We start from the raw sequence: 57,671 nt of genomic DNA, 5'->3' as shown, positions 1-57,671 counted from the left end.
TGAAGGAGGAAACCTTTGATGGTGAGCACTACCCGAATGCGTTCGGGAGATAAAATCGTGATGCAGGGGCCAATCTTATGGCTTCAGCTTGGCGAAAACAGAAGGAAAGAATGTTTGCTTACAGCTTTACAGACGAGCGGTTATCAGGCAGAATTCCATGAACATTTACCCCGCGAGCAGCCTGAGAATAGAGAGGAAGTTATTGTATTATCGCTGGATGAAAGTTTCCGTTTGCTGGAAAGCGGGTTTTTGCATGCATTAGCCAATATTTATCGTTTATGTGCAGAGCTTTCTCCGCAGGTTTCCCGCTTGCTTGAGAAAGCGGTTAAATCTGAAGTGGACATTTTCCTTTCAGTCACCCGGTCCTCAGGGCAAATGGTACAACAATTCTCGGCTGCACAGGGGTATAAGACCTATGTGGACCCGCAGATACAAGCGGAGATGGTGGAAGTCGTCCAAACGAAATCCGATGACGATGGAAGGGATCCTTTTATCATTGACGAGGAGGATAAGGAAGCTCTATACCTGGATTACGCGAAAGCGTATGCGCGCTTAACCGCTTCAGAATGCCGGGTGCTCGATGCTATTCTAAAAGGCAAAAGCAATCGCAAAATTGCCGAAGATGATTATTTATCGGTATCAACCGTCAATAATCATGTCAGTCAACTCACGAAAAAACTGGAGGCTAACGACCGCACGCATGCCGTAAAACGAGTCATCGAACTGGAGTGGCTGCGCGGTGGTTAGCTTAACTGGTGAGAAACAGGGACATCACCCAGCCTGTCCGTTGCATTTGTGTCCGCAGCGTGTACAGGCTTTTTTTGACGGGAAGCCATTGTTGGTCGTGAAAATAAATGTTACAGCATTTACGGTTGGTCGCTTCAATTTTATCAATATGATGATAAAAGATCCAGTAACAATCGTAGTCCCGCAGGCCGGCTGTCGGGAAAGCATACCAATTTTCAGACACATTTATGGGGATGGGCAGTTTTTTTGATAGTTTTGTTTTATGCCGCACTGCATCTATTCTCCCCGCGAACGATGCCCCTCCGTCCAGGCACGATTTGCGAATAATTTGCAGTGGGCGTTCCTGACATTGAAAAATCTCCTGTTCCCGTTCATAAATATATGAACCATTTTCCGCAGATAAAATGGCCATCGTTTCTGCATTTACCCGATACGTCGCTCGTATTGTTTGGGTCATATGTCTATTCTCCTTATTTTGGTATTAATACAATTATAATAGATAAAAGGTCACTTTTGAAGCCATTATACCAAAAATATTGAAATAAAAGATAATAGTATCAGTTAAACATTGCCCGCGTCTGACCGATAAAAGAAGTAGGATGACAATATAAACGCGGAGTTGAAAAGCCATGACCAATGGCGGTGTTTTAAGAAGAGTGCTTTGTGCCAGTGATGAATTAATGGACGGGGTGGCGGAAAGTTTGCGTTTACTGGAAACAGGGGACAAGGAGCAAATATTGCAATCTCTCGATCATGCGGTGATATGTTATGAGCAGTTAGAGGGGATCGGGTTGGCAGTAGGAAGCTACCGTGACCAAGGGAACATAAAAGCGCGCTTCACTCGTGTGAAGCGCGGACTCGAAGAAGCAACAGTGGCGGTTAAACTGGAACAGTACCGGCGGGCGCGAGAGATGATGGAACTTATTTTGCTGCCTTCATTACGACGTTTACGTGAACGTCTGGATGCGGTCATTGCTCTCGAGTCGAACGGTTAAAACGAGAGGGAGGGAGTGGGGATGCATTCGAGTCAAATTCCGTCTACAGGAGCGGAAGCCACTTTTCATCTGCAGCGTTTTAAGGCATTGGCAAATGAACACGCGCAATTGCAAGATAAGAAGCGGGATGTGCCTGACCGTGGGCAAATCGATGCTTATGTGGAAGAAATGAACGGTTTGCTCGAAACAACACCGACATCACTGCGGTTTAACATTCACGAAGATTTGGGCCGCATTCACGTTCATGTTATCGACCGCTTCTCCGAGGATGTTTTGCGTGAAGTGCCGCCGGAAAAACTGCTCGACATGACCGCAGCTATTTTGAAACAGGTCGGGCTCATCGTTGATGAACAACTTTAAATAATAAGTAAAAGCAAGCATACACGCACAGGATTTTATAATGGAGGATGTGGCATGAGAATAGCGGGTATGGCTTCAGGCATGGATATCGATCAAATGGTGGCCGATTTGATGCGTGCCGAAAGAGCGCCTCAGGACAAATATGTCCAGGAACAAACCTTTAAAAATTGGCAAGTGGACGCATATCGGGAACTGAATACCAAAGTGAACGCCTTCGAACAATCCGTCTTTGATCGCCTTTTGACGCCCAGTAATTTTCTGTCCCGTACCGGGACATCGTCGAATAGTGACCTCGTTTCTGTGACATCATCTTCCGGTACGGAGAATTTACAATATACCGTTTCCGATGTTGAGCAGTTGGCAAGCGCGGCTGTCACGCGTAGTGATGGAGAAATCGGCGAAGATCATGCGGATTTCGATCCCTCGCGGCCGTTGGGAGAAGCGGAATCATTAAATTGGGAGATAGGAACGGTCCAGACCGAGCTTCTGCGCGGAGACGGGAATGAAACAACCTTTACTTTCGGGGAAGACATAGGGGTAAACAGCGAACACCCCATGATCGTCCGCGTCGATGGCGAGTCCCATAACGTGGTCACTGACGGAGAACCGTTAGAGGGAGAGGTATTGCTCGAGCCTGATGAACAAACGCTGACCTTCGCGGGACCGGTCGCGAACGCCTCTCGCGTCGAGGTGCAATATGTCGATAACGATACCGAAGGACGCTTCATGTTCACCGGTGCCGAGACTTTCGGGGAAGACGGGGGAACCGTTCGCCACGAAGGGTTTATCACAGGAGACGATCATTTGGAAAATGTTCTCAATGAATTTAACAACAGTGCCCTTGGCATTCAAGCTTTTTACGATGAACATGCCGATCAGGTGTCGGTTTCCCGGACGGAAACGGGTGTGTTTAATCCTGATGGCGGCAATGAAATAATTTTCGATGAAGGAAGCTTTTTCACCGAATTTCTTCAGCTGGGCAACGAGGAAGAGCAAGGCGCGCAGAACGCTCAATTTACCGTAAATGGCCTGAAAACCGAACGTCAATCCAATACTTTTTCCCTCGGCCATTTAACGATGACCCTTCATGACGAATTTGCCCAGGATGTTAGCGTATCATCGTCTGTTGACACAGATACCATCGTGGAGAACATCACGGAATTTGTTGAGGAGTATAATGGCCTGTTGGCAGAGGTTCACGGACAACTTGAAGAAACGCGAAACCGTGAGTATCCTCCGCTTACCGATGAGCAGCGCCGCGACATGACAGAGCATGAAATTGGACTTTGGGAGGAACAGGCGCAAAGTGGCTTGTTGAGCCATGATCGTCAATTGGGAAATTTTATGAGTCAGATGCGCTCGAATCTGTATGAAACGGTCAATGTGGAAGGGTCCGATATTCAGCATTTGAGTGATTTAGGGATAACTACGTCGAATGATTACCTGGAGCGGGGCAGGCTGGAAGTGGATGAATCACAATTGCGATCGGTGGTTGAAGAAGACCCCGAAGGTGCGTTTAACTTTTTTTCCCAGACAGGGACAGAAAACGGCATCGCCAGAAATTTGCGCGCGACGGTTAATGACATGGAAGATGAGATTTCCCGGCAAGCGGGAGGCTCTCTTGGGCGTCACCAGAATCACCAGTTTGTGCTGGGCCGCGAGATCGATCAGCTGGATGACAGGATTGAGAATTTTGATCGTCGTCTTGAACAAATCGAAGACCGTTATTGGCGTCAGTTTACGGCGATGGAACAAGCCGTTGCCGAGGCGAACAACCAAAGCCAAATGTTCTATAATTTCATGTTTGGTGATGGACAATGATGCAGCGGGAGAGTGGTTAGATGAACTATGTCGGCAAACAACAGAACGCTTATCAACAAAATGCCTTACAAACAGCTTCACCCGGAGAACTCACCTTAATGCTCTTCAACGGTTGCCTGAAATTCATGCGGGTCTCCGCTAGGGCCATTGAGACGGGTGATCATGAAAAGAAAAATATCAACATCACAAAGGCGCAAATGATCGTCCGTGAGTTGATGGTGACCCTTCGTAGAGAGAATGAAACGACGGAGCAAATGATTCAACTGTACGACTTTGTCCATGATGCGCTTGTGCGGGCAAATATTCACAATGATGCAGGTGCACTGGAAGATGCGGAAACGATCATGACCGAATTTCGTGATACATGGAAAGAAGTCATTCGCATCGATCGTAAAGAAAGGCATACCCCGGGTGTCGGTGGCTGATGGCCGGGCTTGCTGTTCTTTATAAAGTGACAAAGGAATTGTCGGACCACCTGCAGCAACCTCTGCCCCCGGACGAACAAGCCCGGGAGGATTATCTGGACATTATTGATTTTTTACTGGAAAAAAGAGCTCTGTTGTTAGCTACTTTCAAATCGCCTTCCGCTACGGATGAAACTTTGAGCCGAGCCACGGAAATCGCAGGCATGAATGAACAGATCGAAGAAAAATTGCAGAAAGTAAAAGCCCGCATTGGCCGTGATCTGAAACAAGCCCGTAGGCACGTGCGCGTGGAAACTCAATATGCGAGCACTTATGTATTGCCGGCAACAGAAGGTTTTTATGTCGATAAGAAACACTAGAAATGCAACCTGTGGTGGTTGTATTTTTTTAGCAGATAAGAAACAATGTGGCTACGCTGCCCGTAGCCACCATCTACCATGAAAACAACTGATTTAGCGCAAAAAGTATAATCGTGACATTTCGCCAGGCTTGGCGATAAGCCAAGTTTTCTTTAGCAACTAAGACTTTATGATAATCTGGTAGTAGATGAAAGGAGCGATTTGGTTTGGAAGCTTTGACGATAAAACAACAGCACTTTTTACGACAGTATAAGGATTGGCTCGATCAAGTTGTTGAGGCCTTAGCGCTGGTTGTGCAATTTTACCGGGATGGGCATGAAGAACAAGGGGATGGCCTCTTAAGCGAAACGATCGCAGGGTTTGAGCGCTTCGGCGAAGAAAATATGACGATGCGGATTATCTTTGGCCAGGAAGAGGAGCGCGCCCAGGAATGGGAGCAGTTTCAACAGCACATCTATATCGGTCAGGATATTCCCTCTCTCACAGACCCCATCGAAAAAATCGCGTATATAACGAAAGAAACTCTCCCGGCTTTTCAACGGTGGCGGACGATTGTAGAGGCGACGCTTTCGGAGACTTAGCGGGAGCGGCGGGGGTGGATTACACCTATTAGCATGGAAACATCGATAAAGTATGATAATAGTCCCGACGCCATAGTTTGGCATTTTGTTCCGTCAATGGCCTCAAAAACATGGAGAGAATAACGTCGGGTCAAACTAGCGTTTTTCGTCCCTCAGAGAGGGCGCCGTCCTCGATTTGGGGTATGAAAAAGCGCGTCTTGTCCCTCAGGGAGGGCACCGTCTTTGGTTTGGGGTATGAAAAAGCGCGTCTTGTCCCTCAGGGAGGGCACCGTCTTTGGTTTGGGGTATGAAAAAGCGCTATTCGTCCCTCAGAGAGCGCGCCACCCTTGATTTGGGGTATGAAAAAGCGCGTCTTGTCCCTCAGGGAGGGTACAGCCCTTCGCTTGGGGTATGAAAAGGCGTTTTTCGTCCCTCAGAGAGCGCACCACCCTTAATTCGGGGTATGAAACGTGATTTTTGTCCCTCTCAGGCCGATCCACCCTGCCCCGGGGCATGATCCATGCCATATCAGACCTAGACGCATTCCTTCACTCGTTTTCTCCGTCCAACTCCTGTTCAAAATCAACTTCTTCAGCGTTTTCGCGTATGTTTTCGGGGATGGTGATCTCGTCGATGTCGTTGAAAGCGTCGTACGTTGTCGTGATGACTTGTTGTGAAGCGGCGCTTTGTCCTTCTTCTACTGTTACATCCATATCTATCTGGGCATTGAATTCCTGAAAGTAATGCGTTTCCTTATCAATAAGAATCTCATAGTTGATTTCATTGACATCAACCAGGGACATAATGTCCTCGACCACCATACCCATGCCGCCATCAAGGTTGTCGATCATCATCGCGGCCACTTCCAGCAAACCCTCTTCGTCTCCGCTAACCGTGACTGCGTAGTGATCGCCATGGTCTTCGGCGGACATGTTGTCAACATCCACCTGTGCCATCAGCAATTCCAATTGTCGCTCAGGGTTTCGTTGATGCGTATGCAATGTCCTGATATCTGCTTCCACTTCTTCGGGTAATATCATCCATTCATCCAAAAATGCTTCGTAAGTATAAAAACCATCATCGGTAAAATAAACCTCTGTATTCATCGTTTCCGTGCCTTCATCATCGACGACGGCGGCCTCTTCATAATAGGCAAACGGCTCAAGCGTCACTTCTGTATTCGCCTCGGTTTCAGTGGTAAAAGACTCGTCATTAACGTTGACTTCCTGTGCCGTATTCATATCGACCGCGAAGCTGTCAATGTCGCTCATCGCTCCGACGGATTGCTCGAGGATGTTTATGATGTCGTCGCCGTTTTCGGAAGTCTTGTCATGCTGTTCCCCGAACTTATCGTTTTCAGCGGGTATTTTTTCTTCGCTCGAATCATCATCATTATTGCAGGCGGTTAATATTAACGCTATACTCAATGTTAAGAAGCCGATTATATTTTTCATTTGAACAACCGCTTCCTCCTCAGCATCATACGTGTCAACATTGTACCACATTTGCTGTAAGTACAGGAATCACCGTTTCTAACTAAGGGGATTCAAAACGTGGCGATATGGAGAAAGGGGGTGGAACGAAGACTCAATTCGCAGGAATTAATATAAAAAATACGGTGATTCCGGTAAAAGTAGTGAATCATATTTTTCGTTTAATGCCAACTGGCGATTTTTAAGGTATGCACATTGATTTGACAAATTTTGCACATAGAAGGCAATGGAAAGTTGGATGGCGGAAAGATGTTCCCGAGAGAAACAGAGAGATTGATGAAATAAAGTAAAATTCACTTATGTTCCGCTTCTGTTTCGTGCATGGTAAGACGGGGTTATTTTCACGATTAATCGTCCACACATTTTCTACACAATTTTGTCGTTTTAGCAGGAATGAAAAAGAGGAATAGAGAAGTATACATCTGAAAGGAGGAGTTTGGATGATGAATTACAATATCCGTGGAGAAAACATGGAGGTAACACCATCATTACGAGACTATGTGGAGAAAAAGGTGGGCAAGGTGGAGCGGTATTTTGATACTCCTCCGGTCGCTGATGTTCACGTGAAAATGCACGTTCAAAATACTCAACATAGCATTGAGGTTACGATCCCCATGTCTCGACTTCTTCTGCGTGCCGAAGAGGATCACGCGGATATGTATGCCGCCATTGATCTCGTCGTAGAGAAGCTGGAACGACAAATCCGTAAGCATAAAACGAAAGTGAACCGCAAATTCAGGCAAAGCGGCACTAAAGATGTATTTAAAAGTGAAATGGGTGTGACGCAACTGGAGAATGGCTGGTCGGAAGAAGACGATCATACCGGCGTTGAACTTGTGCGCACCAAACGTTTCAACCTTAAGCCGATGGACGCGGAAGAAGCCGTTCTGCAAATGGATATGCTCGGACATTCCTTTTTCGTCTTCTCCAATGCCGTGAATGGAGATACGAATGTGGTTTATCGCAGAAAAGACGGGCGCTACGGCCTGATCGAACCGGAAGCATAAAAAATATACAAAGGTCTTCGAAGAGCTTACCCACTGCTTGCGGTGGGGAGCTTTTTTTTTTGGGGCAGATAAGAAGTATAACTTTCTTATCATGCATAAGTGCAACTAAGGCTTTCGCCAGGCTTGGCGATAAGCCAAGTTTTCTTTAGAGGTTCAGGATTTGTAAGAAGGAAGACAAGTTGATAAAATAAAAACCAAAGTGTATGCAAAGATACTGCTTAACGCGATTAAATGATATAAGTCATTCGTAATTGAGAGGACGATGATAATACAATGATCGGTTTAATAAAAAAGGTCATTGGTGATACCGACCAACGGCAAACGAAAAAAATGCAAAAAACCGTAGATGAAATTGAAGGCTATGCCGATGAGATGAAATTGCTTTCCGACACAGACTTGGCGGGTAAAACCGAAAATTTCAAAGCGCGTTACAATGGCGGCGAAGATCTGGAAAGTCTTCTTCCGGAAGCCTTCGCGGTCGTGCGGGAAGCTTCCACGCGGGTACTCGGCCTCACCCCTTACCAGGTTCAGTTGATGGGGGGTATTGTCCTCCACAACGGTGATACGGCGGAAATGAAGACGGGGGAAGGGAAGACACTCGTGGCGACGATGCCGGTGTATTTGAACGCCTTAACAGGCCGTGGTGTCCATATCGTTACCGTAAATGATTATCTTGCTCGTCGTGACAGTGAAGATATGGGCACTTTGTACCGTTTTCTCGGCCTTACCGTCGGTCTTAACGAGAAAGGCATGTCAAAGGATGAAAAACGGGAAGCCTATGCCTGTGATGTCATGTATGGCACGAACAACGAATTTGGTTTTGACTATTTGCGTGACAACATGGTTCTGTATAAAGAACGAATGGTGCAGCGGCCCCTTCATTATGCCATCGTTGACGAGGTGGACTCCATTCTCATCGACGAAGCGCGAACCCCTCTTATTATTTCCGGATCGGTCGAGCAATCGACGGAGATGTATATGCAGGCAGACGCTTTCGTACGAATGCTAAGAGAAGAAGATGATTACACTTTCGAGGAAAAATCGAAGAATGTCCGTCTGACAGAAGAAGGCGTGAATAAAGCAGAAAACTACTTCAACACGGATAATTTATTCGATCAGGGGAATGTACAGCTCACCCATAATATTAACCAGTCGCTCAAGGCCCATCGCGCCATGAATCGTGACGATGATTATGTGGTGGAAGACGGGGAAGTCGTGATCGTTGACCAGTTCACCGGCCGCCTCATGAAAGGACGTCGCTATGGGGATGGCCTTCACCAGGCGATCGAGGCCAAAGAACAACTCCCGATTCAAAAGGAAAGCATGACGCTCGCCTCGATTACGTTCCAAAATTACTTCCGCATGTATCAAAAACTCGCGGGCATGACCGGGACGGCCAAGACGGAAGAAGAAGAATTTCAAAACATCTACAACATGAATGTGATCGGTATCCCGACGAACGAACCGATTGTCAGGGAAGATCGGTCCGATCTCATTTATAAGACGATGGATGCCAAATTCAAAGCCGTCGCCGATGATATCCAGGAGATTCATCAGCGGGGACAACCGATCCTCGTCGGGACTGCCAGCGTCGATACGTCTGAACATGTGTCCAAATTGTTGAGGAAAAGACGGGTCCCCCATCATGTTCTAAACGCCAAAAACCACGCCAATGAAGCGGAAATTATTAAAGAAGCCGGTCAAAAGAATGGCGTTACGATCGCTACAAATATGGCCGGTCGCGGAACGGATATTAAATTGGGCGAAGGTGTTCCCGACCTCGGCGGTCTTTTTGTCATCGGAACGGAGCGCCATGAAAGCCGCCGGATCGATAACCAGTTACGGGGCCGTTCCGGACGTCAAGGTGACCCGGGTGTTTCCCAGTTTTACCTGTCCATGGAAGATGTGCTCATGCGTCGTTTCGGTTCGGAGAACATGCAAAACATGCTCAATAAATTAGGCATGGAAGAAGATACGCCGCTGGAAAGCCGTATGGTTAGCCGTGCTGTCGAGCAAGCCCAAAAAAGGGTAGAAGGGCATAATTTTGATGCCCGAAAACAAATCCTGCAGTATGACGATGTCATGCGGGAACAGCGGGATATTATTTATGAACAACGGATGGATGTACTGGAATCCGATGATTTACGAGAGAATGTCCTGGAGATGATGGGAAGCGTCATCAAACGTACGGTCGCCCGTTTTACACCCGAAGAAGAAGTTCCGGAAGACTGGGATATCGAAGGCTTGATTTCGGAATTGAACAGGACGGTTCTCTATAACGGAGACGTGACGCAAAATGACCTCTACGGCCTGGAGCCGGATGAAATCGACGAACTGGTTTACGGGAAAATGGAGGCGAATTATAAAGCGAAAGAAGCGGAGATCGGCGAAGAAAGAATGCGCGAGTTCGAAAAAGTCGTTATGCTGCGCGCGGTTGACCGCAAATGGATGAATCACATTGACCAGATGGAACAACTCCGCCAGGGTATTCATTTACGCGCGTATGCCCAAAACGACCCGCTCCGCGAATACCGATTCGAAGGCTATAACATGTTCGAGGACATGGTCGCGAGCATAGAAGAAGAAGTAGCCAGATACGTGATCAAAGCGCGCATTAACAATAACATGCAACGTGAAGCCGTCGCTGATGAAAGCAAGTCAAAAGCTGTACATGGCAATAACGACAAAGAAAAATCGAAAAAACAGCAACCGGCCCGGAAAACCAAAGAGGCCGGAAGAAATGAACCGTGCCCGTGCGGGAGCGGCAAAAAATACAAGCATTGCCATGGGGCAGCATAAGAGGTGAGAAAGATGGATAGTGCTGATATTAAAACGGAATTAACAACGATGGCGAATCGCCTTGACGATTTTAGGGGGTCTCTTTGACCTCGAAACGAAGGAAAATCGCATCAGGGAACTGGAAGAACAGATGACCGCTCCCGGCTTTTGGGACGATCAGGAAGCGTCGAAGAAAGTCATCGATGAAACCAATACACTCAAGGAAACGGTCCATACGTTTCGCGATCTGGAAGAAAACCTTGATAACTTAAACGTTTCCTGGGAACTTTTACAGGAAGAAACAGATGAGGATTTGCGAACGGATTTGGAAAACGGCATTCGCGACCTCTCGGAGCAAATAAATCAATTTGAACTAAGAATGTTGCTTTCCGATCCCCATGACCAAAAGAACGCGATCCTCGAATTGCATCCCGGTGCCGGGGGCACCGAGTCACAGGATTGGGCGGACATGTTGCTCCGCATGTATACCCGCTGGGCTGAAAAACGGGGCTTTAGTGTAGAGACGCTTGATTATTTACCCGGAGATGAAGCGGGGCTGAAAAGGGTCACACTCCTCATTAAGGGACAGGATGCGTATGGTCATTTAAAAGCGGAAAAAGGGATACACAGGCTCGTGCGCATTTCGCCCTTTGATTCGTCAGGGCGGCGGCACACATCATTTGCGTCTTGTGAAGTGATGCCGGAAATGGATGACGATGTAAACATCGAAGTGGCGGACGAAGATCTGAAAGTGGACACTTACCGTGCGAGTGGGGCCGGCGGTCAACATGTGAACACGACGGACTCCGCGGTGCGGATTACCCATATCCCGACGAAAACGATTGTACAATGTCAAAACGAACGCTCCCAAATAAGAAACCGCGAGCAGGCGATGAAAATGCTCAGGGCCCGTCTTTATCAACAAGAACTTGAACGCCAACAGCGAGAACTGGATGAACTGCGGGGAGAACAGGGTGAGATAGGCTGGGGCAACCAGATCCGTTCTTACGTTTTTCATCCCTATAACATGGTCAAAGACCACCGCACCAACTACGAAGTCGGCAACACGGGCGCAGTGATGGATGGTGCCATCGATGTATTTATCGATGCCTACTTACGCTCCACCATGAAGTGACACGATAAAGAAAACTTGGCTTATCGCCAAGCCTGGCGAAAGCCTTAGTTGCACTTATGCAGGATAAGAAAGTTATACTTTCTTACCTGCTGAAATAGGCATTCATAAATACGGAAGAACAGGGAATAGTAAAACAAGCCATTTTAACCGAAGTCGACCGGGGTGGAACACAACTGACGCGGTCCGTGGTTTAAAAATGGATTAAAAAACGTGTACAATATTCGTGTGTGTAGCTTTGTACACGTAACATCGACAGGGAGGAGGATGTACATCATGAAAAAAGCTTTGATCGTCTTGGGCACTGCTGCCTTTATCATCGGTGGATGCGGTGGTGAAGCCGGCGAAGAGCAAGAGCCCGTCGGCGGCGACAATGGAAACGGAGCCGATAATGGGGCTGAGGAAGAAGATAACGGTGAAACCGTGGATGCCGGTGAAGGCTTGGAGCTTTATGAAGACAACTGCCTGGAATGCCACGGTGAAGACTTTGAGGGTGGTACAGGACCGGCGCTTGATGGATATAGCGAGGATGAAGTCATGACCGCGATTGAAGAAGGACCAGGTTCGATGCCCGCGGATCTCGTCACTGGTGAAGAAGCCGATGCCGTGGCGCAATACGTAGAAGAAGAAGCTGGTTAAACGACTTGTGATAACGTCTTGCCGACAAAGGGCAAGGCGTTTTTATGTAGACGAATGCCCTATGACTAGTTATTTAGTTGTAAGATTTTTGCAATCAAACTGTAATGATAGACACCTTTTTCATAAAGATAAAGATGATATAATAAGGTTTAAGGATTTGCGTCGATATGTGCTGTCGCAAATCGACGGAATGAAAGCTTTTTTCTGGATGTGAGCGTTTTGATCGAGATGAAAAAGGTGGGGAAAACGTACCCAAACGGGGTACAAGCGTTAAAAGACATAAATATACATATCGATAAAGAGGAATTTGTCTATGTGGTCGGACCGAGCGGGGCCGGCAAGACGAGTATCATCAAATTGATTATCCGAGAGGTTGTCCCGACGGAAGGAACGATTCATGTGAATGGGACAAACCTTGGTGATCTCACCAAAAAACAAATTCCTTACTTGCGGCGTAAAATCGGTGTCGTTTTTCAGGACTTTAAATTGTTTCCAAAACTATCTGTCTTTGAAAATATCGCGTTTGCCCTTGAAGTAACCGAAGAACCTCCCGATCGCATAAAGCCGCGCGTGATGGAAGTGTTGGATCTTGTGAAGCTCAAGAACAAAACCCGTCATAAACCGCGGGAGTTGTCCGGCGGAGAACAACAGCGAGTGGCTATGGCCAGGGCGGTGGTGAACAGGCCGGCGATTCTGATTGCTGATGAACCGACGGGGAATCTGGATCCGGAAACCGCCTGGAGCATCATGGGGACTCTGGAAGACATTAATCATCGGGGCACAACCGTTGTTATGGCAACGCACAACAGCCATATCGTCAATCATTTAAAAAAGCGTGTAATCGCCATCGATGACGGCAACGTCCTCCGGGATGAATGGCGGGGGGCTTACAGCTATGAAGCGTAACACGCTCGCGAGGCATGTAAGAGAAGGCATTAAGAACATCGGAAGAAACGGATGGATGAGCTTTGCGGCCATTAGTGCCGTTACGATCATGCTTTTCGTCGTCGGTGTTTTCGCTCTAGTGATTTTGAACATGAATAATCTCGTGTCTGCGGTTGAAGACGATGTTGAGATTCGTGCTTTCCTGGAGTCGGATACAGATGCTGAAGAACAGGAAGAAGTGATGCAGGATATCGCGGCTGCCAATGCCGTTGAAAACGTCTCTTACCTTGACCGGGACGAGGGGCTCGATCAATTTATCGACAGCCTTGGTTCCGAAGGCGCCGTTTACGAAAGCATCCGCGATGAGAATCCGTTGAATGATGCTTTGGTCATTGAAGCCAGTACGCCGGAGCACACCGAGGCACTCGCGACGGCCGTGAATGATTACACGGCCATCGAAACGGTTGAGTATGGGGAATCTATTCTTACGCAATTGTTTACGGTTACAAATTATCTGCGTGTCATCGGAGCGGCTCTGATTATCGGCCTGTTGTTTTCATCTATTTTCCTGATTTCGAACACGATTAAACTTACGATTATATCGCGCAAAGACGAAATAGAAATTATGAAACTCGTGGGAGCTAAAAATAGTTTTGTCCGGTTTCCCTTTTTCATAGAAGGGCTGCTGCTCGGTGTGATTGGGGCATTAATCCCGGTGGCATCACTTATGATCGGATATTTTTATCTGTATCGTTTTCTCGATGTACAAATTCCTTTTATTACGATGGTCGAGCCATTCCCGCTCGTTTGGCAGCTGGCGCTCATCTTGCTCGGTATCAGCATCGTCGTTGGCGTGTGGGGAAGCCAGATGTCCGTGCGCAAATTTTTAAAAGTATAATAGGGAGGGGAGATAACAATGGTCGCGAAAAAAACAATAATGACCGCAGCCGCTTGTCTTATCGGCTTCTCAAGTTGGTTCCACGTTTCTTACATTGGACAGGCAGAAACCGTCAATGATTTGGAAGAAGAACTGGAGGACATCAGGGAATCGCAGGAAGAGGCTGAAAATGAAGCCGAAGAAACAGACGATGAATTAGAAGATGTAGAGGAAGCGATCGCTCAAATCGATGATGAGATCCGGGAACTGGACGAGGAAATATCCGCCACCGTCGGTGAAATTGCTGATAAGGAAGCGAATATTGCAGACGTGGAGGAAGATATCGAACGACTGGAAACAGACATCGCCGAGACCGAAGATCGTATAGAAGAACGCGATGAATTGTTGAAAGAACGAGCGGTAACATTGTATCAAAGCGGAGGCGGGACGGTTGAATACATAGAAGTCTTGCTCGGAGCGCAAAGTTTTGGTGATTTTATCGAGCGGGTGAATGCCCTGTCGACGATTGCCGAACAAGATCAGGAGATTCTTGATGAACATATCGCCGATCATGAGTCGCTTGAAGAAAACAAACAGGCCGTTGAGGAAAATCTAGCAAACTTGGAATCTCATGTGGACGAACTGGAAGCATTGAACGCGAGTTTAGATGAACAAAGGGAAGAAAAAGAAGTCGTCATGGACGGTCTCGATGAAGAAGAACAGCAGTTGCTCGCTGACCTTGAAGAAATCGAAAACGAAGAAGAAATACTGGAACAACAGGAAGTAGCCAAACAGAATGAAATCGAGCGCGAAGAAGAACGCGAACGTGAAAGGGCACGGGCAGAAGAAGAAGCCGCTGAAGAGGAAGAGGTCGCTGAAGAGGAAGAAGCCGCTGAAGAGGAAGAGGCAGCAACCGAAGAAGAGGAAAGTGACTCCGGTGACTCCGATAGTTCCGGGGATTCAGGGGATAGTGGCAGTGCAGAAAGTAGCGAAGATACGTCCGGCTCCTCTGAATCAACAAGTGTTGCAACGGCCAGTGCCGGTGATGACAATGCGAGCGGAGGCGGAAACGGGACACTGGCCTGGCCGGCAACCGGCGATCTTTCATCTTCGTATGGGATGCGTAATGGTCGGATGCACAATGGCATTGACATTCCCGAAGCCGGTCGATCGAATGTGCCGATCGAAGCTGCGGAAGCAGGTGAAGTGAGCTACACCGGATACATGAATGGCTTTGGGAATACGGTGATGGTGACTCATCAGATCAACGGTGAAACGATAACGACACTGTACGCCCACCTTTCCTCGATCGATGTATCGGTGGGCGATACCGTCAGCCGTTCGGAACCCGTTGGCATCATGGGGAACACGGGTCGTTCCACCGGTCCACATTTACATTTCGAGGTGCATGTAGGGGGTTGGGAAGGCTCAGGCGTAAATTCAGTCAACCCAATGGGTTATCTCGAATAGGATAAAACGAGTGGGGGAGATATTCCCCTGCTCGTTTTCTTTAGCAGATAAGTGCAACTAAGACTTTCGCCAGGCTTGGCGATAAGCCAAGTTTTCTTTATTTTTGTCTTGCTTATGAAAATGTGTTTAAATGGGGAAAAGGATGCCAGCAAGGATGCCAGCATAAGATATACAGAATTTTCATAAGCTCGCATGAGGATGGAAGGGGCGCTAAGGCGTATTGAGTTATAAGCATAGATCGAGGTGGACGATATGAATGCAAGTGTAAAATGGCTAGTCATCTTAACGAGTGCCATCATTATTGCCGGATCAGGCGGTGTGATCGCGGGCGTCTCTATCGGTGAAGAGGGACAAGACTCGACTGCATCCCCGCAGACGAGTGAGGTAAGCGGTGAGGCCTCTTCGGACGAGGGTTGGGAGAAAGTTCACCAGGCTTATGACCTCATTTCCGAACAATACGTAGATGATGTTGATGAAAGTGCTCTTTTCGAAGGTGCCATAGAAGGAATGCTTGAGGAATTGGACGACCCTTATTCCGTGTATATGGATCAGGAAACGGCGGGTCAGTTCGAAGAATCCCTGGACAGTGAATTCGAAGGCATTGGCGCTGAAGTCAACATGGTCAACAACCATGTGACGATCGTATCGCCGATTCAGGGATCTCCGGCTGAAGAAGCGGGCTTGATGCCTGATGACCAAATCCTGGAGATAGATGGAGAATCAACGGAAGATCAATCCCTGAATGAGGCTGTTATGGATATTCGCGGTGAGGAAGGGAGCACCGTTGTTTTAAGTATTGGAAGGCCTTCGGCTTCCGAAACGTTTGAAGTTGAAGTCGAACGGGAAGCCATCCCGGTGGAGTCGGTAGAAAGCCAGACGATTGAACGGGATGGTGAGACGATCGGATTGCTCGAGATCATTTCATTTTCAACAGATACAGCCCAGGAATTTGAAGAAGAGTTGAATGCATTGGAATCCGAAGGCATTGACGGATTACTCATCGATGTCCGTGATAATCCGGGCGGTTATCTGAACAGCGTGCAGGATATCGGGAGTCTGTTGCTCCCTGAAGGGGAGAATATCGTACAAATCGAACAACCGAATGGGGAAATTATAGAGACGCCTTCAACGCTCTCGGAAGAGAAAGATTATCCGATGGCTGCACTGATTAACCAGGGTAGTGCCTCTGCCTCGGAGATTTTGGCAGCTGCGTTGCAGGAAGCCGGTGGTTATGAATTGATTGGAGAGACGACGTTTGGAAAGGGAACGGTCCAACAAGGTTTTCAATTCGATGATGGCAGTGAAATGAATTTATCCATGTCCAGGTGGCTCACCTCAGATGGCAATAATATTCATGAAGACGGTGTGGAGCCGACGATTGAAGAAAGCCAGCCGGATTACTTCTATACGGCGGCGCTCGCCGTGGATGAAACCCTTACCTTCGATGACAATAATGAGCAAGTCGGCAGCGCGCAAAATATATTGGAAGGGATAGGGTATGATCCGGGCAGGACAGACGGATACTTTGATGAGCAGACAGAAGAAGCAGTCATGGATTTCCAGCAGTCGCATGATTTGGAAGAGAGCGGGGACATCGATGAAGAAACCGCACAAACGCTTCATAGTGAGGTTGTTGATGAAATCCGTGATGATGACAATGATCGTCAGCTCAATACCGCGATCGATCATTTGGTCGAGGAAACATCTTAAGGCATTTTCCGCAAAAAGCAGGAAGTTTAAGGTTATGTGTCGAAATACATCCGCATCCCGTGGGTGTATTTCATTTTTTGGCAGCTAAAGGAGAACAAATGATGGACAATTGGTTTGCTGACCTATGGATGGGTATTGGCAGTTTTTTCATTCATCCGCTGACGTATATAGGCATATTGGCGATGTTATGGGTCGGTTATCGGCGCGTAAACAGAGAACGCACGATGTTTCATACGGCACTGGGTAACATAAGGGATGAAATCTTTCACCGTTTATTGCCGGGGGTATTGGCAGGTCTCATTTTATCTGTTGTTGCCGTCGCTGTCGGCGTCGTTCTTAACCTGGCATTTAGTTTGCTGCTGACGGTCGTTTATCTTTTGCTGATCATAATCGGAGGTGCCCGTTTCGCTTCCCCGGCATATGCGCTTGGGCTGGCATTGATTCTTTCTCACTTATGGCCCGGGGGAGGAGAGATGGCTGTCGATCCGTTGCCGGTTTTGCTTCTCATCGCGGCGTTCCTGATGGTTGAAGGCTTGCTCGTTCGTTTACAGGCAAAGCGTCAGTCGTTTTCGCCGCTCAGATTACTCAGTAAAAGAGGGAAATGGATCGGCGGTCAGCGTCTGGACAGAATGTGGCTCGTCCCCGTATGCGTACTCGTTCCCGGGGACACATTTGCGACAGGAGGCTGGTGGCCGTTTATGCCCATCAGCGATGATGTATCCATCTTATTGCTCCCTTTCCTGGTCGGTTTTCAGCAATCGGTTGTCGGACAACGCCTGGTGAGGAAATTACAGGGCGTCGGCACGAGAGTGTTCGGGCTCGGTGTTCTTGTTGTCGCTTTTGTCGTGGCATTATTTTTTCTGCCCGAATGGATGTGGCTTCCGGCGGTGCTCATGGCGATCCTGGGAAGGTGTCTCCTGCAGATCTATGAGTACAGCAGTGATCGCAAAAAACCCTTTTATTTTATCCCCAGGGATGAGGGGTTGGTCATTCTCGGCATTTTGCCAGGGTCTCCCGCCGAGAAAATGAATCTTATGCCCGGGGAGACCATAATGAAGGTGCACGGGGAGCCCGTGAATACGGAATGGGATTTTTATCAACGGTTGCAGCTAAACCCAGCCTATGGACGTGTTGAAGTGATGGATCACAATGGGGAACGCCGCGTGGAAAAAGCGGCACTCTATGACGATCAGCATCATGAGTTAGGCGTGTTATTTTTGCATCAAAATGAGACACATGGGCGAACAGGATGAATATGTTCATGCCACCCTTCCGAGGGAATGAGCAAATAAACGTTCGATTTTTGCCTTCTATGTTATAATAGTGATAAAGAAAACTTGGCTTATCGCCAAGCATGGCGAAAGCCTTAGTTGCACTTATCTGCTAAAGAAAAAGTGTGAAGGCAGCAAAGGAGGATGAGCCTTGCCACATACATTTGAACTAGAGTCCGCCTATGAGCCCGAAGGGGATCAACCCGAAGCCATTGAAAAAATCGTGGAAGGCGTTTCAGCGGGGCAGCGGCATCAAGTGTTGTTGGGAGCAACCGGAACGGGGAAAACGTTCACGGTGTCGAACGTTATTGAACAGGTCCAAAAACCGACGTTGGTCATCGCTCACAATAAAACGCTCGCCGGCCAGTTATACAGCGAGTTTAAATCTTTGTTTCCGAACAATGCGGTTGAGTACTTCGTCAGTTATTATGACTACTATCAACCGGAAGCTTACGTTCCCCAATCCGATACATTTATAGAAAAGGATGCAAGCATCAATGATGAAATCGATAAGCTCCGGCACTCCGCAACGAGTGCGTTATTCGAACGGGAAGATGTGATCATTATCGCCAGCGTCTCCTGCATTTACGGCCTCGGTTCACCGGAAGAATATCGTGATTTGGTCGTTTCCCTGCGAACGGGGATGGAAAAAGGGAGAGACGAACTTTTAAATAACCTCGTCGATGTGCAATATGATCGTAACGACATTAATTTCACGCGGGGAACTTTTCGCGTTCGCGGCGACGTCGTCGAGATATTCCCCGCTTCCCGTGACGAGCATTGTATTCGCGTGGAGTTTTTCGGCGATGAGATCGATCGTATCACCGAAGTGGATGCACTGACCGGGGAAGTGCTCGGTGAGCGCCAGCATGTCGCTATTTTCCCGGCTTCTCACTTCGTGACACGTGAAGAGAAAATGAAAAAGGCGATTGTCAATATCGAAAAAGAATTAGCGGAGCGCCTGGAAGAACTGAAGAGTCAGGATAAGTTGCTGGAAGCGCAGCGGCTTGAGCAACGCACACGCTATGACATCGAAATGATGCAGGAAATGGGTTTTTGTTCGGGTATCGAAAACTATTCCCGGCATTTGACGTTCCGGCAACCGGGCGAGGCGCCGTATACACTTCTGGACTTCTTTCCTGAGGATTTTTTGCTGATTGTCGATGAGTCTCACGCGACGTTACCGCAAGTGAGAGGGATGTACAATGGGGATCGCGCCCGTAAACAGGTGTTGGTCGATCATGGCTTTCGTCTGCCGTCCGCGATGGATAACCGGCCGTTGAAATTCGACGAGTTTGAAAACCGCTTTTCACAAGCCGTCTATGTTTCCGCCACACCTGGCCCATACGAAGAAGAAAACGCCCCCGAGGTGGTCGAGCAGATTATTCGTCCGACCGGTTTGCTTGACCCACATGTGAACGTGCGGCCGATTGAAGGGCAGATTGACGATTTAATCGGTGAAATTAATGAACGGCAAACGAGGAATGAACGCGTGTTGGTTACAACCCTCACGAAGAAAATGGCCGAGGATTTAACGGATTACTTGAAGGGCGTCGGTATAAAAGTAAAATATTTACATTCGGATATTAAAACGCTGGAGCGGATGGAAATCGTTCGCCAGCTCCGCCTTGGCGAATTCGACTGTATCGTCGGCATCAACCTTTTGCGTGAAGGGCTGGACATTCCGGAAGTCTCGCTCGTGGCGATTTTGGACGCGGACAAGGAAGGATTTTTGCGGGCGGAACGATCATTGATCCAGACGATGGGGCGCGCAGCCCGCAATGCAAACGGAGAAGTAATCATGTTCGCGGACAAGGAAACGCGTTCCATGGAAGTCGCGATTAATGAAACGAGAAGGCGGCGCGAGATTCAGGAAGCCTACAATGAAAAACACGGCATCACACCGAAAACGATTGAAAAGGCTGTACCACAGGCAATCCGTGCCACCGTCGTCGCTGAAGATGAGGAGAGCTACGCCAAGCCGAAAGACAAGGCCATGACAAAAGATGAAAAAGAACGTTTGATCAGTCAAGTCGAGGATGAGATGAAAGATGCGGCGAAATTGCTTGATTTTGAACGAGCCGCGGAACTTCGTGATACCCTGATCGAACTAAGGGGTAAGAAAACGTCATAATCTAACCTCTAACCTCCAACCTCTAGAATGGAGTGACCGTAACTATGGCTATGGAAAATATTAGCGTGCAAGGGGCGCGCTCCCATAATTTAAAAGATGTCGATGTGACCATCCCCCGTAACAACTTGATCGTTTTCACCGGGCTGTCGGGATCCGGCAAGTCGTCACTGGCGTTTGACACCATCTATGCCGAGGGCCAACGGCGGTATGTGGAATCCCTTTCCTCCTATGCCCGGCAATTTCTGGGGCAAATGGATAAGCCGGACGTCGATGCCATCGAGGGGCTGTCACCGGCGATTTCCATCGATCAGAAAACGACGAGCCAAAACCCGCGTTCTACGGTGGGGACGGTCACAGAGATTTATGATTATTTGCGGTTATTATTCGCGCGCGTCGGGGCACCTTATTGTCCCAATCATGATATTCCCATTACTTCGCAAAGTGTCCAGCAAATGATCGATCAATTGCTGGCTTATCCCGACCGCACGCGCATGCAAATCCTCGCGCCCATCGTGACCGAGCGCAAGGGGACACACGTGAATATCCTTGAAGATTTAAAGAAGAAAGGATTCGTGCGTGTCCGCGTGGACGGAAACATTATGGATCTGTCCGAAGACATTTTATTGGAGAAAAATAAAAAACATACGATTGAAGTCGTCATCGATCGGGTTATTATAAAAGAAGGGGTTGAAGCACGACTGTCCGGCTCCCTTGAAACGGGTCTGGAACAATCGGGTGGTCGCTTGTTGATCGACGTGATTGACGGAGAAGAAGTGTTGTTTAATCAGCATCATGCTTGTCCATATTGTGGATTTTCCATCGGCGAGTTGGAGCCGCGGTTATTTTCATTTAACAATCCTTCCGGCGCTTGTCCAAGCTGTGACGGCATTGGCTCCAAACTGGAAGCCGATGAAGAATTGGCGGTTCCGGACCCTTCGCTCACCTTACGGGAACACGCGCTGTTTCCCTGGAGGCCGACGAGTTCAAACTACTATCCGCAACTGCTTGCAGCTGCCTGTGACCATTTTGGGATCGATATGGACGTACCGTTTGAGCAGTTGAGCAAGAAGGACCGAGACCTTTTGTTACATGGCAACAGAAAAGAGCGTATCCATTTTCGCCATGAGAATGAATTCGGCGTCGTGAAAGAGCGGAAAATCTATTTTGAAGGCGTGTTGAAAAACGTTTCCAGGCGTTACCACTCTACATCGTCGGATTATATTCGCGAACAAATGGAACATTACATGCTCAGAAAAGCGTGCCCTACGTGTCATGGTCATCGCCTGAAGGATGAAGCCCTCGCCGTTTTACTCAACGGCAAGCATATCGGCGAGGTAACGGATATGGCTATCAACGATGTGCATGCCTATATGGATTCCCTTGATTTGTCTCCCAAGGAGATGCATATCGCACGTCTCATTATCCAGGAAATCCAGAATCGCCTCGGTTTCCTCAGCAATGTCGGCATTGCTTACTTGACGCTCAGTCGTACAGCCGGAACCCTATCCGGCGGGGAAGCCCAGCGGATCCGCCTGGCCACGCAGATCGGCTCAGCATTGATGGGGGTTCTCTATATACTCGATGAACCTTCCATCGGTTTGCACCAACGGGATAATCTCCGTCTTATTCGGACGCTTGAAAATATGCGTGATCTCGGGAATACCGTCATCGTCGTCGAGCATGATGAAGACACGATGCTGGCCGCTGATCACATTGTTGATATTGGCCCGGGGGCCGGCGTGGAAGGCGGCTATATTAGCGCCCAGGGTACACCGCAGGATATTATCGATCAGGATGAATCCTTAACGGGCCAGTACCTGTCGGGACAAAAATTTATACCGTTGCCGCGAAGTCGTCGCGTGCCGAACGAACGTAAACTAATGATTAAAGGGGCTGATGCCAACAATTTGAAAAACGTCGACATTGATATCCCCCTCGGCGTCTTCAATGTCGTGACCGGGGTTTCCGGCTCGGGAAAAAGCACACTCATCAATGACATCCTGCGCAAGTCCCTTTCCCAGAAATTGCATCGCGCCAGGGAAAAGCCTGCTAAACACCGGGAAATCAAGGGAATCAGTGAACTTGACTATGTCGTCAACATTGATCAATCGCCGATTGGCCGCACCCCGCGCTCAAATCCGGCCACCTACACGGGTGTATTTGATTATATTCGCGAAGTCTTCGCCATGACGAACGAAGCGAAGGTCCGGGGCTACAAAAAAGGACGTTTCAGCTTCAATGTGAAAGGCGGACGTTGCGAAATGTGCCGCGGAGATGGCATTATTAAGATAGAGATGCATTTCTTGCCCGACGTCTATGTCGAGTGCGAGGAATGCGGCGGCAAACGGTATAACCGCGAAACATTGGATATCCGTTATAAAGGCAAAGACATTGCCGAAGTGCTGGAAATGACCGTGGATGAAGCGCTGGTGTTTTTTGAAAACATCCCGAGAATTCACCGGAAAATCCAGACGTTAAAAGATGTCGGCCTCGGGTATATTAAACTCGGACAACAGGCTACAACGCTCTCCGGCGGTGAAGCGCAACGGGTGAAACTGGCATCGCAGCTGCACCGTCGCACGAGTGGGCGTTCCCTCTATATACTCGATGAACCGACGACCGGTCTTCACATGGATGATATTCGCCGCCTCTTGCAAGTGCTGCAACGTCTCGTGGATAATGGAGATACAGTCATCGTCATTGAGCATAACCTTGATGTCATTAAAACGGTCGACCATATCATCGATCTCGGACCTGAAGGTGGCGATGGGGGAGGTGAAATCATGGCGACGGGCACGCCTGAAGACGTCGCCGGGGATGAACAGTCGCACACGGCCCGTTATCTAAAACCGATTCTGGAGCGGGAAAACGAACGGATGAAAGCATTGGAAAAGGATGAAATCGCCGTGAATTAAACGAATACCAGACCTGCCCATGTTTCGTCATTAAGGAAGAAGAATATGAAAATGGGGGAAAAATCATGATGGAAGAACGAAAAATGATTTTGCAAATGGTTGAAGAGGGAAAAATCAGCCCGGAAGACGGCAGCAAACTGATCAGGGCATTGTCACCGGAAAATGAAAAGAAAACGACGAGTTCAGCAGCCACGCGCAAAAGTGCTGAAGAGCCGACGTCTTCCAGTACGGATTTAAGCACGAAGATCGATTGGGAAGAAAGCAACCGTCATCACGATGAATCCAGAAGGCGCGATGAGGAGGGTGCCAAAGGCTCGCCTTTATCCGAGGGCGCTCGCTGGTTCTCGGAATTTGTCGACTCCACCGTTCATAAAATCAGGGAACTCGATCTTGATTTCAACTTCGGTTCCGCGCAGGAGATCAATCATATTTTTCAACACACGAACATGAAGGAACGAACCTTTGATTTGTCCCTCGAAAATGGGTCGATTGATATCCGGCCGTGGGATGAAGCAGATGGTAAAATCGAATGCAATGCCAAAGTCTACAAGGCGGAAAATGAAGAAGACGCCCGTCGTATTTTCCTCGAAGATGCGGTGTTCGAGTCGGTTGAAGATAAACTTCATTTTTACACGAAATCGAAAAAGATCAAACTTGAAGCCACTGTTTATGTGCCGCGAGAGCGCTTTGATAAACTGTCGTTGTACACCTTTAACGGGCATTTGCATATGACTGGTTTAAGCGGCACATCGTTGACGGCAAAAGCCGTAAACGGAAGCATCGATATTGAAGACGTCCATGCCGATGTCCTTGAAGCCGAAACCGTTAACGGACCGATTGATATTGATGGCGGCGCCAGTGAACGTGCCGACCTGCGGACGGTGCACGGAACGATCGATATCAACGGCCGCTTGCAGGATATTGATGCCGAATCCGTGAATGGCTCCGTCAATTGCCGGTACGAAGGGAAAGAAAGCGGGCATGTCTCCCTGGCGGCGACGACCGGTTCCGTTTTCCTCGTCGTTCCCGAGGGCATTCGCACGGAAGGAAAATTAAAAACGAACGTCGGCAATTACCACTGGAAATTACCCAATGTTGAAGTGCTCGATGAAAACCGTGATTTTATCCAAAAAACTTTAAGCCTGGTATCCAATCCGGAAGAATCAGCCGTATTGCGCGTGGATGCCAGTACGAAAACGGGATCGATATCCTTGAAAACCCATGATCGATAAATGTGCGCCTGAGCAAGGGAGAGTCGATAAAAATGAAAAAACTGGTACGTTCCAGCCGTAACCGTATCATCACCGGTGTATGCGGGGGGATTGGAAAACATTTCAACATCGATCCGATCATTATAAGGACAATCGCAGTGATCAGCCTTTTTATCAGCATGGGGGTCACGGTTCTCGTTTATCTCGTGCTTACCATGTTGGTGCCAAGTGAAGGAGATTTCAAATCATAATGGGCTGTTTAGTGAATATTTTAATCAATACCCTGGTATTGAGCCTCACCGGGTTGATTTTCACCGGTTTTGAACTGGAAAATCTTTGGGCAGCGCTGATTGCCGGGCTCCTGCTCGCGGTCGTCAACGCGATCGTGCGGCCGATCCTCGTTGCTTTAACGCTTCCGGTGACGATCCTCACGCTGGGCATCTTTATCTTCGTCATTAATGCGGCTTTGCTCATGTTAATCGCGTGGGTGATGGGCGGCGCGTTTGTCATTGACGGATTTGGAACGGCGATATTGGCAGCCGTTGTCATCGCGATTCTTAATGCGCTCATCAGTGTCGTGCTCAAGCCTGTTCGTGCTTGATGGAAGCGCCTCGCTTGCGGGGCGCTGTTTTTGTTTGCAGATCTTGGCGATAAGCCAAGTTTTCTTTATTCAGGGCTCCAACCATACCATTCGCGACCGAAAACATGCTACAATGAAAAACGTGCATAATCTATAAACGGAAGTGTTCTCGGAGGGAGCCAGATGTCAAAGGTCACAACGCGAGATTTAATCGATCGTTTCTCTTTGGAACTGTTAAGCGGCGAGGAAGGGATTTACCGCCCGATCACGACGAGTGATATATCGCGCCCGGGGTTGGAGATGGCTGGTTTTTTTACTTATTATCCGCGCCGACGCCTGCAATTGCTCGGCCGCTCGGAACTTACGTTCCTGGAACGCTTGGATACGGAAGTGAAAGAGGAACGGCTGGCGAAATTATGCACCAGCAATACCCCCGGTGTAATCATTTCCAGAGACCTGGAGGCGCCTCCGGAATTATTAGAGAGTGCGGAAAGGTCCGGTGTGCCGCTCTTGCGCGCCCGTGATACGACGACACGGATCAGCAGCCAGCTTACGGATTTCCTGGATGCCCAGCTCGCGGAAACGACTGCGGTGCATGGCGTGCTTGTGGATATTTATGGGATTGGTGTACTTTTAACCGGAGCCAGTGGGGTCGGAAAAAGTGAAACGGCCCTGGACCTCGTGCGCAGGGGGCATCGCCTCGTCGCCGATGATTCGGTTGAAATCAGCCAACAGCACGCGAATACACTCATGGGGCGGCCGCCGGAACTGATCAAACACCTGCTCGAGATTCGCGGTCTCGGCATTATCGACGTGATGACTTTGTTCGGCGCCGGCGCAGTGCGACCGTTTAAAAGAATTACCCTCAATGTTCACCTGGAGCTTTGGGATGAGGATAAGGCTTATGACCGACTCGGGGTGGATGAAGACACGATGCGAATTATTGAAACGGACATCCCCAAATACACGATTCCGGTACGTCCGGGACGCAACCTCGCGGTCATCGTGGAAGTGGCGGCTATGAACTTCCGTTTGAAACGCATGGGCATCAACGCGGCCCAGGAATTTTCGGACAAGTTAATGGATGTGATCGAAGATTATGATCGCGATGAATTTTAACGTACGTGAAAGAGGAGGACCACCGGATGCTTTTGCAGGCACAACCGCTCGATCCCATCGCGTTTGAGCTTGGCCCCCTATCCATTTATTGGTATGGTGTCATTATCGTTTTAGGGGCGGCCATAGGATATGTAATAGCGACCAGAGAAGCCAAAAAACACGGGTATCCGTCCGATATATTTGCCGACTTGCTCATTTGGGCAATTCCGATTGCCCTCATTAGTGCCCGTCTTTATTATGTATTATTTCAGTTTGATTATTATATGGAAAACCCGGCGCAAATCATCGCCATTTGGGAAGGCGGTCTGGCCATTCATGGCGGATTGATCGGGGCTGTCCTCACAGCGGTGGTGTTTGCCCGGGTGCGCGGATACTCCTTCTGGAAGTTGGCCGATATCGCAGCGCCGAGTATCATTCTCGGGCAAGCGATCGGACGCTGGGGTAATTTCATTAACCAGGAGGCTTATGGGGGCGAGATTTCCCGCGCTTTTATGGAAAATCTCATGTTGCCGGATTGGATCATCGACCAGATGTTCATCGAGGGGGCCTATCATCATCCGACCTTTCTCTATGAATCTATCTGGAATGTGCTCGGCTTTATATTATTGCTCATTCTCCGCCGTGTGAATTTACGCCGTGGCAATCTGTTTTTGATCTATATCATATGGTATTCCTTCGGCCGTTACTTCATCGAAGGGTTGCGCACGGACAGCTTAATGATCGCGGATGTGTTGCAAGTCGCCCAGCTCATTTCCGTCATTCTCATCGTCGGAGCCATCATTTTAATGATTTTTCGGCGAAAAAAAAGGGTGGTAAAGCGTTATAAGGATAAGGATGAGAAACTAACGAGAAAAAATCGAAAAAAGAAGAAGAAAAAATAATCGTGGAGTAGGAGAAACTATGATACAAACGTTGAAGAAAGGCCTGAAATCAGGCCTGTCAACCACGTGGACACTGGCAAAGATCATCTTTCCCATCACCTTTGCCGTGACTATTCTCTCGTTCACGCCGGCGCTGGATTGGCTATCGGCCCAACTGGCTCCGTTTATGTCCTGGATCGGATTGCCCGGGGAAGCGGCGATCCCGCTCGTGCTCGGCAACGCGTTAAACTTGTACGCGGCCATCGGTTCGATTTTAAGCTTTGAATTTACGGTCAAGGAAGTGTTCATCCTCGCGGTTATGCTCTCGTTTTCCCATAATTTATTCGTGGAATCGGCGGTGGCTGTGAAACTCGGTATACGTATGTCGGTCGTTTTAGCCGTTCGTGTTGGTCTGGCCATCGTTTCCGCTTTTCTCATTAACTGGATTTGGCAGGGAGGGAGCGAGCCCGCACAATATGGATTTGTAAGTGGAACGGGAACGCCTGAGGTGAGCGGCGCTTTTGATATGATTGTGGAAGCGACCTCGAGTGCAGCGCTCGGTGTGCTGCAAATCGCGGCATTTGTCTTCCCGATCATGATGTTCATTCAAGTGATGAAAGATTTGCATCTACTCGAATGGTTTTCCAGGAAAATGCTTCCGTTTACACGTATGCTCGGTATTCAGCCGAATACGTCGACGACCCTGGCTTCCGGAGTGATTTTCGGGCTCGCTTTCGGCGCGGGCGTCATGATCCAGGAAGCCCGGGAGAATGGCGTGAAGAAAAAAGACTTGTATCTCGTGTTTATCTTTTTGGTCGCTTGCCATGGAATTATCGAAGATACGCTTATTTTTATCCCGCTGGGGATCCCGGTAGTGCCGTTACTCATCATCCGGGTCGTGACGGCTGTCTTGTTAACGATGGCGATTGCATATTTCTGGAACCGTTTGGAAAAACAAGAACAGTATGATAAGGGGGAGAGCATTGATGGACAACGTGAATACGGTTCTTTTTGATCTTGATGGGACGTTGATTGATACGAATGATTTGATCATCGCGTCATTTACCCATACGCTCGAGCACTATTTCCCCGGGCGATTTGCCCGCGAGGATATGCTCGATTTCATCGGCCCGCCGCTGGATGATACGTTTAAAAACCTGGATGCGAACCGGGCCGATGAGATGATCGACATGTATCGCGCCCATAATCATGCCCATCACGATGAACTGATCAAAGAATATAGCGGTGTACGGGAAGCGGTGGAGCAGCTGGATCAGGCGAAATTTAAGCTGGCGATCGTGACGACGAAACGGAGCCAAACAACGTGGAAAGGGATGGAATTAATGGGATTAAAGCCTTTTTTTAAAACGGTGATTACCCTTGATGATGTAGACCATTCCAAACCTCATCCCGAACCGCTGGAAAAAGCGATGCAAGCATTGGACGCTACCCCTGGGGAGTCCCTTATGGTCGGAGATAACGTGCACGACATCGAAGGAGGAAAAAACGCGGGAACGAAAACGGCCGCTGTTGGGTGGGCGTTAAAGGGTATCGACCCCTTGAAACAACACGACCCTGATATCATTCTCGATGATATGCGTGACCTGCTTAAGATTCTGGGAGTGTCCTCGCGATGAAACGTCCGACCGAGCGTTACCCCGTGTCCAAAAACAATTCCCTTTGGCACCTATATAAAACGGTTTCCTTTTTTAAAGTCGTAAAAAATTTTATCGTTATAGAAATCGCGCGCGTAACGCCGTTTTTAAGTGTGAAGAATTGGATGTATCGTGTGTTTTTGCGCATGGATGTCGGGGCGAAAACGGCTTTTGCCCTGAAAGTGACCCCGGATTTAATGTTTCCGGAGAAAATAGCGGTCGGCAACAATTGCGTGATCGGGTTCCAGACGACTTTGCTTACGCATGAATACTTAATCGAGGAATATCGCCTCGGCGAGATCCATATCGGGGATAACGTTATGATCGGCGCGCAGTCGTTGATTCTCCCCGGTGTGACGATCGGTGACGGGGCCGTCGTGTCCGCGATGACGCTTGTACATAAAGATGTCCCGCCCGGGGCTTTTGTCGGGGGGAACCCGATGCAAGTGATCCGGGAAGGATCACGTGAAAATCACAAGGAGGAGATTTGATGGAGGCTATCATTTTACTTTTGCTTTTTATGCTGCTATTACTTTTTGTGGCAGGAATCACGCTTTATCTATTGTTTGCGTTCGGGCTTTTTCAGCTTGGCAAAAGAAATGAGGTCGAAAATGCCTGGCTCGCTTTTATTCCGATCGCTCAATATTATACGCTTGGCATGGTCGTGTGGGACCGCGTTCCGGCCGGTTTTCGGAATGTTCTGCCGTGGTTGCTGATCGGATTAGCCGCAGGGCAAATTCCGCTTATGTTGATGGAGGTGTTTTTCCCGCCGTTCGCTATATTGTCCATACTATTATCGTTTGTCACAGTTGGATTTGTTTTGTATGCGCTCTTCGAATTATTCAGGAAGTATAGTGATAAATACGTCGTCCTCCTCGTGTTTTCCATATTAACATTTGGGCTTGTCGGCGTGATTGCCACGTTTGTGATCAGAAACAATGAGGTAAGACCTGCTGCCAGTCAGGGCATGCGGCGTGACATGGAGAAGAACCCGAATCGTTGACGTTAAGCGTGTGCGGCGTTAAACTAATAATGACTGAAACATTTTACTGCATTATCAGACTAAAGGATTTGGTTGGAGGCCGTCCGCATGCCATTGATGTTTGAAAAGCCTTTAGGAATGGTTGACACGTTACCCGCGCTTTATGACCGCGCTTCGGAGATTCGCCACAATATAGAACAGGAAACGGGGCGCTGGGGATACCGAGCGATTCAAACCCCGTCATTGGAATATTATGAAACGGTGGGAGAAGCCTCCGCGATTCACGATCAGCAACTTTTCAAGTTACTGGATCGTGAAGGGCAAACGCTCGTATTGCGGCCGGATATGACTGCTCCGATCGCGCGTGTCGTCAGTTCCAGCATGAAAAATGAGCCTTTGCCGCTTCGTTTGTCCTATTGCAATGCGTTATATCGTTCCCAGCAGAAAGAGGGGGGCGTACGCGCGGAATTTGAGCAATTCGGCGTGGAACTCGTGGGCGATGCATCGATGAATGCCGACGGCGAAGTGATCGCCCTTTTGACGTCCACGCTCCGCGCGGCAGGATTGTCCGCTTTTCGATTAGCCGTTGGGCACGTCAAATATATGAACGCTTTATTCAAGGAAAATGTCTCGCAGGAAACCGCCAATGTGTTAAGACGCTATCTTTATGAGAAAAATTATGTCAGTTACCGGCAATATGTTGATCAACTGCAGCTCTCGGCGGAGGCTAAAAACCGTCTGAAACACTTACAACGATTACGCGGAGGGCCTGAAGTCCTCCCGGAAGCCAAAAAAATCACCGATAACCGGGAAGCCCATGAAGCGTTAGCTGAAATTGAAGACCTTTGGGAAATACTCGAAGATCTGGGTGTGAGTGAATCGTTGCAAGTGGATCTCAACCTCGTGTTGCACATTGATTATTATACTGGCGTCGTTTTTGAAGGGTATGGCGATTCGCTCGGCTTCCCGCTCGCGAGTGGCGGACGTTACGATGAATTGCTCGGCAAATTTGGACGTCCGGCAAGCGCGACCGGCTTCGGCATCCGTCTGGACTGGTTGCTTGAAGCATTGAATCATTTCGAGGGGGAAACCCTGGTAAGGCACTCGACACTCATCCTTTTCAGCAAGGAACGACAACGAGAGGCCGTGCAAGAAGCAAACAAGCGTCGCCAAAACGGAGAAGCGATCATCATGCAAAATCGAGCGGGCGTTCCGGATGTGGCCGCTTTTGCCGAAAAATATAAGGAAGTCATTTCTTTTGCAGGGGAGACAGACGATGAGTGAAGATTGGATAACGTTCGCAATGCCGAAAGGAAGGATTTTTGAAGAAGCCGCTCATCTTCTCCGTCAGGCTGGTTATCCTTTACAAGAGGATTTTTCAGCGGGACGTAAATTGATCGTTGAGGCCCCGGAAGCAAATATGAAGTTTTTTCTCGCCAAACCGATGGACGTCCCCACATATGTAGAGCACGGGGTGGCAGATATCGGTGTCGCGGGCAAGGATGTCTTGATGGAAGAGCGGCGTGACGTCTATGAAGTGCTTGACCTGGCCATCAGTGCCTGTCACCTGGCCGTCGCGGGGCTGCCCCATCGTAGAAAGGGGCGGATAGCCCCGAAAATTGCGACGAAATACCCGAACATTGCCACGCAGTATTTTAAGGAACAAGGGGAGCAAGTGGAAGTGATCCGGTTGAGCGGATCGATTGAACTCGCGCCTTTGATCGGGCTGGCTGAACGTATCGTGGATATCGTCTCCACCGGGAAAACATTGAAAGAAAATGGGCTGGCAGAGTTGGAGACGATCGATCATGTCACCTCGCGATTGATTGTCAATCCGGTCAGTTATCGTATGAAAGATAGGCAGATCGATGAAATTGTCCAGCGACTGTCTGTGATTGTTGAGGAGGGGAGGTCTCGGCATGAAGATCATACAGGTTAATGAAAACGTGAGCTTGCGCCGGGATCCTGACAGCGGCAATGAAAAGATTCAGGCCGTTGTCGATGACATCCTTGCCACCGTTCGACACGATGGGGATGAGGCATTGCGCGCGTACACAAAAAAATTGGATGGCGCTGAGACCGATGCCCTGTTTGTGACGGAAACGGAGCGTGTCGAGGCATATGAATCTCTGGAAGATGAGGCCGTGGAGGCACTTCAGCAGGCCATCGCCAATATTCGCGACTTCCATGAACGCCAACGTCCCCAGTCGTGGATGACGACGAAATCCGACGGCACCATCCTCGGGCAGCAAGTGACGCCCCTCGATGCCGTCGGTGTTTACGTTCCCGGCGGGAAAGCGGCCTATCCTTCCACGATTCTGATGGACGTTATTCCGGCGCAAGTCGCCCATGTCGGCCGTATTGTGATGACCTCCCCGCCGGACGAAACCGGACGCCTTCACCCGGCCGTCGTAGTTGCGGCCTCGGAGCTCGGGGTGGAGACAATTCTGAAAGCCGGGGGTGCGCAAGCGATCGCGGCCCTTGCGTACGGAACCGAATCCGTGCCGGCTGTCGATAAAATCGTCGGTCCCGGAAATGATTACGTCGCGTTAGCGAAGCGGGCCGTTTTCGGGCAAGTGGACATCGATATGATAGCGGGGCCGAGTGAAATTGTGATTATCGCGGATGACTCGGCGCGTCCGGACTACGTTGCCGCCGATTTATTGTCGCAAGCGGAACACGAGGAGCGGGCGACGGCGATCGTGGTCACTCCTTCGAAGACACTCGCGAAAAAAGTATCGGCCGAAGTGGAGCGGCAATTGGAAGATTTGCCGCGGGCAGCCATTGCCCGCCAGGCGCTTGCGGATTACGGGGCCATTTATTTGACGGCTGATCTTAGCGAAGCGGTTGCGGTGGTTAATGAATTGGCGCCGGAACATGTGGAAGTACTCTGTGAGCAGCCGTTTGCCTATCTCGGTAAAATAAAGCATGCCGGCGCCATTTTCCTCGGGGAAAACAGCGCCGAATCGGTGGGCGATTATTTTGCAGGGCCGAACCACGTGCTCCCGACGAATGGGACGGCCCGCTTTTCCAGCCCACTCTCGGTCGATGATTTTCTCAAAAAAGCGAGCATCATTCATTACAGCGCAGAAGCGCTTGCAGAAAACCATGAAAATATCGCGACGCTGGCGCGGCTTGAAGGCTTTGAAGCCCACGCGCGTGCTGTAGACATTCGCAGGAAAAGAGGCGGTCCCAAGTCATGAGTGCAGAACGAAAAGCAACGATACGACGCCAAACCGGAGAAACAGATATTGAACTCGAGATGAATGTGGACGGTTCCGGGCAAGGAGAGATCCATACGGCGGTCCCTTTTTTGAGCCACATGCTCGATCTTTTCACAAATCATGGTCGTTTTGACGTGCGCGTGCAGGCGACGGGTGATGTAGAGGTGGATGACCATCATACAACGGAAGATATAGGTATTTGTCTCGGTCAGGCTGTACAGGAGGCTATTGGCGATAAGACGGGGATCCGACGTTACGGACAGGCGCTCATCCCCATGGACGATGCTCTCGCCCAAGTGGTCATCGACCTGAGCAACCGCCCCCACCTTGAGTTTCGAGGGGATATTGGAGCGGCGAAGGTCGGTACGTTTGACACGGAGCTTGTGCGCGAGTTTCTCGGAAAGCTTGCTGTCGAAGCCCGGATGAACCTGCATGTGATCGTCCATTATGGGTGGAATACGCACCACATTATCGAAGCGATTTTTAAGGCGTTGGCACGAGCCTTATCGGAAGCGGTTGACATCGACCCGCGTGTGCAGGGGGTTCCGTCGACGAAGGGGATGCTATAGATGATCGGCATTGTAGACTATGGTATGGGCAATTTATATAGCGTAAGCAAGGCTCTCGAGCGCCTAAACACGCCTTATGTGCTTACCGAAGACGTGGAAAAGTTGGCGGCAACAGACGGCCTGATTTTACCGGGTGTCGGTTCCTTTAACGATGCCATGACGATTCTCCGGGAAAAAAACCTGGATGACATGTTAAAGCAGGCGGTGAAGGATGGAAAGCCTTTGCTCGGCATTTGCCTCGGCATGCAGCTGCTATTTTCCGAAAGCGAAGAGAATGGCTTTACGAAAGGGCTTGATTTTTTACCCGGAAAAGTCCGGCGTTTTAGCGGGCAAACGAGAGCCGGCATCCGTTACAAGGTGCCTCATATGGGCTGGAATCTGCTTCAGTACCGGCAGCCTGCCCATCCGCTCCTGGAAGACACGGCAGAAGGGCATGTTTATTTTGTGCACTCGTATGTCGTGCACGTTGATACGGCAGAGGTCGTCGTGGCAACCGCCGATTATGACGGCGATGTACCGGCGGTCGTCGGCCGCAACCATGTTTTCGGCACCCAGTTTCACCCGGAAAAAAGCAGTAACCTCGGGATGCAAATGCTGAACAACTATGTTGCGTACGTGAAAGAAAGGCAGGTACAGATGAGTGACAGCCTTTAATTTATTTCCGGCCATCGACATTCGCGATGGCAAATGTGTCCGTTTGCGGCAGGGGGATTATAACCGGGAAACGGTGTACGGAGATTCGCCGGCCGAGATGGCGGCAAGCTTTGTGGCAGACGGGGCCGATTGGATTCACGTGGTCGATTTGGACGGCGCCCGTGAAAAGCGACCCGTCAACGATGAAGAAATTTTTCGTATTAGCGCAGAAACAGGCGTACGGATTCAGGTGGGCGGTGGCATTCGTACGGAACAGGATGTCGAACGTTATCTTTCCGGCGGTGTGGACCGGGTTATTCTGGGATCAGTCGCGGTGCATAACCCTGATTTTACGAGGGAAATGCTCGCTCGGTACCCGGGCAGGATCGTGATCGGGCTCGATGCGCGTGATGGACAAGTGGCCGTGAACGGCTGGCTGGAGTCATCCGGTGTACAGGCAGAAACGCTTGCCGCCGAGATGAAAGCCGCCGGAGCGGATACATTTATTTTTACGGATATCGAAAAAGACGGCATGTTGCAGGGACCGAACGTAGAAGCTGTTGCCGCCCTGGCACGGACGAGCGGGACAAAGGTGATCGCTTCCGGCGGTGTCACCGGTCTCGAGGATGTACGTACGCTGGTGCGCTACCGGGAGGAAGGCGTAGTCGGCGCGATTGTCGGGAAAGCGTTATATACCGGTAGGCTTGATTTGGCAGAGGCTTTAAAAGAGGTGAAGGGATCATGTTAACGAAACGGTTGGTTCCGTGTTTGGACGTGCAGGAAGGGCGCGTCGTCAAAGGGGTACAATTTGTGGAGTTGCGAGATGCGGGTGACCCGGTTGAGCTCGCGGACTATTACGATCGGGAAGGGGCCGATGAGCTCGTTTTTCTCGATATATCGGCATCCCACGAAGGCCGGAAAACGATGGTGGATGTCGTCCGGGAAGTAGCCGGCACACTCGCGATTCCGTTTACCGTTGGCGGCGGGATTAACAGCGTGGCTGACATGCGTCAGATTCTGCGCGCGGGTGCCGATAAAGTCTCGCTGAATACCGCGGCTGTGAAGGACCCGGCGTTAATCTCCGAAGGGTCTGATTTTTTTGGTTCCCAATGCATCGTTGTGGCTATTGATGCCAAATGGGACGAGGCGTTGCAGTCGTGGCGTGTGTATACCCATGGCGGCCGTCGTGAAACGGATCTCGAAGTGACCGATTGGGCCGAAGAAGTTGTGCAGAGAGGCGCAGGTGAAATCCTGCTCACGAGCATGGACCAGGACGGGGCAAAAACGGGATATGATTTAGCGCTGACACGGGCGGTAAACGCGGCGGTAAGTGTGCCCGTCATTGCTTCCGGAGGAGCGGGAAGCCTTCAGGATTTTGCCGATGTATTTCTGGAAGCTGGCGCGGACGCGGCCTTGGCAGCTTCTGTTTTTCATTATAAGGAAACAGCTGTCTCGGAAGTGAAAGAGGAGCTGAGAAAACAAGGGGTGAACGTGCGGTGAACATGGAAGAACTTTTTTTTGATGCCGACGGACTGCTGACGGCCGTTGTGCAGGATGCGAATAGTAAAGAAGTGCTGACGGTGGCGTATATGAACTGGGAGTCCCTACAAAAAACGATCGATACGAAAGAAACCTGGTTTTACAGCCGCTCCCGCCAGGCGCTTTGGCATAAGGGGGAGACGTCCGGAAATGTGCAAAAAGTGAGCGATATTCGCTACGATTGCGACCGGGACGCGCTCCTCGTGCTCGTTCATCCGGAAGGACCGGCGTGCCACCGCGGGACCTACAGCTGTTTTACGGAAAGTCTGCTCACCGAAAAACCGGCTGACGCAAACGACGACTTTGAAATTTTGCGAACGTTGGCGGCAACGATCGCGGCGAGAAATCACGAACGGCCTGCCGATTCTTACACGACGTATTTGTTTTCCGAAGGCGTAGACAAGATTTTAAAAAAAATCGGCGAAGAAGCTTCCGAGATTATTATCGCGGCAAAGAACCGGGACACGAAGGAATTGTCCTGGGAAAGTGCTGATTTCATTTTCCACCTCTTCGTATTGTTGGAAGAGCAGAACATGAGCGTGGATCGTGTGTTGGATACGTTAAGGGAGCGGCATGGCGAATAAACGCATGGCCGCTGCTTGCCCTGATCCTGCCCTCGCATACGACTCATAAAATGGCGCACACTAATTTTTGGGGAGCGTCATATTTTATGTTATACTCGATAAGATATGTTCACCTGGAGGGCGTGTGATTCATGGGGCAAGTGATACCTTTTATTCAAAACCCGGAGTATTTTTTTAAACAGGGTGTTTCTTCTTACCAAAATAAAGACTGGCGTCGCTCGATTCGTTATTTAAAACGGGCGATTGAATTAAGACCCCTGGAAGGGGTTTTTCATTGTCAACTTGCGGCCGTACTGTCTGATATGGCCCAGTACGAGCGCTCCAACGAGATATTGCTCCACGTCCTGGATCATGTTGATGAACATTTGTATGATTGTTATTATTTTCTCGCGAATAATTACGCGTGTCTCGGTCTTTTTGATAAAGCGCGGGAGGCAGCCCTTCATTATTTATCCGGTTCTCCTGAAGGCGAGTTTATAGAAGATACGAAAGAATTGCTTGAGGTAATAAACCTCGAGGAAGATGACGATTTTTTCACCACTGATGATGAATTCGTTCTGCGTTACGAGCGTGTCGGTCGCTTAATCGCGGAAAAACATTACCAAAAAGCGGAAAAACTGTTGGGAGAATTGCTTAAGGAATACCCCGATCATGACGCTTTATACAACCAATACGCACGAGCCCTCCATCTTCAGGGGCGCAGCGATGAAGCGATCGACTGCCTACAGGCATTGCTGGAAGAAACCACGTATGTACCGGCTGTGTGCCAGCTGACGTTACTTCTCGAAGATCAGCAGGACAGACGGAAGGCAGAACGCTGGAAAAAGCAGCTCAGGCAGTTGGCGCCGTTGAACAAAGCCCATATGCACAAATGGGCGGCGACCCTATGCCGCCTCGGTGAATATGAGCAGGCTTTTTTAGCTTTCCTTTTTTTACAAAGGCATGGGACGCCCGATAAAGGAGGCGCCTTCTTCTACAGATATGGAGTGGCCGCCTTTCATTGTGGGTATGCTAATAAAAGCAAAAACGCCTGGAAGCTCGCCCGCGACTATGGCCACCATGGCGCAGATATCCTTTTACAAAAATGGAAAAGGCGCGATCTTGAGCGTGAAGAAGTGCAATGCGAGCGGATGCATGATTTATCATTTGGCTTGGACTGAGCAGATCAATAGACGCTGAAGCATGAGCATTATAATATAGAGGCAGGAAGGTTACAGGAAAGGAGCGTCGGTCGATGTCAGGGGAAACAGAAACGATTTATGATGTCATAATCGCAGGGGCAGGCCCTGCCGGGATGACCGCGGCTGTCTACACGTCACGGGCGGAAATGAGCACATTGATGCTTGAGCGCGGGGTTCCCGGCGGTCAGGTAGCCAATACGGAAGATGTGGAAAATTACCCCGGCTACTCGCACATTCTCGGGCCGGATTTATCGAATAAAATGTTTGAGCATGCGCGCAGGTTTGGCGCGGAATATGCTTATGGTGATATAAAAGCGATCGAAGACGGCGTTGAATATAAAACGGTACACGCCGGAAATAAAACGTACAAAGCACGTTCTGTCATCGTCTCAACAGGAGCGGAATATAAACAGCTCGGCATTCCGGGCGAAAAAGAACTCGGCGGACGCGGGGTCTCTTACTGTGCCGTTTGTGACGGGGCGTTTTTCCGCGATAAGGAAATTATCGTCGTCGGAGGCGGGGACTCCGCGGTAGAGGAAGCTGTTTATCTTACGCGTTTCGCTTCCAAGGTGACTGTCGTTCACCGCCGCGATGAGTTGCGCGCGCAAAAAATCCTCCAGCAACGCGCTTTCCTGAATGAACAGATTGACTTTAAATGGGATCATGTTGTCAAAGAAATTCATGATACCGATGGGAAAGTGAGCAGCGTTACCCTCGTCAATGTCAAAAACGGGGAAGAATATGATTTCTCTACCGAGGGCGTTTTCGTCTATATTGGCCTATTGCCGTTAAACAATGCCGTCAAGGACCTTGGCATTACGGACGAAGAGGGCTATATCGTCACCAACGAAGAAATGGAGACCGACCGTGTCGGCATTTTTGCGGCCGGAGATATCCGCGATAAAACGTTGCGACAAATTGTGACGGCAACCGGAGACGGCAGTCTGGCCGCGCAAAACGCACAATCCTATGTCGAGGAGTTGGAGAAAAAAGTCGAGGCCTAGCAGGTCCGGGGGCCAGCATTCGTTATTTACATTTAATGTTATTGTAACCACAGTGCAACATTAAAGCGTTATGATGGAATCAAGTTAATTGACCCCCCTTTTATATATTTTTGGAAGCGCAAGGTGACTCACCTTGCGTATTTTTTTGGCAGATAAGAAACAATGTGGCTACGCTGCCGGTAGCCACCATCTACCATGAAAACAACTGATTTAGCGCAAAAAGTATAATCGTGACATATGTTGGTTATACTGATTGGTTTGCGCTGCTCCAATAATGGTTGTTTTCATACAAAAGTATAAAACTTTCTTATCTTGCATAAGTGCAACTAAGGCTTTCGCCATGCTTGGCGAAAGCCAAGTTTTCTTTGTCGAATATTGGTCACTCACGCCGAACGGCTTCATTTGTGGGGACGGGCTCTTTCGGGTTATAATGAGCTGTGAGGTGATGAACATGCAGCGTGTGGCCAACTGCGTGTTAACATATAAGGATCATGTTTTACTCCTGCAGAAACCGAGCAGGAACTGGATGGTCGCACCAGGGGGGAAGATGGAGTACGGAGAGACCCCACTGAATACAGTGCGAAGAGAGTTTAGGGAAGAGACGGGAATACAACTTCTGAATCCAGTCTTACGAGCGGTTTCAACGATTGTCATTAAGGAAAGATATACGACCGTTTCCGAATGGATGCTTTTTTCCTTTTATGCTGATGGCCATAAAGGGCAAGCGTTGGAGTGTTCGCCGGAAGGCAAGTTATTCTGGAAAAAAAGAGCGGAGGTCCGTTCCCAACCGATGGCCGCGGGAGATCGAGACCTATTTCAACATCTGTTAGAAAATAAAGGAATGCTGTTTAGCACATTTTATTATACACCTGATTTTGAGTTGCTCGATGCCAAACTTGAGACGGTGTGAAAACGGAGAGATGTTGGTGTGAAAGAGGATATCCAAATCGTTGTCATTACCGGAATGTCGGGAGCGGGCAAGTCAGTAACGGTGCAAAGCCTTGAAGATCTCGGTTATTTTTGTATCGATAATTTACCGCCGGCATTGATTCCGAAACTGTTGGATCTGGTGGAAGGCGGTACGATGAACCGCGTGGCCCTCGTCATGGATTTGCGGGGGCGGGAATTCTTTGATCAGGTATTTTCGGCGGTAAGCATTCTCGGAGATAAACCGAATCTGCACACCCATATTTTATTTCTTGACGCCGAAGATGGCGTGTTGGTACAGCGTTACAAGGAAACGAGGCGCGCGCACCCCCTTGCGCCCGGCGGTTCCCTTTTGGAAGGGATTAAACAGGAGCGTGAGATATTGGATGAAATCAAGGGGCGGGCGCGTTATCATATCGATACGACAAAGCTCGCCCCCCGCGAGTTGCGAGCGGAAATCAATCGCTTATTCACCGCGCCGGAAGAACTGGTTTTTAACGTGCATTTTATGTCTTTCGGTTTTAAACACGGGGTTCCCATTGATGCCGATCTCGTTTTTGATGTCCGTTTTTTGCCCAACCCCCATTATATTGAACGCATGCGCCCGTTAACGGGAATGGATACGGAAGTAGCTGATTACGTGATGAAATGGGCGGACACGAAGGAATTTCTCATTAAACTGGAAGATATGCTTACCTTTGTGTTGCCGCTGTATAAGCAAGAGGGGAAAAGCCAGGTGATTATCGCGATTGGATGTACAGGTGGAAATCATCGATCCGTGACGCTTGTTGAACATCTTGCTAATGTTTATGGCAACGATTATCAAGTTTATAAGAGCCATCGTGAACAGAAAGAATAGGGGAGAAACAAACCAGTGTCTAATTTACCAAAAGTGGTCGTCATAGGAGGCGGAACCGGGTTGTCCGTCATATTGCGGGGACTGAAAACATACCCTGTAGATCTGTCGGCGATTGTGACGGTCGCCGACGATGGCGGGAGTTCCGGTCGATTGCGCAAAGAACTGAATATGCCACCACCCGGCGATGTTCGGAACGTGCTCGTTGCCCTCGCTGAAGTTGAGCCGTTAATCGAACGATTATTCCAGCACCGATTCGAGAATGGCGAAGGGTTGTCCGGCCATTCACTCGGCAATTTGCTGTTAGCGGGTATGACATCGATCACCGGAGATTTTGCCCGCGGCATCAGTGAATTAAGCGCGGTGCTCAACGTACGCGGGAATGTGTTGCCGGCCTCGAATGAGAGTATTGAACTCGTCGCGAAAATGGTGGATGGCAGCGTCGTACACGGGGAATCGAATATTCCGAACGCCGGGAAGGCCATTGAGCAAATGTCCATTGAACCTGCGTTTCCCGAAGCTTTGCCTGCAAGTATCCAGGCGATCCAACAGGCAGACAAAATCATTATGGGGCCGGGCAGTTTATATACAAGTGTGTTGCCGAATTTACTCGTCCCGGACATTGCCAGGGAAATAGCACAGGCTAAGGCCGACAAAATATACATTTGCAACGTTATGACCCAAAGCGGAGAAACGGACGGTTTTACGGCTTCCGACCATATTAAGGCGCTGCACGCGCATGTCGGGGAGTCGCTGATCGAGGATATTTTCGTGAATGACACGGAACTTCCGGCGGCGTTAATCGAGCGCTATGCGGAGGAGGATGCCGAAGCTGTGATCTGTGATGATGCGTCATTGCAGGCGCTTGGTCTGAACGTCGTTAAAGATCATTTCATTCGTACCGACGATCTTTTGTTGCGTCATGATGCCGAGAAAATTGCCGGGATGATTCTCGGAAATGAAGGTGGTGATGACTCTTGACTTCGTTCGCGGCGATGACAAAAAAAGAACTTACCCAGGTCAGTGCCGATGAAGGCTGTATAAAAGCAGAGCTGGTCGCGCTCATCCAGATGAACGGTGCCCTGACGGTTTCGGATGAACGCACGACCCTGGATATTACAACCGAGAATGCAGCGATTGCCAGAAGAATCTACACACTTCTGAAACAGCGTTATGAACACATGAAAGCCGAACTTGTCGTCCGTAAAAAAATGCGGTTACGGAAAAATAATATTTACATCGTACGCCTGTATCAGCAAGTGGAGGAGATTTTACGCGATACAGATATTAAGGCAAACGGACGGACGCTTACTCGCGCGATTCCTGAGCAAATCATCACCGATCACTGTTGTAAACGGGCTTATTTGCGGGGGGCATTCCTTGCGGGCGGCTCGGTGAATCATCCGGATACATCGTCTTACCATTTGGAACTCTTTTCCCTTGATGAAGAGCACAATCGTTCCCTGTTGTCGTTGCTGGCAGCTTTTAATCTGGACGCGCGTGTGCTGGAGAGGAGAAAAGGGTTCATCGTCTACATTAAAGAAAGCGAGAAAATAACCGAGTTCCTGAACATCATTGGCGCCCATCAAGCCTTGCTCTATTTTGAAGATGTGCGCATTATGAAAGATATGCGCAACTCCGTTAATCGCCTCGTCAATTGTGAAACGGCCAATTTGAATAAAACCGTCGGAGCAGCCTTGCGGCAAGTGGAAAATATTGAACTCGTCGACGAGGAAATCGGTCTCGATAAGCTGCCTGCCAAGGTTCAGGAAATGGCCAGACTCCGTGTGCAACATCAGGAAGTGACGCTTAAGGAGCTCGGGGAAATGGTCGAAGGCGAAAAGGTTAGTAAATCAGGGGTCAACCATCGATTGCGAAAAATTGATGAACTGGCCGAGCAAATTCGAAATCGAGAATCGTTGCAGTTGCCCCAATCATGAAAGGGAGAGTGGTGATGGTCGAACGGGAAGTGGAAGTGACGTTACAATCAGGTTTACAGGCACGACCGGCGGCTTTATTCGTTCAGGAAGCCAATCGTTACCACGCGGATGTGAAGGTGGCCAAGGGGAACCAGGAAGCTGATGCCAAAAGCATTATGGGGGTTATGAGCCTGGCGATCCGTTCCGGGACCGTGATTCGCGTGACCGCGGAAGGTGGCGATGAAGCAGAAGCGGTGGAAGCGCTTGTCGATTACGTGAGCAAAGAGTAGAAGAACCCCATGCCTGTGAAGAGGCGTGGGGTTCTTCTACGGTCGTTGCGTTTGCTCGAGAAGCGTTAGGTCGTCACCCAATGATGATGGCGCCTTAATGTATTAAGTCGGAAGGGGTTAGGTCGTCAACCAAAGATGATGGCGCCCTAACGTATTAAGCCGTAAGGGGTTAGGTCGTCACCCAATGATGATGGCGCCCTAATGTATTAAGGCGGAAGGGGTTAGGTCGTCACCCAATGATGATGGTGCCGTAACGTATTAAGTCGGAAGGGGTTAGGTCGTCAACCAAAGATGATGGCGCCCTAACGTATTAAGTCGGAAGGGGTTAGGTCGTCAACCAAAGATGATGGCGCCGTAACGTATTAAGCCGGAAGGAGTTAGGTCGTCAACTCTATAATCACCACTGGCTTCAATGTTAAAAAGCGAGCGTGAACAGCTCTGAAGTGGCTGTTCACGCTCGTGATTTTCAAGACCCTATTTATTTTGCGATGTCTTCATTTTTTTCAAAGATGCTGTCGATGAGACCGTAATCTTTGGCTTCTTGCGCGAGCATGAAATTATCACGATCTGTATCCCGTTGAATCACTTCCAGCGGTTGGCCGGTGCGTTCAGACAGGATATTGTTCAATCGTTCACGCATCTGTAAAATGCGGCGGGCATGAATATCAATATCAGATGCCTGCCCCTGGGTGCCGCCCATCGGTTGGTGAATCATAATTTCACTGTTCGGCAAGGCAAAACGTTGGCCGTATTCGCCTGCATTGAGAAGGAAGGCGCCCATGGATGCAGCCATGCCGATGCAGATCGTCGATACTCTCGGGGTGATATATTGCATCGTATCATAGATCGCCATCCCGGCGGAAATCGAACCTCCCGGGCTGTTAATATAAAGGGAAATATCCTTGTCCGGATCCTCCGCCTGCAGGAAAAGCAATTGCGCGACAATCGTGTTCGCTACGTTATCATCGATACCTGAGCCGAGCATGACGATGCGATCTTTCAGCAGGCGCGAATAAATGTCATAGGCTCGTTCTCCGCGGTTCGTTTGTTCAATAACTGTTGGTATTAGATGCATAAATCTAATCCTCCTTCGTTTGTAGTGCAATCACATGCAAATGCCTGCATGTTGGTTACTGATTAACATGTTACATCATTGGTCAATAAAGGTCAAATATTTTTTACCCTCATGCCCACTACTTATATTTACCTTTTTATGGGAACTTCAAACTTCTGGCTTCTTATTGTAAAATACGATATAATAAAGATAAGCAAAACTCGCTGGAGGGATTCCATGTTTGGCCAGGAGCGCTTAGAGCAGACGGAATTGTATAAACGCGAGGAGGAACAGGAGATTCAAGAGGCGGCTGCGGAGCTTGAGAGGTTAGCAGCGGCATTGCGAAACTCGGGATCTTTTGAATTTTTTAAAGATGATGGCATGCGTGTTCAAACGCATATGCCTTCCCGAGTCACGATGAATAGCGAGTATGTGCAAAAGAAGTCCGAACACTCGGTCCGGCTTACTTTTTCCTGGATGGAACAGTAATGAAAAAGAATGCCTTTTTAGAAAGCGCTTACAAATAAAAGGGGGGGCGCGATCATGAATCTTGAAATGGGACTTGTCCAACAACAAACGATGAAGCTTGTCATGACACAGCAATTGCGACAAGCTATCTCGCTGTTACAGTACTCGACTACAGAATTATCGGAATATATCGAGGAGCAGGCGTTGGAAAACCCTTTGCTGGAAGTCAGTCATTCCACCGCGGAGATGGCCGTGCCGGAAAGCCCGGTGCTGTGGCAAGACCGGGAAGAACAGAGCGGTGAACAGGGAAATGATCCTTTTATTGACCGTCTGGGTGATATTCGCACGGGATTAACCGTACATCTTACTGCCCAGCTTCGTATGCTGGAATATGAACAGAAGACGAAGGAGCAGCTTGAATATTTCATTCATAATCTCGATGAAAATGGCTATTTGCTCTTAAGTGAACAAGAAGCCGTCGGAGAACTCGATATTACGAGCGAACGTTATCACGAGTTATGCAATCTGCTGCAGCAATTCGACCCCATTGGCGTAGGGGCGCGGTCTTTAGCCGAATGTTTGCTTGTGCAAATGCAAGCGATGCCTGAAAAATATCCGCTGGCAGAAACGATTGTCAGCCATTATTTGCAACCGTTCGCGGAGAAAAAATGGAAATGGCTGGCGGAAGAACTGCAAGTTACGCTCGAAGAAATACAGGCGGCCCAGGATTTCATTCAAACGCTGAACCCCCGCCCTGCACAAGGATTTGGCCAAAGCAAGTCAGAGTATATCGCGCCGGATGTTTATATTGAAAAAGACGACGGCGAATGGAAAGTTATATTGAACGACGATTCGTTACCGCGTATTCGTCTCAATCGTCAATATCGAAATCTGCTCCAGCAAAACAACGATAAGGAAGCGTTTGATTACGCCCATTCGAAGTACAAACAACTCGTATGGTTATTGAAAAGCATCGACCAACGCCAACAGACGATTCGGGCCGTAACCGAAGCGATCGTCGAGTACCAGAAAGATTTTCTGGAAAATGGCGAGCTCCGCCCGATGACACTCAGACATATTGCCGAGCGGGCGGATGTTCATGAATCGACGGTTTCGCGTACGACGAACCAAAAATATGTGCAAACGCCCCGCGGTTGCTATGAATTGAAAGCGTTTTTCAGCAAAGGGCTTGCCGGAGATGGCGGAGAAGAAATTTCCGCTGCTGTGCTCAAACAGTCGATCCGCCGTTGGATTGAGCAAGAGAATAAACAAAAACCGATGTCCGACCAGAAGATCGCCGACCGTTTCCAGGATGAAGAAGGCGTGAAAATTTCCCGGCGCGCCGTCGCCAAGTATCGGGATGAACAAAGCATTCCCTCCTCCTCAAAACGCAAACGTTTCGTGTGAGCCGCCCGTTGATTCGGGCGGTTTTTTGTTGGCGGGGGCAGCGGGATCACCCCCCCCCCCCCCCCCGAAATGGAATAAACTCCCTATCAGAAGTACAAGGCACGAAAAAATAACCCAATCCTCCCCGAGCTAAATCTCCCACCGGAATGAGCAAACACCTAAAAGGTCACATTAAATATATTGCAATCATATTAAGAATCAGCTATAATAAAATTAGAAAACGGGATCAAAATTGACTCATAGGGACAAAAATGATCCCACTAAAAAAGAAGTGATTCATTTCATGCTGGATGTCCTTGAGTGGCAAAAGAAATTACAGCCGGACATTTTGAAAAACCTACACCGACGCTATGATATTCTGCAGTTCATACGGTTAAGCGCACCGGTTGGCAGACGAACGATTGCTTCCGCACTGCAGATTTCCGAACGTGTTCTCCGCAGCGAGGTTGACCTTTTCAAGGAGCAGAATCTCCTGAGCGTGGAATCCGGAGGGATGGAGCTTACCGATGAAGGGTTGGCACTTCTCGAGCAGTTGAGACCGGCGATGCAAAACATTTCCGGGCGTTCTCAACTCGAGAAAGATTTGCAGGCAACCCTCGGCATTTCGCGGGTGATTGTAACGAGCGGAGACAGCGATGTGCGCTCATGGGTGAAAAAGGAAATGAGTCAGGCATGTGTCAGCGAGATGATTGATACGCTTGAACCGAACGATGTGGTCGCGGTGGCCGGCGGGACGACACTCGCCACCCTGGCGACATCCGTTTATCCGCACCCCAACTTGCAAAATGTTACGTTCGTGCCTGCGCGCGGAGGGCTCGGAGAAGATGTCGACCTGCAATCCAATACGATCTGCGCGGAGTTGGCGCGCGGGGCCCATGCGCAATACCGGCTGTTGCATGTACCTGACCAACTGAGCGATCACGCGTATGATTCGGTGATACAGGAACCTGGCATCAGGGAACTCCTGGCCTTGATCCGCTCGCCGCGCATGGTCATCCACAGTGTCGGGGAGGCCCAAACGATGGCGACGAGGCGAAGTGCCGATGAGTCTAAGCTTCGACGCTTAAAAGAGCAGGAGGCGATCGCGGAAGCATTCGGGTATTATTTTGACAGCGAAGGAAAGGTCGTGCAAAAGGAAAAAACGATTGGTTTGCAACTCGATGAACTCGGTCGTGACCAGATGGTCGTCACCCTCGCCGGAGGCATGTCCAAAGCTGAAGCCATCGTTGCTTACATGACGTATCGGCCCAGTGACCTATTGATTACCGACGAGGGGGCCGCAACGGCTATCATGGGCACACAATCCAATGAATTTTAAAATGGGAGGAATTAACTGTGGCAACAAAAGTAGGAATTAATGGATTTGGTAGAATCGGACGCTTGGTTTTTCGGTCAGCCCTGGAAAATAACGATATCGACGTGGTCGCCATCAATGACCTTACAGACGCGGACATGCTTGCCCATTTGCTGAAGTATGACAGCGTACACGGAACTTTTCCGGACGAAGTAAAAGTTGACGGAAATGACCTTATTGTCGCTGACAAAAAAATTCATGTATTATCGGAAAAAGACCCGGCCAAGATCGGCTGGAACGAGTACGGCGTTGACATCGTCGTGGAATCTACCGGTCGGTTTACCCAGCGTGATGACGCCGCCAAACACCTGGATGGCGGCGCGAAAAAAGTCGTCGTCTCGGCTCCCGGTAAAGGTGTGGACCAGACGTTCGCGATCGGAGTCAACGATGAAGATTACTCCCCCGAGGAGCACCATGTCGTCTCGAACGCTTCCTGTACGACGAATTGCCTGGCCCCCCTCGCGAAAGCCTTGAACGATGAATTCGGCGTGCGCCGCGGGTTTATGACTACAGTCCATTCGTATACCAATGACCAGCAAATCCTGGATTTGCCGCATAAAGATTATCGCCGCGCCCGGGCCGCCGCGCAAAACATTATTCCGACCTCAACCGGTGCCGCCAAAGCCGTCGCCCTCGTTCTCCCTGAACTGGATGGCAAACTGAACGGGAACGCGATCCGTGTGCCGACACCAAACGTCTCTCTCGTTGATTTCGTTGCAGAACTGGACCGCGATGTGACGGCTGACGAAGTGAATGCTTCCATGAAAAAACTAGCGGAAACGAACATGCAAGGCGTACTCGGCTATAGTGAAGAACCGCTCGTTTCCAGTGACTATAACGGTGACACCAACTCGGCAACCATTGATGCTCTCTCAACAACAGTGATTGAAGACAACATGGTAAAAGTCGTCGCCTGGTATGATAATGAATTCGGATATTCAACCCGTGTCGTCGATTTAGTCGCGCACATCGCCCGAAAAGGTTTATAATGGAGAGAGCAATGGGGGCAGACTGGAATCGGGTTTGCTCCCATCCTACATAGAAGGAAGGTGCCCAAAGTGAAAAAAAGAACCATCGCGGACCTCGAATGGACCGGGAAAAGTGTCTTTTGCCGGGTTGATTTTAACGTACCCATGCAAGACGGGGAAGTGACCGATGACACCCGCATTCGCGCAGCTCTTCCCACCATTCGGTTTTTACAGGAAAAAGGGGCGAAAATCATTCTCGCCAGTCACCTGGGACGCCCAAAAGGGGAGACCGTGGAAGAGTTGCGTCTGGACCCGGTCGCCCGCAGACTGGAAGAGCTGTTGGAAAAAAAGGTACACAAGGTTGATGAGGTCGTCGGTGCAAACGTTAAACAAACGTTTGCTGAATTGGCTGCCGGCGATCTTCTTTTACTGGAAAATGTACGCTTTGAAGCAGGCGAGGAAAAGAACGACGCCGAGCTCGCCGAACAGATGGCCGAGCTTGCCGACGTTTACGTCAATGACGCTTTCGGGGCCGCCCATCGCGCCCATGCTTCGACCGAAGGTATCGCCCACCATCTGCCTTCCGCTGCAGGAAAGTTGCTCGAAAAAGAACTGGACGTGCTCGATTCGGCATTAAACGAACCCAACCGTCCGTTTACGGCCATCATCGGCGGCGCGAAAGTGAAAGACAAAATCGATGTCATCGATTACCTCCTCGATAAAGTCGATACGCTGTTGCTCGGCGGTGGCTTGGCCTATACGTTTATCAAAGCCCAGGGACTTGAAATCGGACAATCTCTGCTTGAAGAAGATAAAATCGAACAAGCGAAACATTTTATGGAAAAAGCCGACCGCAATCTTGTTAAACTCCTCCTTCCGGTAGATGTGAAGGTAGCGGATGATTTCAGAGAGGACGCAGCGACGAACATCGTGAACATCGAAGACATTCCTGCCGATTGGGAAGCTCTTGATATCGGACCGAAAACGGTGGAAGCTTATCAAAAAGAGATCGGCACGGCTGCACTCGTGATTTGGAACGGGCCGATGGGCGTTTTTGAAATGGAGGCATTTGCCGATGGCACGAAAGGCGTGGCCAAAGCGCTTGCTGATGCACAGGCCTATACGATTATCGGCGGCGGGGATTCCGCGGCAGCTGTTGAACAATTTGGCTTTGCTGCGCAAATGAACCACATCTCCACCGGCGGTGGCGCATCGCTGGAATTTATGGAAGGGAAGGTCCTCCCCGGCGTCGTGGCGATCGATGATCAATCCGAATAAGAAAGGTGGCAGAAGATGCGAACCCCATTTATCGCAGGCAATTGGAAAATGAATGTGGAGGATGCGGATGCTTTGGCGTTTATTGACGCGGTCAAGGATCGCATCCCCCCTAAAGAGAACGTGGAAAGTGCCGTTTGCGCGCAGGCGGTATCCTTGAAGGACATGAAAAAAAGAGCTGAAGACACGGAATTAATGATCGGCGCACAAAATGTACATGAAGAAGCGAGCGGCGCCTTTACCGGCGAAATAAGCGCTCCGGCCTTAACGTCGATCGGGATCCAGCTCGTGATTATCGGTCATTCGGAGCGGCGCGAGCTGTTCAATGACAGCGATGAACGGGTGAATCTTAAGCTTCATGCCGCGTTGAAGCATGGGATGACCCCTATCGTTTGTGTCGGCGAATCACTGGAAGAACGAGAAGCCGGCCGCGCGGTCGAGGTCGTACGCGGGCAATTGCAAAAAGCGCTGGAAGGCGTTTCAGCCCAGCAAGTAGATGGAATCGTCATTGCCTATGAACCTGTCTGGGCTATCGGCACGGGAAAGTCATCGAACCCGGAAGAAGCCGGGGAAATGTGCAAAACGATACGTTCCTATATCCGCGAACAATACGGAGAGTCCTCGGCGGAAGCCGTCCGTATCCAATACGGCGGCAGTGTCAAGCCGGATAATATCGCCGATTACCTGGCTGACGAAGACATCGATGGCGCGCTTGTCGGTGGTGCCAGCATTAAAGTAGAGTCTTTTCTTTCCTTGTTGGAGGCCGCTTCCCGATGAGAAAACAGCCTCCGCACGCGTTGATCATTCTTGATGGATTTGCCCTCCGAGGAGAAGAGCAAGGAAATGCCGTTGCACAGGCTGACACCCCCAACTTCGATCGTTTGTGGGAGAAGTATCCCCACGCGACGCTCTCGGCTTCAGGGGAAAGTGTGGGGCTTCCCGAAGGGCAAATGGGCAACTCTGAAGTCGGTCATATGAACATAGGCGCCGGCCGTATTGTGCACCAGAATCTGTCGCTCATTAACAAAGGCATCCGTGCCGGTACCTTTTTTGAAAATGAGGCCTTTCTGAACGCGATGGAACATGTAAAAAAGAATGACAGTTCCCTTCACCTTTATGGCTTGTTGTCTGACGGCGGTGTGCACAGCCACATCGACCATTTGATTGCGCTGTTGCAGCTGGCCAAACAACAAGGTCTTTCCGATGTTTATGTTCATGCCTTTCTGGATGGCCGCGACGTTGACCAGCAAAGTGCAAAAACCTATATCGAACAGCTGGAAGCGGAAATGAAAAATATCGGTATTGGCCGCTTAGCGAGTGTGCACGGCCGTTATTACGCGATGGACCGCGATCAACGCTGGGAACGTATCCAGAAATCGTACGACGTGCTCGTTTACGGTGCCGGGAACCAGGTGAGCGACCCAGTGGCGGCGGTTGATGATTCATATGCCGAGGGCGTTTATGACGAATTCGTCGAGCCAATGGTCGTCCAAAAAAGCGCTGGTGAACCGGTGGCGACGATTTCAGAGCGCGATGCCGTGATTTCTTTTAATTTCAGACCTGACCGCGCGATCCAGCTCACAGAAGCATTGGCAACGGAAGCGTTTACCGGTTTTGAACGCGGGCAAAAGCATCCTCATACCCTCTATGATGTGACGATGACCCACTATCATGATACATTTACAGCGGATGTTGCTTTTCCGCCGCTATCACTTCCGAACACGCTCGGGGAAGTGATTTCGGCAGCGGGCTATTCGCAGTTGCGCATCGCCGAAACGGAGAAGTACCCGCATGTGACTTTTTTCCTGAACGGCGGGATTGACAACGTGTTTGACGGAGAAGAGCGCATCCTCATCGATTCGCCTAAAGTGCCCACATATGATTTGCAACCGGAGATGAGCGCGGAACCGGTCGCGGAGGCGCTTTTGGATACGATCGCCAATGACCGGCATGACGCGATCATTCTTAATTTCGCCAACCCGGACATGGTGGGGCATTCGGGTATGCTTGAACCTTCAATCGCCGCCGTGGAAGCGGTGGATCACCAGCTTGGTCGAATCGTGGAAGCCATTCACGGAATAGGCGGTTCGGTGATTATAACTGCTGATCACGGGAATGCTGATGAAGTCATTGATAAGGGCGGTCACGCGATGACAACCCACACGACGAATCCGGTTCCGGTGATCGTGACGGAAACGGTCAATGCCGAGCTTCGCAGTGACGGTATACTTTCCGACCTGGCACCGACGCTGCTCGCGCTGATGCACGTTAACCAACCCGCGGAGATGACAGGCCGGAACCTATTAAAAGAAAAAGGGTGATGAAACGATGTCAATGATCGCTGATATACTGGCACGGGAAGTGCTCGATTCACGGGGGAACCCAACGATCGAAGTGGAAGTGGTGACCGAAGAAGGCGTTCTCGGCCGTGCCCTCGTTCCGAGCGGGGCATCAACCGGGGAACATGAAGCCGTCGAGTTGCGGGATGGCGGCGACCGATACATGGGTAAAGGTGTCCTTAAAGCGGTGGAAAATGTGAATGGAGAAATCGCCTCACAGCTCGTTGGCGTTGAGGTCATGGACCAACTCGGCATTGATAACCTGTTGATCGAACTTGACGGTACACCGAACAAGGGGCGTTTCGGGGCGAACGCCATTCTCGGTGTATCGATGGCTTGCGCTTATGCTGCAGCTGAAGAACTGGGGCTTGAATTATACGAATATCTCGGCGGCTTTAACGCAAAAACCCTCCCGGTGCCGATGATGAATATTTTAAACGGGGGCGAACATGCCGATAACAGCGTGGATATCCAGGAATTCATGATTATGCCTGTCGGGGCTCCTGATTTCCGAAGTGCCCTTCTTATCGGTACAGAAACTTTTCATGCCTTAAAGAAAGTGTTAAAAGATAAAGGTTATAATACCGCTGTTGGCGATGAAGGTGGATTTGCTCCTGATCTAAAATCCAACGAAGAAGCTCTTTCGACCATTATCGAGGCGATTGAACAAGCCGGTTATAAACCCGGAGAAGATGTGGTTCTTGCCATGGACGCAGCCGCTTCGGAAATGTATGAGGACGAAAATTATCACCTAAAAGGCGAGGGCGTCGTGAAAAACGTTGATGAAATGATCGATTTTTACGTAAATCTCGTGGACAAGTATCCGATCGTTTCCATTGAAGACGGCCTTGACGAAAACGACTGGGACGGATGGAAAAAACTGACCGAAACGATCGGCGACCGAGTTCAGCTCGTGGGAGACGACTTGTTCGTCACCAATACCGAAAAGCTATCCGAAGGGATTACACGCGGCATCGGCAACTCGATTCTGATTAAGGTCAATCAAATCGGCACGCTAACGGAAACGTTTGACGCAATTGAAATGGCCAAGAAAGCGGGCTACACAGCTGTCATTTCCCATCGCTCCGGCGAAACGGAAGACGCCACAATCGCTGACATTGCCGTTGCCATTAACGCCGGGCAAATCAAAACGGGGGCGCCTTCACGAACCGATCGCGTGGCCAAATACAATCAACTGCTTCGCATTCACGATCAACTCGGCGGTCGCTCTGTATACCCCGGGAAAGAAGCTTTTTATAATCTGGACTAAGGCGTAGCATTGTCTACTTACCTGCAGTATGGTACATTATAACGTAGACACAGATGCGCGTGAGGTGAAGATTCTTGGCGACCATTGTTACGATTTTATTAATTATTGTCAGCGTGACGCTTATCACGGTTGTCTTGTTGCAACCGGGGAAAAGTGCCGGTTTATCAGGTTCGATTTCCGGTGGAGCGGAACAGTTGATGGGCAAACAAAAAGCCCGCGGCGTTGAATCGTTTTTGGCTAAAACGACGGTCGTGCTAGCGGTGTTATTTTTCGTTTGCACCATTTTATTGGCATATTTTTTACAGTAAAGCAACGGGGAGAGTGCTCCTCGTTGTTTTTTTAAGGTCAAAAATGGGAATCGTAATAGGAAATGTCATAAATAACGGAGGTGAAATCGTTGAAAATTGTACCGCCGAAACCATTTACGTTCGAGGGGGATAATGGCCGGGCTGTTCTGCTGTTACATGGCTTTACCGGCTCTACAGCGGATGTTCGTATGCTCGGGCGGTTTTTGCAAAGAAACGGCTATACGGCCCACGCGCCCTTGTTTCCCGGACATGGGGTGCCTCCGGAAGAATTGCTGGAGACTGGACCCGAGGACTGGTGGGGTGCCGTTGAGGATGCGTACCATCATTTACGGGAGCGAGGTTTTGAGCAAATGGCTGTCTGCGGCCTCTCTCTTGGGGGTTTGTTCACATTAAAGGTCGGCTATACTTTCAGAGTCAAAGGGATAGCGCCGATGTGCGCGCCCGCGATAGCGAATGAAGAGGACCAGCGTTTATATAACGGGCTCCTTCAGTATGCAAAAGAATACAAGCAATATGAGAAAAAAGATGAAGATACGATTCAAAAAGAAATGGATACGTTTAAGGAGCAACCGCTGAACGTTTTGTCTGACATTCAGGGATTGATCGCTGATATTCGTGACCATTTGCATGAAATTGAAGCTCCGGTTGACATCGTCCAGGCCGGACAGGATGAGAGAATCAATCCGGATAGCGCGCAGGTTATCTACGAAAAGGTCTCCTCGGAGCAAAAGCATTTGCAAATGTACGACGATGCGCCTCACGTGATTACATTGTGGAAAGAAAAGGAAAAAGTCTATGAGCATATCCTTGCTTTTTTAGAGGGGTTAGATTGGGAGTGAAAACAATGAACGAAGATACGATTGAATCCGTCCTCACACATATTCGAGACGAAGCAAAAAAACCGGTAAGCGTTCATGAACTGCAGGCGGCCCTTGACATGGATTCAGCCGCTGATCGAAAGGTATTAATGAAAACGCTGAACCATCTGGAAGAAAATGGCCAATTGATTCGTACGCGTAACAATCGCTATGGGATCCCCGAGAAAATGAACCTTTTAAAAGGTAAAGTACAGGCCCACCGTAAAGGCTTTGCTTTTATTTTACCGGAAAATCCCGATGAAGATGATGTTTATGTAGCTCCGGGTGACCTGGCCGGGGCGATGAATCGTGACACCGTTTTCGTCCGCATTCAATCACGCTCAGGCGGTAACTCGGGTGATCGTGCGGAAGGAGCCGTCGTCCGTATTCTTGAGCGGGGGACAAGCCGAGTCGTCGGAACCTTTCTGGATTATGAACGCTACGGATTTGTTGCCCCGGACGATAAGCGGCTGTATGATGATGTATTCATCCCGAAGGGTCAGGAGCATGGAGCCGCGGAAGGCCATAAGGTGGTCGTGGAGATTACGAAATACCCGGAAGGACGTTTAGGCGCCGAGGGGGTTGTCGTTACCATTCTCGGCCATAAAAATGATCCGGGAACGGACATTCTTTCGATTATCCATAAGCATGAGTTGCCGGGAGAATTTCCTGAAGAAGTGCAATCACAGGCAGCGGCAGTTCCCGAGGAAATCAAGCCGGAGGAAATCGAACGCCGTCGCGATCTTCGTGACGAGACGATCGTTACCATCGATGGCGCCGATGCCAAGGATCTTGATGATGCCGTAACGGTCAAACGCCTCGATAACGGCAACTATCATCTCGGTGTACACATTGCCGATGTCAGTTATTACGTGGACGAAGGTTCGCCCATTGATGTTGAAGCCGAAGATCGCGGAACGAGTTCATATCTCGTCGACCGGGTGATCCCGATGATCCCCCACCGGCTTTCCAATGGGATCTGTTCCCTTAATCCGCAAGTGGACCGACTCACCCTTTCCTGTGAAATGGAGATCAGTCCCGAGGGGGATGTGGTGGATCATGACATTTTTGACAGCGTGATTCGCACATCTGCACGCATGACCTACACGGAAGTAAAAGAAATTCTCGCTGATCATAACGAGGAAACGAGAGAAAAATATCGCACGCTCGTTCCGCTGTTCGAAGACATGGAAGCACTGGCCGCGATCTTGCGCGAGAAACGCTTTGCCCGCGGGGCGATTGATTTTGATTTCACGGAAGCGAAGGTCGTTATGGACGAGGAAGGGCATCCCACGGATGTTCAGATTATGGAACGCTCCGTGGCGGAACGCTTAATTGAAGAATTCATGCTGGCGGCCAATGAAACGATCGCTGAACATTTTCATTGGCAAAACCTCCCTTTTATCTTTCGGATCCACGAAGACCCCGATGAGGAGAAACTGCAAAGTTTTCTGGAGTTTATCACGAGCTTCGGCTACGTTATGAAAGGACGGGGCGAGGACATTCACCCCGGTGCACTGCAGGAGATTTTACAGGCTGTTAAGGGTGAAGCGGAAGAAACGGTCATTAATACCGTGATGTTACGCTCCATGCAGCAGGCCAAATATGATCCGACGAACGTGGGCCATTTCGGGCTGGCCGCTGATTTTTATACCCACTTCACTTCGCCGATCCGCCGCTATCCGGATTTGATCGTGCACCGGCTCATTCGCACATACGTGTTGCAAAACCAAACCGGCAAAAAGACGAGGGACCACTGGCAGGGGCGGCTTCCGGATATCGCCAAACATTCATCGGACATGGAACGGCGCTCGGTGGATGCCGAACGCGATGTCGATGATTTAAAGAAAGCGGAGTACATGAAAGATAAAATCGGCGAAGAATTTCCGGCCTTTGTCAGCGGGGCGGCGAACTTCGGCTTGTTCATCCGCCTGGAAAATACGATCGAAGGCCTCGTACACGTGAGTCACCTGACCGATGATTATTATCATTACGATGAACGCCAATACGCGCTCATCGGCGAACGCACGGCGAACATGTTCCGCATCGGCGACCCCGTCGATGTCCGCGTCCTCGATGTGAACATGGATGAACCGACGATAGACTTTGAGATCGTCGGCATGCCGGAGCGTAAGCGCCGCAAACAGGCGGAAGGGCCCAAGGTCATTCAAGGCGAGCGCGGACGACCAAAGGATCACCAAAGTCCGAAGAATAAGGATAAAGGCAAAGCCGGCGGCAAAAAAGGGAAGAAGAAAAAGAAGAGCAAGTGATAGGATGTGGGGATCGTGACGAAAGCAAACGCGCTGACCGACGTTCCGGGAGTCAAGGTAGGGCATAAAACATTGATTGAGGGCTCGTCTGTGAGAACAGGAGTAACCGCTATCCTTCCCCACGGTGGGAATCTGTTTCAGGAAAAAGTGATCGGAGCCGCTCACGTCATTAATGGCTTTGGAAAAACGACCGGGCTTGTGCAGTTGGAAGAGCTCGGCGTCATTGAAAGCCCTATTATGCTCACGAACACGTTCTCCGTGCCGGCGGTCACGGAAGGCGTGTTGCAGCATTTATTTTCCCGGAACGAAGATATTGGGGTGGAGACAGGAACGGTGAATACCATTGTCGGAGAATGCAACGACGGGTATTTAAATGACATTCGCGGTCTGCGTGTGCGCGCGGACGATGCGATTGATGCGATTGAATCGGCAGGGACTGATGTAGCGGAAGGTTCCGTGGGTGCAGGCACGGGGATGTCTTGCTTCGGTTATAAAGGCGGCATCGGCACGAGTTCCCGTGTCGTGGGAGATTATACCGTTGGCGTTTTGGTGCTAAGCAATTTCGGGCAGAAAGAGGATTTGCTTGGCGGAGATGAATCAAAAGGGGAGGAACCGGATGGTTCGATTATGATGATTGTCGGCACGGATGCGCCGTTGAATGAACGACAACTCAAACGGGTCGCGCGAAGAACAACATTTGGGCTCGCCCGCACCGGTTCATATGCTGCGTATGGCAGTGGGGATATTGCGATCGCTTTTTCGACAGCCCATAGCATCCCGCATCACTGCGAGCAACCATTGCAGCGCTTTGAATTTGTCAGGGAAGCGTCGATCACACCTTTATTTGAAGCGACCGTTGAAGCAACGGAAGAAGCGATTTGGAATTCCCTGGCTATGGCTGGTGATATGATCGGAAGGAACGGTCATGAGCGTAAGGCCCTGGATTTGGAAAGGTTGATCAGGCGATGGGGATGAGAGCATTGTGATCGGTGATACCCCAAAAGTGGGCGGGGTCGGTGATGAGAGGTGTCACTCGGGTTCAATGCACCTCGGAATGGTAAATAATGCTGCTCGGGGGGGTGCAATGAAGGGGGCACAATGCACCTCGGAATGGTAAATAATGCTGATCAGAGGTGCAATGAAAGGCGCACTCCTTTTGATCCATTGTAGCAATGCACCATTTTGTGTGCTCGAACTCTATTCTACCTCCAATTGACACCTCAAAAATGATCGGAGTAGTACCCAGTGGTATCACTTGGCCGCCCCAGTGACACCCGAAAACGGTTGGAGCAGTTCCGAGAGGTGTCATCTCCAATAGTAACGCGAGTCTGATCCCTCTCAGCTCGTCTCCATTGGCTTTTGAGGTATCACATCGGCCATCTGATCCCTC

57 protein-coding genes are annotated in these 57,671 nt (G+C 49.7%); 54 read left to right on the top strand and 3 right to left on the bottom strand.

Annotated elements, in window-relative coordinates:
• Positions 1–18 precede the first annotated feature (18 nt).
• Positions 19–747 carry a response regulator transcription factor gene (locus BLS58_RS03235; protein WP_090396122.1) on the top strand — a complete coding sequence of 243 codons (729 nt, stop codon included), beginning with the start codon at positions 19–21 and terminating at the stop codon, positions 745–747.
• Between the two features lies 1 nt (position 748).
• Here BLS58_RS03235 and BLS58_RS03230 read toward each other — a convergent pair whose 3' ends face one another.
• Complete coding sequence (locus BLS58_RS03230; protein WP_090396121.1) at positions 749–1,204, bottom strand: competence protein ComK; 456 nt, start codon at positions 1,202–1,204, stop codon at positions 749–751.
• Positions 1,205–1,376: 172 nt separating this feature from the next.
• Between BLS58_RS03230 and BLS58_RS03225 the strand changes: the two genes are divergently transcribed.
• The 6 genes from BLS58_RS03225 (at position 1,377) to BLS58_RS03200 (ending at position 5,288) form a co-directional block, all read left to right on the top strand.
• Positions 1,377–1,742 carry a hypothetical protein gene (locus BLS58_RS03225; RefSeq protein ID WP_090396120.1) on the top strand — a complete coding sequence of 122 codons (366 nt, stop codon included), beginning with the start codon at positions 1,377–1,379 and terminating at the stop codon, positions 1,740–1,742.
• Positions 1,743–1,763: 21 nt separating this feature from the next.
• Complete coding sequence (locus BLS58_RS03220; protein ID WP_090396119.1) at positions 1,764–2,102, top strand: flagellar protein FlaG; 339 nt, start codon at positions 1,764–1,766, stop codon at positions 2,100–2,102.
• A 54-nt stretch (positions 2,103–2,156) separates the two neighbouring features.
• A complete protein-coding gene (fliD, locus tag BLS58_RS03215; RefSeq protein WP_090396118.1) occupies positions 2,157–3,923 on the top strand; it encodes a flagellar filament capping protein FliD in 1,767 nt (588 codons plus the stop codon).
• Between the two features lie 20 nt (positions 3,924–3,943).
• Positions 3,944–4,348 (top strand): flagellar export chaperone FliS, encoded by a 405-nt coding sequence (gene fliS, locus BLS58_RS03210; RefSeq protein ID WP_090396117.1) that lies wholly within the window; start codon positions 3,944–3,946, stop codon positions 4,346–4,348.
• On the top strand, positions 4,348–4,707 hold the full coding sequence (fliT, locus tag BLS58_RS03205; RefSeq protein WP_090396116.1) for a flagellar protein FliT: 360 nt from the start codon (positions 4,348–4,350) through the stop codon (positions 4,705–4,707). Before fliS ends, fliT begins: the two co-directional genes overlap by 1 nt.
• A gap of 206 nt (positions 4,708–4,913) precedes the next feature.
• A complete protein-coding gene (locus tag BLS58_RS03200; RefSeq protein ID WP_090396115.1) occupies positions 4,914–5,288 on the top strand; it encodes a DUF8042 domain-containing protein in 375 nt (124 codons plus the stop codon).
• 527 nt (positions 5,289–5,815) lie between these two features.
• Here BLS58_RS03200 and BLS58_RS03195 read toward each other — a convergent pair.
• Positions 5,816–6,721 (bottom strand): DUF6612 family protein, encoded by a 906-nt coding sequence (locus BLS58_RS03195; RefSeq protein ID WP_090396114.1) that lies wholly within the window; start codon positions 6,719–6,721, stop codon positions 5,816–5,818.
• Positions 6,722–7,203: 482 nt separating this feature from the next.
• On the opposite strand from BLS58_RS03195, the gene hpf reads away from it, so the two are divergent.
• The 35 genes from hpf (at position 7,204) to BLS58_RS03025 (ending at position 42,711) form a co-directional block, all read left to right on the top strand.
• Positions 7,204–7,767, top strand: coding sequence for a ribosome hibernation-promoting factor, HPF/YfiA family (hpf, locus tag BLS58_RS03190; RefSeq protein WP_090396395.1), 564 nt, complete (start codon positions 7,204–7,206; stop codon positions 7,765–7,767).
• A 273-nt stretch (positions 7,768–8,040) separates the two neighbouring features.
• Positions 8,041–10,566, top strand: a complete 2,526-nt coding sequence (gene secA / locus BLS58_RS03185; RefSeq protein ID WP_090396113.1) for a preprotein translocase subunit SecA — start codon at positions 8,041–8,043, stop codon at positions 10,564–10,566.
• Between the two features lie 12 nt (positions 10,567–10,578).
• Positions 10,579–11,680, top strand: a protein-coding gene (gene prfB, locus BLS58_RS03180; RefSeq protein WP_143018857.1) for a peptide chain release factor 2 whose coding sequence is annotated in 2 segments (ribosomal slippage) — positions 10,579–10,650 and positions 10,652–11,680 — 1,101 coding nt in all. Because the reading frame shifts where the segments join, the coding sequence is not laid out codon by codon here.
• A 273-nt stretch (positions 11,681–11,953) separates the two neighbouring features.
• Positions 11,954–12,316, top strand: coding sequence for a c-type cytochrome (locus BLS58_RS03175; RefSeq protein ID WP_090396112.1), 363 nt, complete (start codon positions 11,954–11,956; stop codon positions 12,314–12,316).
• 219 nt (positions 12,317–12,535) lie between these two features.
• A complete protein-coding gene (gene ftsE, locus BLS58_RS03170) occupies positions 12,536–13,222 on the top strand; it encodes a cell division ATP-binding protein FtsE (protein ID WP_090396111.1) in 687 nt (228 codons plus the stop codon).
• Positions 13,212–14,099 (top strand): permease-like cell division protein FtsX, encoded by an 888-nt coding sequence (gene ftsX, locus BLS58_RS03165; RefSeq protein WP_090396110.1) that lies wholly within the window; start codon positions 13,212–13,214, stop codon positions 14,097–14,099. The genes ftsE and ftsX overlap by 11 nt, the downstream gene beginning before the upstream one ends.
• An 18-nt stretch (positions 14,100–14,117) precedes the next feature.
• Positions 14,118–15,548, top strand: coding sequence for a murein hydrolase activator EnvC family protein (locus BLS58_RS03160; RefSeq protein ID WP_090396109.1), 1,431 nt, complete (start codon positions 14,118–14,120; stop codon positions 15,546–15,548).
• A 252-nt stretch (positions 15,549–15,800) separates the two neighbouring features.
• On the top strand, positions 15,801–17,258 hold the full coding sequence (locus tag BLS58_RS03155; RefSeq protein WP_090396108.1) for a S41 family peptidase: 1,458 nt from the start codon (positions 15,801–15,803) through the stop codon (positions 17,256–17,258).
• A gap of 101 nt (positions 17,259–17,359) precedes the next feature.
• The gene (locus BLS58_RS03150; RefSeq protein WP_090396107.1) at positions 17,360–18,511 is read left to right on the top strand and encodes a PDZ domain-containing protein; all 1,152 of its coding nucleotides are present in this window, start codon (positions 17,360–17,362) and stop codon (positions 18,509–18,511) included.
• Positions 18,512–18,680: 169 nt separating this feature from the next.
• Entirely contained in the window at positions 18,681–20,663 is a 1,983-nt protein-coding gene (gene uvrB, locus BLS58_RS03145; protein WP_090396106.1) for an excinuclease ABC subunit UvrB, read from the top strand.
• 44 nt (positions 20,664–20,707) lie between these two features.
• Positions 20,708–23,578, top strand: coding sequence for an excinuclease ABC subunit UvrA (gene uvrA / locus BLS58_RS03140; protein WP_090396105.1), 2,871 nt, complete (start codon positions 20,708–20,710; stop codon positions 23,576–23,578).
• Between the two features lie 65 nt (positions 23,579–23,643).
• The gene (locus tag BLS58_RS03135) at positions 23,644–24,810 is read left to right on the top strand and encodes a DUF4097 family beta strand repeat-containing protein (protein ID WP_090396104.1); all 1,167 of its coding nucleotides are present in this window, start codon (positions 23,644–23,646) and stop codon (positions 24,808–24,810) included.
• Positions 24,811–24,842: 32 nt separating this feature from the next.
• Positions 24,843–25,040: a PspC domain-containing protein gene (locus BLS58_RS03130; RefSeq protein ID WP_090396103.1), complete on the top strand. Its 198-nt coding sequence runs from the start codon at positions 24,843–24,845 to the stop codon at positions 25,038–25,040.
• Positions 25,040–25,390, top strand: a complete 351-nt coding sequence (locus tag BLS58_RS03125) for a phage holin family protein (protein ID WP_176764575.1) — start codon at positions 25,040–25,042, stop codon at positions 25,388–25,390. Before BLS58_RS03130 ends, BLS58_RS03125 begins: the two co-directional genes overlap by 1 nt.
• A 162-nt stretch (positions 25,391–25,552) precedes the next feature.
• Positions 25,553–26,488 (top strand): HPr(Ser) kinase/phosphatase, encoded by a 936-nt coding sequence (gene hprK, locus BLS58_RS03120; RefSeq protein ID WP_090396101.1) that lies wholly within the window; start codon positions 25,553–25,555, stop codon positions 26,486–26,488.
• Positions 26,489–26,514: 26 nt separating this feature from the next.
• Complete coding sequence (lgt, locus tag BLS58_RS03115) at positions 26,515–27,369, top strand: prolipoprotein diacylglyceryl transferase (protein ID WP_090396100.1); 855 nt, start codon at positions 26,515–26,517, stop codon at positions 27,367–27,369.
• Positions 27,370–27,391: 22 nt separating this feature from the next.
• Entirely contained in the window at positions 27,392–28,363 is a 972-nt protein-coding gene (locus BLS58_RS03110) for a nucleoside recognition domain-containing protein (protein ID WP_090396393.1), read from the top strand.
• The gene (gene ppaX / locus BLS58_RS03105; RefSeq protein WP_090396099.1) at positions 28,335–28,985 is read left to right on the top strand and encodes a pyrophosphatase PpaX; all 651 of its coding nucleotides are present in this window, start codon (positions 28,335–28,337) and stop codon (positions 28,983–28,985) included. Before BLS58_RS03110 ends, ppaX begins: the two co-directional genes overlap by 29 nt.
• A complete protein-coding gene (locus BLS58_RS03100; RefSeq protein WP_090396098.1) occupies positions 28,982–29,494 on the top strand; it encodes an acyltransferase in 513 nt (170 codons plus the stop codon). Before ppaX ends, BLS58_RS03100 begins: the two co-directional genes overlap by 4 nt.
• Complete coding sequence (locus BLS58_RS03095; protein ID WP_090396097.1) at positions 29,494–30,006, top strand: hypothetical protein; 513 nt, start codon at positions 29,494–29,496, stop codon at positions 30,004–30,006. The genes BLS58_RS03100 and BLS58_RS03095 overlap by 1 nt, the downstream gene beginning before the upstream one ends.
• A gap of 96 nt (positions 30,007–30,102) precedes the next feature.
• The gene (locus tag BLS58_RS03090; protein WP_090396391.1) at positions 30,103–31,269 is read left to right on the top strand and encodes an ATP phosphoribosyltransferase regulatory subunit; all 1,167 of its coding nucleotides are present in this window, start codon (positions 30,103–30,105) and stop codon (positions 31,267–31,269) included.
• Entirely contained in the window at positions 31,262–31,924 is a 663-nt protein-coding gene (gene hisG / locus BLS58_RS03085) for an ATP phosphoribosyltransferase (RefSeq protein WP_090396096.1), read from the top strand. The genes BLS58_RS03090 and hisG overlap by 8 nt, the downstream gene beginning before the upstream one ends.
• A complete protein-coding gene (gene hisD / locus BLS58_RS03080; protein WP_090396095.1) occupies positions 31,905–33,188 on the top strand; it encodes a histidinol dehydrogenase in 1,284 nt (427 codons plus the stop codon). Before hisG ends, hisD begins: the two co-directional genes overlap by 20 nt.
• Complete coding sequence (gene hisB, locus BLS58_RS17410; RefSeq protein WP_176764574.1) at positions 33,185–33,778, top strand: imidazoleglycerol-phosphate dehydratase HisB; 594 nt, start codon at positions 33,185–33,187, stop codon at positions 33,776–33,778. Before hisD ends, hisB begins: the two co-directional genes overlap by 4 nt.
• Positions 33,779–34,432: an imidazole glycerol phosphate synthase subunit HisH gene (gene hisH, locus BLS58_RS17405; RefSeq protein ID WP_176764573.1), complete on the top strand. Its 654-nt coding sequence runs from the start codon at positions 33,779–33,781 to the stop codon at positions 34,430–34,432.
• Entirely contained in the window at positions 34,419–35,159 is a 741-nt protein-coding gene (gene hisA, locus BLS58_RS03070) for a 1-(5-phosphoribosyl)-5-[(5-phosphoribosylamino)methylideneamino]imidazole-4-carboxamide isomerase (protein ID WP_090396094.1), read from the top strand. The genes hisH and hisA overlap by 14 nt, the downstream gene beginning before the upstream one ends.
• Positions 35,153–35,911 (top strand): imidazole glycerol phosphate synthase subunit HisF, encoded by a 759-nt coding sequence (gene hisF / locus BLS58_RS03065; protein WP_090396093.1) that lies wholly within the window; start codon positions 35,153–35,155, stop codon positions 35,909–35,911. The genes hisA and hisF overlap by 7 nt, the downstream gene beginning before the upstream one ends.
• Before the next feature lie 2 nt (positions 35,912–35,913).
• Entirely contained in the window at positions 35,914–36,534 is a 621-nt protein-coding gene (hisIE, locus tag BLS58_RS03060) for a bifunctional phosphoribosyl-AMP cyclohydrolase/phosphoribosyl-ATP diphosphatase HisIE (RefSeq protein ID WP_090396389.1), read from the top strand.
• A gap of 131 nt (positions 36,535–36,665) precedes the next feature.
• Positions 36,666–37,694: a tetratricopeptide repeat protein gene (locus tag BLS58_RS03055; protein ID WP_090396092.1), complete on the top strand. Its 1,029-nt coding sequence runs from the start codon at positions 36,666–36,668 to the stop codon at positions 37,692–37,694.
• A gap of 74 nt (positions 37,695–37,768) precedes the next feature.
• Positions 37,769–38,719: a thioredoxin-disulfide reductase gene (gene trxB, locus BLS58_RS03050; protein WP_090396091.1), complete on the top strand. Its 951-nt coding sequence runs from the start codon at positions 37,769–37,771 to the stop codon at positions 38,717–38,719.
• A 451-nt stretch (positions 38,720–39,170) separates the two neighbouring features.
• Positions 39,171–39,629 carry an NUDIX domain-containing protein gene (locus BLS58_RS03045; protein ID WP_090396090.1) on the top strand — a complete coding sequence of 153 codons (459 nt, stop codon included), beginning with the start codon at positions 39,171–39,173 and terminating at the stop codon, positions 39,627–39,629.
• 54 nt (positions 39,630–39,683) lie between these two features.
• Positions 39,684–40,505: an RNase adapter RapZ gene (gene rapZ, locus BLS58_RS03040; protein WP_090396386.1), complete on the top strand. Its 822-nt coding sequence runs from the start codon at positions 39,684–39,686 to the stop codon at positions 40,503–40,505.
• A 15-nt stretch (positions 40,506–40,520) separates the two neighbouring features.
• Positions 40,521–41,483, top strand: coding sequence for a gluconeogenesis factor YvcK family protein (locus BLS58_RS03035; RefSeq protein WP_090396089.1), 963 nt, complete (start codon positions 40,521–40,523; stop codon positions 41,481–41,483).
• A 14-nt stretch (positions 41,484–41,497) separates the two neighbouring features.
• Entirely contained in the window at positions 41,498–42,442 is a 945-nt protein-coding gene (gene whiA, locus BLS58_RS03030; protein ID WP_090396384.1) for a DNA-binding protein WhiA, read from the top strand.
• 14 nt (positions 42,443–42,456) lie between these two features.
• Positions 42,457–42,711, top strand: a complete 255-nt coding sequence (locus BLS58_RS03025) for an HPr family phosphocarrier protein (RefSeq protein ID WP_090396088.1) — start codon at positions 42,457–42,459, stop codon at positions 42,709–42,711.
• Between the two features lie 478 nt (positions 42,712–43,189).
• Here the strand turns inward: BLS58_RS03025 and clpP are convergent, their stop codons facing one another.
• Positions 43,190–43,786, bottom strand: coding sequence for an ATP-dependent Clp endopeptidase proteolytic subunit ClpP (gene clpP / locus BLS58_RS03020; protein WP_090396087.1), 597 nt, complete (start codon positions 43,784–43,786; stop codon positions 43,190–43,192).
• A 216-nt stretch (positions 43,787–44,002) separates the two neighbouring features.
• Here clpP and BLS58_RS03015 point away from each other — a divergent pair, with 216 nt between their 5' ends.
• The 12 genes from BLS58_RS03015 to BLS58_RS02960 all read left to right on the top strand — a co-directional run bounded on the left by BLS58_RS03015 (position 44,003) and on the right by BLS58_RS02960 (position 57,256).
• Positions 44,003–44,254: an amphi-Trp domain-containing protein gene (locus tag BLS58_RS03015; protein WP_090396086.1), complete on the top strand. Its 252-nt coding sequence runs from the start codon at positions 44,003–44,005 to the stop codon at positions 44,252–44,254.
• Positions 44,255–44,308: 54 nt separating this feature from the next.
• Positions 44,309–45,640 carry an RNA polymerase factor sigma-54 gene (rpoN, locus tag BLS58_RS03010; RefSeq protein WP_090396085.1) on the top strand — a complete coding sequence of 444 codons (1,332 nt, stop codon included), beginning with the start codon at positions 44,309–44,311 and terminating at the stop codon, positions 45,638–45,640.
• Between the two features lie 283 nt (positions 45,641–45,923).
• Complete coding sequence (locus BLS58_RS03005) at positions 45,924–46,958, top strand: sugar-binding transcriptional regulator (RefSeq protein WP_090396084.1); 1,035 nt, start codon at positions 45,924–45,926, stop codon at positions 46,956–46,958.
• Positions 46,959–46,975: 17 nt separating this feature from the next.
• Positions 46,976–47,983 carry a type I glyceraldehyde-3-phosphate dehydrogenase gene (gap, locus tag BLS58_RS03000; RefSeq protein ID WP_090396083.1) on the top strand — a complete coding sequence of 336 codons (1,008 nt, stop codon included), beginning with the start codon at positions 46,976–46,978 and terminating at the stop codon, positions 47,981–47,983.
• Positions 47,984–48,052: 69 nt separating this feature from the next.
• Positions 48,053–49,240: a phosphoglycerate kinase gene (locus tag BLS58_RS02995; protein WP_090396082.1), complete on the top strand. Its 1,188-nt coding sequence runs from the start codon at positions 48,053–48,055 to the stop codon at positions 49,238–49,240.
• A gap of 15 nt (positions 49,241–49,255) precedes the next feature.
• Positions 49,256–50,014 carry a triose-phosphate isomerase gene (tpiA, locus tag BLS58_RS02990; protein ID WP_090396081.1) on the top strand — a complete coding sequence of 253 codons (759 nt, stop codon included), beginning with the start codon at positions 49,256–49,258 and terminating at the stop codon, positions 50,012–50,014.
• On the top strand, positions 50,011–51,558 hold the full coding sequence (gpmI, locus tag BLS58_RS02985; protein ID WP_090396080.1) for a 2,3-bisphosphoglycerate-independent phosphoglycerate mutase: 1,548 nt from the start codon (positions 50,011–50,013) through the stop codon (positions 51,556–51,558). The genes tpiA and gpmI overlap by 4 nt, the downstream gene beginning before the upstream one ends.
• A gap of 7 nt (positions 51,559–51,565) precedes the next feature.
• Entirely contained in the window at positions 51,566–52,846 is a 1,281-nt protein-coding gene (gene eno, locus BLS58_RS02980) for a phosphopyruvate hydratase (RefSeq protein ID WP_090396079.1), read from the top strand.
• A gap of 74 nt (positions 52,847–52,920) precedes the next feature.
• On the top strand, positions 52,921–53,154 hold the full coding sequence (gene secG, locus BLS58_RS02975) for a preprotein translocase subunit SecG (RefSeq protein WP_090396078.1): 234 nt from the start codon (positions 52,921–52,923) through the stop codon (positions 53,152–53,154).
• A gap of 89 nt (positions 53,155–53,243) precedes the next feature.
• Positions 53,244–53,993 (top strand): alpha/beta hydrolase, encoded by a 750-nt coding sequence (locus BLS58_RS02970; protein WP_090396077.1) that lies wholly within the window; start codon positions 53,244–53,246, stop codon positions 53,991–53,993.
• Positions 53,994–53,998: 5 nt separating this feature from the next.
• The gene (gene rnr / locus BLS58_RS02965) at positions 53,999–56,281 is read left to right on the top strand and encodes a ribonuclease R (protein WP_090396076.1); all 2,283 of its coding nucleotides are present in this window, start codon (positions 53,999–54,001) and stop codon (positions 56,279–56,281) included.
• 15 nt (positions 56,282–56,296) lie between these two features.
• The gene (locus BLS58_RS02960; protein WP_245723036.1) at positions 56,297–57,256 is read left to right on the top strand and encodes a DmpA family aminopeptidase; all 960 of its coding nucleotides are present in this window, start codon (positions 56,297–56,299) and stop codon (positions 57,254–57,256) included.
• Positions 57,257–57,671 lie beyond the last annotated feature (415 nt).

Source organism: Natribacillus halophilus (assembly GCF_900100185.1).
In the GTDB taxonomy this organism is placed as follows: Bacteria; Bacillota; Bacilli; order Bacillales; family Marinococcaceae; genus Natribacillus; species Natribacillus halophilus.
Note: the sequence above shows the minus strand (reverse complement) of the source record. Positions and strands in the feature narration are given on the sequence as shown.

Bases quoted from the DNA above. Each gene is read 5' to 3' on its own strand.
- hisG (WP_090396096.1), top strand. From the start codon at position 31,262: ATGAGTGAAGATTGGATAACGTTCGCAATGCCGAAAGGAAGGATTTTT.
- clpP (WP_090396087.1), bottom strand. From the start codon at position 43,786: ATGCATCTAATACCAACAGTTATTGAACAAACGAACCGCGGAGAACGA.
- rapZ (WP_090396386.1), top strand. From the start codon at position 39,684: ATGTCGGGAGCGGGCAAGTCAGTAACGGTGCAAAGCCTTGAAGATCTC.
- BLS58_RS03235 (WP_090396122.1), top strand. From the start codon at position 19: ATGGTGAGCACTACCCGAATGCGTTCGGGAGATAAAATCGTGATGCAG.
- BLS58_RS03135 (WP_090396104.1), top strand. From the start codon at position 23,644: ATGATGGAAGAACGAAAAATGATTTTGCAAATGGTTGAAGAGGGAAAA.
- BLS58_RS03175 (WP_090396112.1), top strand. From the start codon at position 11,954: ATGAAAAAAGCTTTGATCGTCTTGGGCACTGCTGCCTTTATCATCGGT.
- fliS (WP_090396117.1), top strand. From the start codon at position 3,944: ATGAACTATGTCGGCAAACAACAGAACGCTTATCAACAAAATGCCTTA.
- lgt (WP_090396100.1), top strand. From the start codon at position 26,515: ATGCTTTTGCAGGCACAACCGCTCGATCCCATCGCGTTTGAGCTTGGC.
- BLS58_RS03025 (WP_090396088.1), top strand. From the start codon at position 42,457: ATGGTCGAACGGGAAGTGGAAGTGACGTTACAATCAGGTTTACAGGCA.
- ftsX (WP_090396110.1), top strand. From the start codon at position 13,212: ATGAAGCGTAACACGCTCGCGAGGCATGTAAGAGAAGGCATTAAGAAC.
- fliT (WP_090396116.1), top strand. From the start codon at position 4,348: ATGGCCGGGCTTGCTGTTCTTTATAAAGTGACAAAGGAATTGTCGGAC.
- BLS58_RS03150 (WP_090396107.1), top strand. From the start codon at position 17,360: ATGGACAATTGGTTTGCTGACCTATGGATGGGTATTGGCAGTTTTTTC.
- hisD (WP_090396095.1), top strand. From the start codon at position 31,905: ATGAAGATCATACAGGTTAATGAAAACGTGAGCTTGCGCCGGGATCCT.
- BLS58_RS03100 (WP_090396098.1), top strand. From the start codon at position 28,982: ATGAAACGTCCGACCGAGCGTTACCCCGTGTCCAAAAACAATTCCCTT.
- BLS58_RS03125 (WP_176764575.1), top strand. From the start codon at position 25,040: ATGGGCTGTTTAGTGAATATTTTAATCAATACCCTGGTATTGAGCCTC.
- whiA (WP_090396384.1), top strand. From the start codon at position 41,498: ATGACAAAAAAAGAACTTACCCAGGTCAGTGCCGATGAAGGCTGTATA.
- BLS58_RS03230 (WP_090396121.1), bottom strand. From the start codon at position 1,204: ATGACCCAAACAATACGAGCGACGTATCGGGTAAATGCAGAAACGATG.
- BLS58_RS03005 (WP_090396084.1), top strand. From the start codon at position 45,924: ATGCTGGATGTCCTTGAGTGGCAAAAGAAATTACAGCCGGACATTTTG.
- trxB (WP_090396091.1), top strand. From the start codon at position 37,769: ATGTCAGGGGAAACAGAAACGATTTATGATGTCATAATCGCAGGGGCA.
- tpiA (WP_090396081.1), top strand. From the start codon at position 49,256: ATGCGAACCCCATTTATCGCAGGCAATTGGAAAATGAATGTGGAGGAT.
- rnr (WP_090396076.1), top strand. From the start codon at position 53,999: ATGAACGAAGATACGATTGAATCCGTCCTCACACATATTCGAGACGAA.
- BLS58_RS03130 (WP_090396103.1), top strand. From the start codon at position 24,843: ATGAAAAAACTGGTACGTTCCAGCCGTAACCGTATCATCACCGGTGTA.
- BLS58_RS03090 (WP_090396391.1), top strand. From the start codon at position 30,103: ATGTTTGAAAAGCCTTTAGGAATGGTTGACACGTTACCCGCGCTTTAT.
- eno (WP_090396079.1), top strand. From the start codon at position 51,566: ATGTCAATGATCGCTGATATACTGGCACGGGAAGTGCTCGATTCACGG.
- hisB (WP_176764574.1), top strand. From the start codon at position 33,185: ATGAGTGCAGAACGAAAAGCAACGATACGACGCCAAACCGGAGAAACA.
- hisF (WP_090396093.1), top strand. From the start codon at position 35,153: ATGTTAACGAAACGGTTGGTTCCGTGTTTGGACGTGCAGGAAGGGCGC.
- hisH (WP_176764573.1), top strand. From the start codon at position 33,779: ATGATCGGCATTGTAGACTATGGTATGGGCAATTTATATAGCGTAAGC.
- ppaX (WP_090396099.1), top strand. From the start codon at position 28,335: ATGGACAACGTGAATACGGTTCTTTTTGATCTTGATGGGACGTTGATT.
- BLS58_RS03160 (WP_090396109.1), top strand. From the start codon at position 14,118: ATGGTCGCGAAAAAAACAATAATGACCGCAGCCGCTTGTCTTATCGGC.
- hpf (WP_090396395.1), top strand. From the start codon at position 7,204: ATGAATTACAATATCCGTGGAGAAAACATGGAGGTAACACCATCATTA.
- BLS58_RS03195 (WP_090396114.1), bottom strand. From the start codon at position 6,721: ATGAAAAATATAATCGGCTTCTTAACATTGAGTATAGCGTTAATATTA.
- uvrA (WP_090396105.1), top strand. From the start codon at position 20,708: ATGGCTATGGAAAATATTAGCGTGCAAGGGGCGCGCTCCCATAATTTA.
- BLS58_RS03055 (WP_090396092.1), top strand. From the start codon at position 36,666: ATGGGGCAAGTGATACCTTTTATTCAAAACCCGGAGTATTTTTTTAAA.
- BLS58_RS03220 (WP_090396119.1), top strand. From the start codon at position 1,764: ATGCATTCGAGTCAAATTCCGTCTACAGGAGCGGAAGCCACTTTTCAT.
- secA (WP_090396113.1), top strand. From the start codon at position 8,041: ATGATCGGTTTAATAAAAAAGGTCATTGGTGATACCGACCAACGGCAA.
- BLS58_RS03045 (WP_090396090.1), top strand. From the start codon at position 39,171: ATGCAGCGTGTGGCCAACTGCGTGTTAACATATAAGGATCATGTTTTA.
- BLS58_RS03095 (WP_090396097.1), top strand. From the start codon at position 29,494: ATGGAGGCTATCATTTTACTTTTGCTTTTTATGCTGCTATTACTTTTT.
- BLS58_RS03225 (WP_090396120.1), top strand. From the start codon at position 1,377: ATGACCAATGGCGGTGTTTTAAGAAGAGTGCTTTGTGCCAGTGATGAA.
- BLS58_RS03015 (WP_090396086.1), top strand. From the start codon at position 44,003: ATGTTTGGCCAGGAGCGCTTAGAGCAGACGGAATTGTATAAACGCGAG.
- gpmI (WP_090396080.1), top strand. From the start codon at position 50,011: ATGAGAAAACAGCCTCCGCACGCGTTGATCATTCTTGATGGATTTGCC.
- fliD (WP_090396118.1), top strand. From the start codon at position 2,157: ATGAGAATAGCGGGTATGGCTTCAGGCATGGATATCGATCAAATGGTG.
- hprK (WP_090396101.1), top strand. From the start codon at position 25,553: ATGTCAAAGGTCACAACGCGAGATTTAATCGATCGTTTCTCTTTGGAA.
- BLS58_RS03155 (WP_090396108.1), top strand. From the start codon at position 15,801: ATGAATGCAAGTGTAAAATGGCTAGTCATCTTAACGAGTGCCATCATT.
- rpoN (WP_090396085.1), top strand. From the start codon at position 44,309: ATGAATCTTGAAATGGGACTTGTCCAACAACAAACGATGAAGCTTGTC.
- hisIE (WP_090396389.1), top strand. From the start codon at position 35,914: ATGGAAGAACTTTTTTTTGATGCCGACGGACTGCTGACGGCCGTTGTG.